At 56.9% G+C, this 55,601-nt stretch carries 60 protein-coding genes (1 of these 60 running past the window's edge); 40 read left to right on the plus strand and 20 right to left on the minus strand.

All coding sequences use genetic code 11. The features are described 5' to 3' along the window. Window positions 1-115: 115 nt before the first annotated feature. Complete coding sequence (locus B7364_RS12595; protein ID WP_085340395.1) at window positions 116-1,774, minus strand: alpha-amylase family glycosyl hydrolase; 1,659 nt, start codon at window positions 1,772-1,774, stop codon at window positions 116-118. A 242-nt stretch (window positions 1,775-2,016) separates the two neighbouring features. On the opposite strand from B7364_RS12595, the gene B7364_RS12600 reads away from it, so the two are divergent. The 3 genes from B7364_RS12600 (at window position 2,017) to B7364_RS12610 (ending at window position 7,136) form a co-directional block, all read left to right on the plus strand. Next, window positions 2,017-3,066 (plus strand): hypothetical protein, encoded by a 1,050-nt coding sequence (locus B7364_RS12600; protein ID WP_085340396.1) that lies wholly within the window; start codon window positions 2,017-2,019, stop codon window positions 3,064-3,066. 202 nt (window positions 3,067-3,268) lie between these two features. Continuing rightward, a complete protein-coding gene (gene ileS, locus B7364_RS12605; protein WP_085340397.1) occupies window positions 3,269-6,157 on the plus strand; it encodes an isoleucine--tRNA ligase in 2,889 nt (962 codons plus the stop codon). A 28-nt stretch (window positions 6,158-6,185) separates the two neighbouring features. Continuing rightward, entirely contained in the window at window positions 6,186-7,136 is a 951-nt protein-coding gene (locus B7364_RS12610) for a DMT family transporter (RefSeq protein ID WP_157893688.1), read from the plus strand. Here the strand turns inward: B7364_RS12610 and B7364_RS17740 are convergent. Together B7364_RS17740 and B7364_RS12620 are read right to left on the minus strand one after the other, a co-directional pair. Then, on the minus strand, window positions 7,133-7,291 hold the full coding sequence (locus B7364_RS17740; protein WP_106407634.1) for a DUF2256 domain-containing protein: 159 nt from the start codon (window positions 7,289-7,291) through the stop codon (window positions 7,133-7,135). The two genes, B7364_RS12610 and B7364_RS17740, sit on opposite strands and share 4 nt — an antisense overlap. Further along, window positions 7,278-7,670 (minus strand): thiol-disulfide oxidoreductase DCC family protein, encoded by a 393-nt coding sequence (locus B7364_RS12620; RefSeq protein WP_085340399.1) that lies wholly within the window; start codon window positions 7,668-7,670, stop codon window positions 7,278-7,280. The genes B7364_RS17740 and B7364_RS12620 overlap by 14 nt, the downstream gene beginning before the upstream one ends. A 141-nt stretch (window positions 7,671-7,811) precedes the next feature. Between B7364_RS12620 and B7364_RS12625 the strand changes: the two genes are divergently transcribed. From B7364_RS12625 to B7364_RS12635, 3 genes are read left to right on the plus strand one after another with little or no spacing between them, the layout of a single operon-like run. Continuing rightward, window positions 7,812-8,474, plus strand: coding sequence for a TetR/AcrR family transcriptional regulator (locus B7364_RS12625; RefSeq protein ID WP_085340400.1), 663 nt, complete (start codon window positions 7,812-7,814; stop codon window positions 8,472-8,474). Beyond that, entirely contained in the window at window positions 8,471-9,508 is a 1,038-nt protein-coding gene (locus B7364_RS12630; RefSeq protein ID WP_085340401.1) for an alpha/beta hydrolase, read from the plus strand. Before B7364_RS12625 ends, B7364_RS12630 begins: the two co-directional genes overlap by 4 nt. Further along, window positions 9,508-10,500, plus strand: a complete 993-nt coding sequence (locus tag B7364_RS12635) for an NADPH:quinone oxidoreductase family protein (protein ID WP_085340402.1) — start codon at window positions 9,508-9,510, stop codon at window positions 10,498-10,500. The genes B7364_RS12630 and B7364_RS12635 overlap by 1 nt, the downstream gene beginning before the upstream one ends. On the opposite strand, the gene B7364_RS12640 is transcribed toward B7364_RS12635, so the two are convergent. The 4 genes from B7364_RS12640 to B7364_RS12655 all read right to left on the minus strand — a co-directional run bounded on the left by B7364_RS12640 (window position 10,497) and on the right by B7364_RS12655 (window position 14,019). Next, window positions 10,497-11,384, minus strand: coding sequence for a response regulator (locus B7364_RS12640; RefSeq protein ID WP_085340403.1), 888 nt, complete (start codon window positions 11,382-11,384; stop codon window positions 10,497-10,499). The genes B7364_RS12635 and B7364_RS12640 overlap by 4 nt on opposite strands. A gap of 102 nt (window positions 11,385-11,486) precedes the next feature. Continuing rightward, the gene (locus B7364_RS12645) at window positions 11,487-12,464 is read right to left on the minus strand and encodes an alpha/beta fold hydrolase (RefSeq protein WP_157893689.1); all 978 of its coding nucleotides are present in this window, start codon (window positions 12,462-12,464) and stop codon (window positions 11,487-11,489) included. Window positions 12,465-12,486: 22 nt separating this feature from the next. Further along, a complete protein-coding gene (locus tag B7364_RS12650) occupies window positions 12,487-12,897 on the minus strand; it encodes a DUF1499 domain-containing protein (RefSeq protein WP_085340405.1) in 411 nt (136 codons plus the stop codon). A 45-nt stretch (window positions 12,898-12,942) separates the two neighbouring features. Next, window positions 12,943-14,019: a DUF2855 family protein gene (locus B7364_RS12655; RefSeq protein ID WP_085340406.1), complete on the minus strand. Its 1,077-nt coding sequence runs from the start codon at window positions 14,017-14,019 to the stop codon at window positions 12,943-12,945. Between the two features lie 104 nt (window positions 14,020-14,123). On the opposite strand from B7364_RS12655, the gene metX reads away from it, so the two are divergent. Genes metX through ccmB form a run of 4 tightly spaced genes read left to right on the plus strand, consistent with a single transcriptional unit; the run spans window position 14,124 to window position 17,213 of the window. Then, window positions 14,124-15,239, plus strand: a complete 1,116-nt coding sequence (gene metX, locus B7364_RS12660) for a homoserine O-acetyltransferase MetX (protein ID WP_085340407.1) — start codon at window positions 14,124-14,126, stop codon at window positions 15,237-15,239. Beyond that, window positions 15,239-15,871, plus strand: a complete 633-nt coding sequence (gene metW, locus B7364_RS12665; protein WP_085340408.1) for a methionine biosynthesis protein MetW — start codon at window positions 15,239-15,241, stop codon at window positions 15,869-15,871. Before metX ends, metW begins: the two co-directional genes overlap by 1 nt. After that, on the plus strand, window positions 15,868-16,539 hold the full coding sequence (ccmA, locus tag B7364_RS12670; RefSeq protein ID WP_157893690.1) for a heme ABC exporter ATP-binding protein CcmA: 672 nt from the start codon (window positions 15,868-15,870) through the stop codon (window positions 16,537-16,539). Before metW ends, ccmA begins: the two co-directional genes overlap by 4 nt. Further along, window positions 16,536-17,213 carry a heme exporter protein CcmB gene (ccmB, locus tag B7364_RS12675; RefSeq protein ID WP_085340410.1) on the plus strand — a complete coding sequence of 226 codons (678 nt, stop codon included), beginning with the start codon at window positions 16,536-16,538 and terminating at the stop codon, window positions 17,211-17,213. Before ccmA ends, ccmB begins: the two co-directional genes overlap by 4 nt. A gap of 327 nt (window positions 17,214-17,540) precedes the next feature. Here the strand turns inward: ccmB and B7364_RS12680 are convergent, their stop codons facing one another. Next, complete coding sequence (locus tag B7364_RS12680; RefSeq protein ID WP_157893691.1) at window positions 17,541-18,167, minus strand: TlpA family protein disulfide reductase; 627 nt, start codon at window positions 18,165-18,167, stop codon at window positions 17,541-17,543. On the opposite strand from B7364_RS12680, the gene argH reads away from it, so the two are divergent. The 6 genes from argH to B7364_RS12710 all read left to right on the plus strand — a co-directional run bounded on the left by argH (window position 18,166) and on the right by B7364_RS12710 (window position 24,585). Further along, window positions 18,166-19,596 carry an argininosuccinate lyase gene (gene argH, locus B7364_RS12685; RefSeq protein ID WP_085340447.1) on the plus strand — a complete coding sequence of 477 codons (1,431 nt, stop codon included), beginning with the start codon at window positions 18,166-18,168 and terminating at the stop codon, window positions 19,594-19,596. The genes B7364_RS12680 and argH overlap by 2 nt on opposite strands. 75 nt (window positions 19,597-19,671) lie before the next feature. Then, on the plus strand, window positions 19,672-19,887 hold the full coding sequence (gene lptM / locus B7364_RS12690; RefSeq protein WP_085340412.1) for an LPS translocon maturation chaperone LptM: 216 nt from the start codon (window positions 19,672-19,674) through the stop codon (window positions 19,885-19,887). A gap of 7 nt (window positions 19,888-19,894) precedes the next feature. Further along, window positions 19,895-21,169 carry a diaminopimelate decarboxylase gene (gene lysA / locus B7364_RS12695; protein ID WP_085340413.1) on the plus strand — a complete coding sequence of 425 codons (1,275 nt, stop codon included), beginning with the start codon at window positions 19,895-19,897 and terminating at the stop codon, window positions 21,167-21,169. Next, window positions 21,166-21,840: an inner membrane-spanning protein YciB gene (locus tag B7364_RS12700; RefSeq protein WP_085340414.1), complete on the plus strand. Its 675-nt coding sequence runs from the start codon at window positions 21,166-21,168 to the stop codon at window positions 21,838-21,840. Before lysA ends, B7364_RS12700 begins: the two co-directional genes overlap by 4 nt. A 77-nt stretch (window positions 21,841-21,917) precedes the next feature. Then, complete coding sequence (locus tag B7364_RS12705; RefSeq protein ID WP_085340415.1) at window positions 21,918-24,059, plus strand: prolyl oligopeptidase family serine peptidase; 2,142 nt, start codon at window positions 21,918-21,920, stop codon at window positions 24,057-24,059. Between the two features lie 76 nt (window positions 24,060-24,135). After that, on the plus strand, window positions 24,136-24,585 hold the full coding sequence (locus B7364_RS12710; protein WP_085340416.1) for a hypothetical protein: 450 nt from the start codon (window positions 24,136-24,138) through the stop codon (window positions 24,583-24,585). Window positions 24,586-24,593: 8 nt separating this feature from the next. Here B7364_RS12710 and B7364_RS12715 read toward each other — a convergent pair whose 3' ends face one another. Beyond that, a complete protein-coding gene (locus tag B7364_RS12715) occupies window positions 24,594-25,157 on the minus strand; it encodes a TetR/AcrR family transcriptional regulator (RefSeq protein WP_085340417.1) in 564 nt (187 codons plus the stop codon). A 56-nt stretch (window positions 25,158-25,213) separates the two neighbouring features. Between B7364_RS12715 and B7364_RS12720 the strand changes: the two genes are divergently transcribed. Then, window positions 25,214-26,251 (plus strand): SDR family oxidoreductase, encoded by a 1,038-nt coding sequence (locus B7364_RS12720; protein ID WP_198534240.1) that lies wholly within the window; start codon window positions 25,214-25,216, stop codon window positions 26,249-26,251. Between the two features lie 107 nt (window positions 26,252-26,358). Here the strand turns inward: B7364_RS12720 and B7364_RS12725 are convergent, their stop codons facing one another. From B7364_RS12725 to B7364_RS12740, 5 genes are read right to left on the minus strand one after another with little or no spacing between them, the layout of a single operon-like run. Next, window positions 26,359-26,712 (minus strand): SRPBCC domain-containing protein, encoded by a 354-nt coding sequence (locus tag B7364_RS12725; protein WP_232780904.1) that lies wholly within the window; start codon window positions 26,710-26,712, stop codon window positions 26,359-26,361. A gap of 2 nt (window positions 26,713-26,714) precedes the next feature. Next, on the minus strand, window positions 26,715-26,810 hold the full coding sequence (locus tag B7364_RS18180; protein ID WP_232780905.1) for a DUF4287 domain-containing protein: 96 nt from the start codon (window positions 26,808-26,810) through the stop codon (window positions 26,715-26,717). Then, window positions 26,785-26,946 carry a DUF4287 domain-containing protein gene (locus B7364_RS12730; RefSeq protein WP_232780906.1) on the minus strand — a complete coding sequence of 54 codons (162 nt, stop codon included), beginning with the start codon at window positions 26,944-26,946 and terminating at the stop codon, window positions 26,785-26,787. The genes B7364_RS18180 and B7364_RS12730 overlap by 26 nt, the downstream gene beginning before the upstream one ends. A 30-nt stretch (window positions 26,947-26,976) precedes the next feature. After that, complete coding sequence (locus B7364_RS12735; RefSeq protein ID WP_085340418.1) at window positions 26,977-27,642, minus strand: hypothetical protein; 666 nt, start codon at window positions 27,640-27,642, stop codon at window positions 26,977-26,979. A gap of 36 nt (window positions 27,643-27,678) precedes the next feature. Next, window positions 27,679-28,125, minus strand: a complete 447-nt coding sequence (locus tag B7364_RS12740) for a DUF3598 domain-containing protein (RefSeq protein WP_085340419.1) — start codon at window positions 28,123-28,125, stop codon at window positions 27,679-27,681. An 86-nt stretch (window positions 28,126-28,211) separates the two neighbouring features. Here B7364_RS12740 and B7364_RS12745 point away from each other — a divergent pair, with 86 nt between their 5' ends. The 5 genes from B7364_RS12745 (at window position 28,212) to B7364_RS12765 (ending at window position 32,498) form a co-directional block, all read left to right on the plus strand. Further along, the gene (locus B7364_RS12745) at window positions 28,212-28,991 is read left to right on the plus strand and encodes an enoyl-CoA hydratase/isomerase family protein (protein ID WP_085340420.1); all 780 of its coding nucleotides are present in this window, start codon (window positions 28,212-28,214) and stop codon (window positions 28,989-28,991) included. Between the two features lie 67 nt (window positions 28,992-29,058). Further along, complete coding sequence (locus tag B7364_RS12750) at window positions 29,059-30,045, plus strand: NAD(P)/FAD-dependent oxidoreductase (protein ID WP_198534241.1); 987 nt, start codon at window positions 29,059-29,061, stop codon at window positions 30,043-30,045. Window positions 30,046-30,121: 76 nt separating this feature from the next. Next, a complete protein-coding gene (locus B7364_RS12755) occupies window positions 30,122-30,874 on the plus strand; it encodes a creatininase family protein (protein ID WP_085340422.1) in 753 nt (250 codons plus the stop codon). Beyond that, the gene (locus tag B7364_RS12760) at window positions 30,874-32,139 is read left to right on the plus strand and encodes a UbiH/UbiF/VisC/COQ6 family ubiquinone biosynthesis hydroxylase (RefSeq protein ID WP_085340423.1); all 1,266 of its coding nucleotides are present in this window, start codon (window positions 30,874-30,876) and stop codon (window positions 32,137-32,139) included. Before B7364_RS12755 ends, B7364_RS12760 begins: the two co-directional genes overlap by 1 nt. Next, the gene (locus B7364_RS12765) at window positions 32,136-32,498 is read left to right on the plus strand and encodes a bleomycin resistance protein (protein ID WP_085340424.1); all 363 of its coding nucleotides are present in this window, start codon (window positions 32,136-32,138) and stop codon (window positions 32,496-32,498) included. The genes B7364_RS12760 and B7364_RS12765 overlap by 4 nt, the downstream gene beginning before the upstream one ends. A 3-nt stretch (window positions 32,499-32,501) precedes the next feature. Here the strand turns inward: B7364_RS12765 and B7364_RS12770 are convergent, their stop codons facing one another. Then, window positions 32,502-33,398: an ATP-grasp domain-containing protein gene (locus B7364_RS12770; protein ID WP_085340425.1), complete on the minus strand. Its 897-nt coding sequence runs from the start codon at window positions 33,396-33,398 to the stop codon at window positions 32,502-32,504. Between the two features lie 78 nt (window positions 33,399-33,476). Here B7364_RS12770 and B7364_RS12775 point away from each other — a divergent pair, with 78 nt between their 5' ends. The 12 genes from B7364_RS12775 to B7364_RS12835 all read left to right on the plus strand — a co-directional run bounded on the left by B7364_RS12775 (window position 33,477) and on the right by B7364_RS12835 (window position 43,777). Beyond that, the gene (locus B7364_RS12775) at window positions 33,477-34,469 is read left to right on the plus strand and encodes an adenosine kinase (RefSeq protein ID WP_085340426.1); all 993 of its coding nucleotides are present in this window, start codon (window positions 33,477-33,479) and stop codon (window positions 34,467-34,469) included. A gap of 39 nt (window positions 34,470-34,508) precedes the next feature. After that, the gene (locus B7364_RS12780) at window positions 34,509-34,862 is read left to right on the plus strand and encodes a hypothetical protein (protein WP_085340427.1); all 354 of its coding nucleotides are present in this window, start codon (window positions 34,509-34,511) and stop codon (window positions 34,860-34,862) included. A gap of 94 nt (window positions 34,863-34,956) precedes the next feature. Then, entirely contained in the window at window positions 34,957-35,709 is a 753-nt protein-coding gene (locus B7364_RS12785) for an ABC transporter ATP-binding protein (RefSeq protein ID WP_085340428.1), read from the plus strand. Then, complete coding sequence (locus B7364_RS12790) at window positions 35,706-36,458, plus strand: ABC transporter permease (protein WP_085340429.1); 753 nt, start codon at window positions 35,706-35,708, stop codon at window positions 36,456-36,458. The genes B7364_RS12785 and B7364_RS12790 overlap by 4 nt, the downstream gene beginning before the upstream one ends. Next, the gene (locus B7364_RS12795; protein ID WP_085340430.1) at window positions 36,455-38,284 is read left to right on the plus strand and encodes a GldG family protein; all 1,830 of its coding nucleotides are present in this window, start codon (window positions 36,455-36,457) and stop codon (window positions 38,282-38,284) included. The genes B7364_RS12790 and B7364_RS12795 overlap by 4 nt, the downstream gene beginning before the upstream one ends. Continuing rightward, the gene (locus B7364_RS12800) at window positions 38,281-39,288 is read left to right on the plus strand and encodes a hypothetical protein (protein WP_157893692.1); all 1,008 of its coding nucleotides are present in this window, start codon (window positions 38,281-38,283) and stop codon (window positions 39,286-39,288) included. The genes B7364_RS12795 and B7364_RS12800 overlap by 4 nt, the downstream gene beginning before the upstream one ends. An 81-nt stretch (window positions 39,289-39,369) precedes the next feature. Beyond that, window positions 39,370-40,089, plus strand: coding sequence for a heme ABC transporter permease (locus B7364_RS12805; protein ID WP_085340432.1), 720 nt, complete (start codon window positions 39,370-39,372; stop codon window positions 40,087-40,089). Then, window positions 40,086-40,277, plus strand: coding sequence for a heme exporter protein CcmD (ccmD, locus tag B7364_RS12810; RefSeq protein WP_085340433.1), 192 nt, complete (start codon window positions 40,086-40,088; stop codon window positions 40,275-40,277). The genes B7364_RS12805 and ccmD overlap by 4 nt, the downstream gene beginning before the upstream one ends. After that, window positions 40,274-40,819, plus strand: a complete 546-nt coding sequence (locus B7364_RS12815; RefSeq protein WP_085340434.1) for a DsbE family thiol:disulfide interchange protein — start codon at window positions 40,274-40,276, stop codon at window positions 40,817-40,819. Before ccmD ends, B7364_RS12815 begins: the two co-directional genes overlap by 4 nt. A 522-nt stretch (window positions 40,820-41,341) precedes the next feature. Beyond that, complete coding sequence (locus B7364_RS12825) at window positions 41,342-41,716, plus strand: hypothetical protein (protein WP_157893693.1); 375 nt, start codon at window positions 41,342-41,344, stop codon at window positions 41,714-41,716. 192 nt (window positions 41,717-41,908) lie between these two features. Beyond that, window positions 41,909-42,733 (plus strand): flagellin, encoded by an 825-nt coding sequence (locus B7364_RS12830; protein ID WP_085340437.1) that lies wholly within the window; start codon window positions 41,909-41,911, stop codon window positions 42,731-42,733. A gap of 219 nt (window positions 42,734-42,952) precedes the next feature. Then, on the plus strand, window positions 42,953-43,777 hold the full coding sequence (locus B7364_RS12835; RefSeq protein ID WP_085340449.1) for a flagellin: 825 nt from the start codon (window positions 42,953-42,955) through the stop codon (window positions 43,775-43,777). A gap of 83 nt (window positions 43,778-43,860) precedes the next feature. On the opposite strand, the gene B7364_RS12840 is transcribed toward B7364_RS12835, so the two are convergent. Next, complete coding sequence (locus B7364_RS12840; protein ID WP_085340438.1) at window positions 43,861-45,156, minus strand: acyl-CoA dehydrogenase family protein; 1,296 nt, start codon at window positions 45,154-45,156, stop codon at window positions 43,861-43,863. A 118-nt stretch (window positions 45,157-45,274) separates the two neighbouring features. Here B7364_RS12840 and B7364_RS12845 point away from each other — a divergent pair, with 118 nt between their 5' ends. The 3 genes from B7364_RS12845 (at window position 45,275) to B7364_RS12850 (ending at window position 48,348) form a co-directional block, all read left to right on the plus strand. Next, on the plus strand, window positions 45,275-45,859 hold the full coding sequence (locus B7364_RS12845) for a GNAT family N-acetyltransferase (RefSeq protein WP_085340439.1): 585 nt from the start codon (window positions 45,275-45,277) through the stop codon (window positions 45,857-45,859). A 314-nt stretch (window positions 45,860-46,173) separates the two neighbouring features. Beyond that, on the plus strand, window positions 46,174-46,308 hold the full coding sequence (locus B7364_RS18280; protein WP_269798780.1) for a hypothetical protein: 135 nt from the start codon (window positions 46,174-46,176) through the stop codon (window positions 46,306-46,308). Window positions 46,309-46,323: 15 nt separating this feature from the next. After that, complete coding sequence (locus tag B7364_RS12850; RefSeq protein ID WP_269798781.1) at window positions 46,324-48,348, plus strand: TonB-dependent receptor; 2,025 nt, start codon at window positions 46,324-46,326, stop codon at window positions 48,346-48,348. 46 nt (window positions 48,349-48,394) lie between these two features. Here B7364_RS12850 and B7364_RS12855 read toward each other — a convergent pair whose 3' ends face one another. The 3 genes from B7364_RS12855 to B7364_RS12865 all read right to left on the minus strand — a co-directional run bounded on the left by B7364_RS12855 (window position 48,395) and on the right by B7364_RS12865 (window position 51,812). Next, on the minus strand, window positions 48,395-49,633 hold the full coding sequence (locus B7364_RS12855; protein ID WP_232780907.1) for a CCA tRNA nucleotidyltransferase: 1,239 nt from the start codon (window positions 49,631-49,633) through the stop codon (window positions 48,395-48,397). A gap of 73 nt (window positions 49,634-49,706) precedes the next feature. Beyond that, a complete protein-coding gene (locus B7364_RS12860; protein WP_085340450.1) occupies window positions 49,707-50,087 on the minus strand; it encodes a VOC family protein in 381 nt (126 codons plus the stop codon). A 9-nt stretch (window positions 50,088-50,096) separates the two neighbouring features. Further along, window positions 50,097-51,812, minus strand: a complete 1,716-nt coding sequence (locus tag B7364_RS12865; protein WP_085340441.1) for a class I adenylate-forming enzyme family protein — start codon at window positions 51,810-51,812, stop codon at window positions 50,097-50,099. Window positions 51,813-52,056: 244 nt separating this feature from the next. On the opposite strand from B7364_RS12865, the gene B7364_RS12870 reads away from it, so the two are divergent. From B7364_RS12870 to B7364_RS12880, 3 genes are read left to right on the plus strand one after another with little or no spacing between them, the layout of a single operon-like run. Continuing rightward, entirely contained in the window at window positions 52,057-52,590 is a 534-nt protein-coding gene (locus B7364_RS12870) for a CreA family protein (protein WP_085340442.1), read from the plus strand. A gap of 50 nt (window positions 52,591-52,640) precedes the next feature. Further along, complete coding sequence (gene uvrC, locus B7364_RS12875; protein ID WP_085340443.1) at window positions 52,641-54,614, plus strand: excinuclease ABC subunit UvrC; 1,974 nt, start codon at window positions 52,641-52,643, stop codon at window positions 54,612-54,614. A gap of 2 nt (window positions 54,615-54,616) precedes the next feature. Further along, window positions 54,617-55,231 (plus strand): CDP-alcohol phosphatidyltransferase family protein, encoded by a 615-nt coding sequence (locus B7364_RS12880; RefSeq protein ID WP_085340444.1) that lies wholly within the window; start codon window positions 54,617-54,619, stop codon window positions 55,229-55,231. On the opposite strand, the gene B7364_RS12885 is transcribed toward B7364_RS12880, so the two are convergent. After that, window positions 55,228-55,601, minus strand: the 3' portion of a protein-coding gene (locus B7364_RS12885; protein WP_085340445.1) for a PAS domain-containing protein. It continues 91 nt past the right edge of the window; only the last 374 of its 465 coding nucleotides appear in the window; the start codon falls outside the window, past its right edge — the gene reads right to left on this strand; it ends in the stop codon at window positions 55,228-55,230. The genes B7364_RS12880 and B7364_RS12885 overlap by 4 nt on opposite strands.

Genomic DNA, 55,601 nt, shown 5'->3' on the forward strand with positions numbered 1-55,601 from the left:
GGGGAAAATGATCCCGGATCGGCTGCGCCGTCCGGGATGACTCTACGCCGACAAAGGGGCTTTGCTACACAAGGCCCCATGTGAAAGCGCATCGAAGCACAAGACAAGCTGGCCCCTACTGCACCCTCTTATACGCCGTATACTCCTTGGTGGGATCTTGGAGCACGGGGCGCAGGACCATCGCCGTGTTGGCGGGGACTTCGACGCGGATGAGGCCGGCGCGCATACGGGTCTGATAGCCAGTGAAGACGTCCTTCAGCGCCTCATTATTCATCAGTTTTGAATCGCGCACCGAGATGAATTCCGAGACTGGCGCATCGGTTGGATTGACCAGCACCACCGCCAATTCACTCACTTTGTCGGTATAGCGGGTAAACGCCAGAATGGTTTCGGTGTCGAGACGACGGAACTCACCCATGCGGAGGGCACGCATTTCCTTGCGCAATCGGGTCAATTGCCGCAGCCAGACAAATTCTGGATGGCTGTCATTGGCTTTCGACCAATCCATCGGCGCGCGGTTCATCGGGTCATCGGCCCCCTCAAGACCCACCTCGACGCCATAATAGAGGTTGGGCGAGCCTGGTAGGGTGAATTGAAGCACTTGCGCCATCCGCCGATTGGCCAGATCGGGCAAGCGATTGGCCAAGCGCGGCCGATCATGATTGTCGAGCACGATCCATGAACGTAACAGACCTTCATAATCGCTGTCCTCGACCATGCGTTCGAGGATGGAGCCAGCTTGGCGGCCTGAAACCTTGCCATCGACCAATTCATAAATCACTTCGCCCGCGGTGATGTTCAACATCCCGTCCATCGGCCCCAGCCATTGTTCAGGATAATTATAAATCTCGCCCAGCATGAGCGATCCGGGTTTTGCACGGTGCGCCGCCTTGGTGGCATCGCCCAAGAATTTAAAGCCAATGTCATAAGCGACATCGAGCCGCCAGCCATCCACGCCATCGCGCAGCCAGCCTTGGATTACCGAATCTGGATCGCCAAACAGGCGCGCTTGGACCGCAGGGGTTTCCCATTTGACGTCGGGCAGATTGGCAATATCCCACCAGCCGCGATAGCCCATCTTATATTCTGGGCCGATGAAATACCAATCGCGATAGGGGCTTTTGGGGTTTTTCAATGCGTCTTGGAAGTGGGGCGAATTGCGGCCCATATGGTTCAAAACGCCATCGAGCACCAGCCGCATGCCCTTGTCATGCAGGCTAGCAGCCAATTTCTTCACATCCTCCCGCGTGCCATATTCGGGTGAGACTTTGAAATAATCATTGGCGTCATACTTGTGATTGGTGAAAGCATCGTGGATCGGCCCCAAATAGAGGACATCGACATCGAGACTTTTGATATAGTCAAGTTTGCTGGCCAGACTGTCGAGATCGCCACCCCAGAAATCAAGCTCGTGGGTCCAAAGCCCCTGTTCGGGCAAGAGTTTTCCGCGCTTGGGTAGATTTGACCACGGATGCAGGGTTCGCGGTGCCGCATAAAGCGCACGCTTGGCATCTAGATTTCGCGAGGGCGCAAACCGATCCACAATCACCTGATAGACCACTGGACCAATCCGCCAATCGGCTTCACGTGCGGCGAGCTTGGGCGCGAGCGCCAAATCATGGGGATTGGCGAACGATATGGGTTCAGACACTTTCGGGCGTTCCTTTTGTTGCGAGGCATTTGGGGCTTGTGCCAAAGCCCATGTGCTGACAAGCAGGGCACCCACCGCACAGGCCCCTGCCTGCAGCCGCAGCTTCCAGCGATTCGTCGTCATGAGGCGACCTCCCCTCAGTCTCTTGTTGTTTTACTACATACTGCCGGAGTGTCGCGAAAATGCAAGGGTGTGAGATGCGGCTCGACCCTTGCCACAAATAGGCCTAGAGCAGAGTTTAGAGGTAATCTGCCGGTCCGTGTGATGCAAACTTAGCTTTGAATTCAGATGGATTGAACAGGCAAGGCAGGTAAATAGATCGCGGGACGCAAGAGGCTTGGAATGACCCCGAGGGGATTGTCACGATGAACCGGCGCTGGATGATTTTGGGTGGTACAGGCCTTGGCTTGGCTACTGGCTTTGGCATTTGGACGTGGTTTTCGCGCCGTAAAGTGACCCTCGAGGATCTGCCAAACCCAGAACCTGCCCCTGCTGCGCCGCCGCCTGCATCCGCCCCTCCCCCACCCAAGGCGGAAGGTGTGAAAGCAGTCCCCCCTAAATCCTCGATCCGTGAAGGCCTGATTAAGGACCCGACCGTGCGGGAGAGCCCGGAAGATGCAATTGCCCGCGGGACAGGCCTTGTCTGGCGCAAACCGCAATTGGCCGAAGTGGTCACGCCGGATAAGTGGCTTGCAGTCCGCCCCTTGAGCGAGCCGGGCTTTGCCGCACGGGCCGGTACGGGCGTCGATGTGACAGATGCGGTCCTGCGCGAAGTGGTCGGAGACCGAGAATTGGCCCCGGGCCCTGTGGTTTTTGCCATACGCGGTGCCGCTTCGGACCGACAGATCAATCCATTTGCCTCCGGCCACCGCTTGACGGTGGTGCCGCCGGACCATTTGAACTTCTGCTGCACCATTGGCATCTGGGACCCAGAAACCAAGCAATTGTCGACCTATGCGGCCTCGACCGTGCCAAACCGGACGGCGATTGTGTCGTCCGCACTTGGCGTGCAGGCGGCCAATATGCTGTTGCCCGGGGTTTTTGACTATGTACCGGGTTCGCACTCCAATTATAAGAAATATGGCTTTCCCTTCTCCATTATCGGCGCGCTACGCCAAAATGGGGCTGGCGGGGGCGCTGGGGCGCTCAAAGTGTTGCGCGCGACGACCCCGTCTGGGATGCAGGGGGCAAGTGTTTCCACCACGACGGACGATAATATTCATTGTGCGGAGACCCCACTGCTTGAGCCTTATGACCGCTTTTCCTCGGAGGGCTGTTTGGTGGTGGCAGGGCGCTATACGCCCCAAGAGGGCCACACCGGGCCTTGGGCGCGCTTTTTGAAGGATGGAAAGTTTAAGGGCCGCGCAAAGGTCACCGTCATTCTGGCCAATAGCACGCAACTGCCAGTCGTATGACAGGCTTGCCTTAACAAGGGCGCTTAACTGGGCTATGAGGCCCGCCATGAGCATCGCCCACGCCCTTTTGTCCCTGTTTCGAATTATCAGCCCGGCACGCCGCTGACTTCGATTCCGCGTGCCGGGAAGACATCGCCACAAAATCAAGTCATGACACGCGTGGCGTGAAACCACGCAGCGCGCTTAGATAAAGACCAAACCGATGACCTCAGAACCACGCGACTATCGCCCCACCATCTTCTTGCCCGACACCCCTTTCCCGATGCGCGCAGGCCTGCCGCAAAAGGAGCCGCAATTTGTCGCAAAATGGCAGGCAGAAGACCTTTATGGCCGCCAGCGCAAAGCCAGCGCCGGACGCACGCGCTTTGTCTATCATGACGGCCCTCCCTATGCGAACGGCAACTCTCACATTGGGCACTCGTTGAATAATAGTCTGAAGGACTTTGTCTGCCGCTCACGCCAAGTTCTGGGCTTTGACGCCGACTTTGTGCCCGGCTGGGACTGCCATGGTCTACCGATTGAGTGGAAAGTCGAAGAAGAGTTTCGCGCCAAAGGCCGCAAAAAGGATGAAGTGCCAGCGGCGGAATTCCGCGCCGCCTGCCGTGTCTATGCACAAAAATGGGTCGATATCCAAAGCGGTGAGCGCCAGCGCATGGGCCTGATGGCCAATTTCGCCAATCCTTACCTTACGATGGATTATGAAGCCGAGGCCACGATCGCTGAAGAGTTTTTGAAAGTCGTCAAAACCGGCCTCGTCTTCCGCGGTTCCAAGCCCGTGATGTGGAGCCCGGTAGAGCGTACGTCGCTGGCTGAAGCCGAAGTTGAGTATCAAGAAAAGGTCAGCCCGACCATCTGGGTTAAGTTTCCAATCCTGACGGGCCCTGCGACGGGTGCGAGCCTCATCATCTGGACCACCACACCTTGGACCATTCCGGGCAATCGCGCCGTGAGTTTTTCGCCCGATATTGCCTATGGGGTCTATGAAGTTGAAGCCATGGAGGCCGATCTCGCGTTTGAACCTTGGGCAGCCCCCGGCGACCGCCTTGTTGTGGCAGATAAGCTGAAGGATGATGTCTTTGGCGCGGCCAAGATTGCCACCGCCACGCGCGTTGCGGACTTTGATCCGTCAACAGCCACGTGCGCCCACCCCTTGCGCGGCAAGGGCTATGACTTTGACGTCCCCCTCCTTTCTGGCGACCATGTGACCGATGAAGCAGGGACGGGCTTTGTCCATACCGCGCCCAGCCACGGGACCGACGATTATCTGGTTTGGATGAAGTCTGGCCTGCCCCAAGCCGATATCCCTTTCACCGTTGATGCCGATGGCCGCTATACCAAAGAGGCACCAGGCTTTGAGGGCTTGGCGGTTCTGGAGCTTGAAGGCAAAAAGGCCGGTAAAGAAGGCCCTGCCAATGGGGCGGTGATCGCCGCCTTAATCGAAGCGGGCGGGCTTTTGGCGCGCGGCCGCCTCACCCACCAATATCCCCATTCCTGGCGCTCGAAAGCCCCCCTCATCTATCGCAACACGCCGCAATGGTTCATCGCCATGGACAAGCCCGTCCCCCATCTGGGTGGCAAGACCTTGCGCGACGTGGCGATGGCAGAGATTGCTGCTACCGATTGGGGCAATGAGGCAGGCTCTAACCGCATCACGGCCATGGTGAGTGAACGGCCAGACTGGTTGATCAGCCGCCAGCGCGCCTGGGGCGTTCCGCTGGTGATGTTTGTGCACAAGGATACCGGCCAAATCCTGCAAGATGAGGCGGTCAATGCCCGCATTTTGGCGGCGATGCGCACCGGTGGAGCAGACGCTTGGTTCACCAATGATGCGAAATTCTTCTTAGGCGATGCCTATGATCCAGCCGACTATGAGAAAGTTGAAGACATTCTCGACGTTTGGTTTGACTCCGGCTGCACCCATGCCTTTGTCACGCGCAAGCGCTATGGCGAAGAGACCCAAGCTGACCTGTATCTTGAAGGCTCTGACCAGCATCGCGGCTGGTTCCAATCCTCGCTACTCGAAAGCTGCTCGACCCGCGGCAAAGCGCCTTATAAAGCGGTGCGCACCCATGGCATGATTGTGGACGAGCAAGGCCGCAAAATGTCCAAGAGCTTGGGTAATGGCATCGAGCTTGACGATGTCTTGCGCCAGAACGGCATGGAAATCCTGCGTCTGTTATTTGCAGCCGCCGACTACACCAATGAATTGGCTCTGGGCAAAACCATTCTGGATCAAGCAAGCGAAACCTATCGTAAGCTGCGCAATACATTGCGCTACATGCTGGCAAGCTTGAAGGATTTCACCCCCGACACGGCGGTCGCTTATGCCGACATGCCGCTGTTGGAAAAGTGGCTGTTGGGGCGCGCCTATGAGGTCGGCAAAGAAGTGCGCGCGGCTTGGATGGATTATGACTTCAAGCGGGCTTTGTCGGCAGTTAGCGATTTTGCCAATCTTGATGTGTCAGCCCTTTATGTCGATGTGCGCAAGGATGCGCTTTATTGCGATGAATTGGACAGTGTGCGCCGCCGGGCCAGCCAAACTGTGCTGGATCTGTTGTTTGAACGCATGCTGTTGTGGCTGGCCCCTATCCTGCCTTTCACCACTGAAGAGGCCTGGGGCACGCGTTTTCCTGACGCCGATTCGATCCATTTGCGTGTCCTCCAAGAGGATCCAAAAGAATGGCAGGATACGGCTCTGGCCACCCGCATGGGCCATTTGCGCGACTTGCGCCGGGTTGTGACAGGGGCTTTGGAAGTTCAGCGCCGGGAAAAGACGATTGGCTCCTCGCTAGAGGCTGCCCCTGTCGTCTACGTCACCGATGATGCCATTCGCGCTGCCATCGGGCAGGAAGATTTGGCCGAATTGTGCATCACCTCGGGGTTAGAGCTTCGCAATGGCGAGGGGCCAGCAGAGGCTTTCCGCCTTGAAGACGTGACGGGCGTGGCCGTTGTGTTCGAACGCGCCCCCGGCATCAAATGCGCCCGCAGTTGGAAGTTCTTTGACCCTGCAACCGCTTTGCCCGGCTTCCCCGACATCACCCCCCGGGATGCGCGGGCCGTGATGGCGTGGGACCAAGCCAATCCCGCCTAAGAGATGCGTTTCAGAGTGAGGACAGGCCTTGCGCACCTGCGCGGGGCGTGGCACGCCCATGCCTGTGTCGTCACCTACCAGCCCTTCCCGCCCAGGCCTGCTTGACTGGAGCCTTTTGGCCATTTTGGTCATTTTGTGGGGCTCTGCCTATGCAGGCACCCATATCGGTGTTGAGGTCGTGCCCCCGTCGGTTCTGGTGGCCTGTCGGCTTTGCATTGGCGCATTCGTCTTGGGCCTTGGCTGTATCGGCATGCGGGCGCGCTTGCCCCGATTAGGCGATTATAAGACGTGGGGCGTGCTGACCTTGATTGGGGCTACCGGCACGCTTCTGCCTTTCTTATTGATTTCTATTGCGCAAAAGACAGTGCCTTCAGCTTTGGCGGCGATTTATATTGCCGCAGCCCCGCTGACCGTCGCCATCCTCTGCCATTTTCTGGTGCCGAGTGAGCGTTTGAACCTAAAGCGCGCGGTTGGCGTCGGGGTGGGCTTTCTAGGGGTTTGCCTGCTGTTTGCCCCTGCCCTGTCAGACCATGGAATTGGGGCGACGCCCGTTGTCTCCCAACTTCTCCTGCTGGTCGCAGCCGTCCTTTATGGCTCTACCAGCGTGATGGTGCGCATGGTCAATCCCAATTTGAACCCTGTCGCGATGAGCTGTGGCTTTGTGCTGGTAGCCGCCATCCTATCCTTGCCGCTTGCCATGCATGACTGGCCGGCGGGAGGCATACATCTTGAGGTCCGTCACATCCTCGCCATTTTGGGCCTTGGGATCTTATCAACCGGGGTTGCCAACCTCGTTTATGTCGTAACCATCCGCCGCGTTGGACCGGTCTTCATGTCCAATGTGGGCAATTTGGCACCATTCTGGTCTATCCTTGTTGGTGCCTTGGCCTTTGGCGAGGCCCTACCCGCAACGACCTTTGCTGCCTTGGCGATCCTATTGTTCGGTGTGTGGTTGGTTCAACGCCAAGGCGCGCGTTAGGTTTTCGCGCGCATCCGGCATTTGTCGCTGCAATAAAGCACCTGATCCCAATCACGCGCCCATTTTTTGCGCCATGAAAAGGGTCTGCCGCAGGCCTTGCACGGCTTGTCAGGCAGATTGGCTTTGGCAACGACTTTACCTTTAGCGTTTTTCACGGGCCACCATGATGGTTTGCAAACGGGGGCGCACTTTCAAAAACTGATCATAGAGCCAATCCAGAAAAGGCAGAATGATCGGTAATTGCGCCAGATAGCCCAAGGGCTGAAACGGCGTGACTTGCTTCCACATGGCGGCAAAAGCCTTCGCGCCCGAGATCACGGGTCCACCGCCCTCTTGGGCATGAAAGCGGGCGAGCATATCGGCTCGATTGAGGGGGCAGGTGCCATCGCCGGTTAAATCCACAAAGGCCACACGGCCAGCCTTTCGATCAAGCTTTTGGTAAAGCGCGATCTCGGCGCGACACAAGGGGCAATCACCATCAAACCAGATTGTGACGCGGGGTGTTTTTTGCCCATTGGGCGCAAGCTGGCTCATCGGCAGGGCACACCCGACAGATAACAGTCGCAGCCCGGATACGATGTTGACGCGCTGTCAGCTTTTCGCCAAGCTGTTGCAACTAGGTGCATTTGGTACCCCCAAGAATAGAGATTCATCCCGGTGCAGGTGCTAAGAGCCATGAAATCCACTTCCGTATCCACCCAGAAGGATAGGGCGGAGAGCCGTGAAGGCAACCAAGCAGGTAAGCGCGAGCAAACCAAGCTGGCCAATCGGGCGGCCATTCTTGAAGCCGGACGGCAGATTTTTGCAGAACTGGGCTATGAAGGGACCACCGTGCGCGACATCATTCGCCGCACCGAACTCGCCTCGGGCACCTTTTATAATTATTTCAAATCCAAGGAAGAAGTTTTCCACGCACTCCACGATGATGGCGTTGCGCGCTTTAAGCCCTTGCTGCGGGCCGCCCGGGAAAGCGCGGGGCAAGACTTTCAAGCCTTTATGATCACCGCCTTTGAGGCTTACTTCAATTTTCTTATGAACGATCAATCCGTTGATCGCGAAATGGCAGCCATGCCAGAATGGACCCGCGTCCGCTTTGACACGCCAGAAAGCCTCGCCCTGTTTGACGAATTGAAGGCCGACATCATCGCCTTTGCCACCGAGTTCAAGCTAGACCATGTCGACCCTGAACTTTTGACCGCTTCGTGTGTTGGTATTGCGCAAGAAATTGGTGACCGCCTGCTACGGGGCCGGATCAAGGATATTCCGGCTGCAGCCCGTTTTGCTGCCTATTTTGTGCTGGGCGGATCTCAGCGCGTTCAAAGCGAGATGCAAGCATGAGCCTTCAAAAAACCATCGTCAATTTGTTGTTAAAATTACCGGACCCACTTCTGGTCTCCATGGCCGGCGGCAAACCAGTCGTGCGCGATGGCCGGACTTTGGATGCGCGCTTTCAATTCATCGCCTATAGCGTCGCAAAGCGGGGCGCGCCGCCAGTACTGACCCCGGAATTTGCTCGGCAGGGAACCGAAATTCTAACCATGCTGTTTGGCGGCCCGTTGGAACCCGGGGTAAGCTGCCAAGACCGCCAACTTGAGCTGGAAGGCCGCACGATCCAGGCCCGCAGCTATCGCCCGTCCAACCAAAACCCACAGGCGCCCTTGTTTGTCTTTTATCATTTTGGTGGCGGTGTGGTGGGCAGTCTTGAAACCTGCCACGCCTTTTGCTCGATTCTTGCCAAAACAATTGGGTGCCCGGTCTTGTCGGTCGATTATCGCCTTGCGCCCGAACATCCTTGGCCAGCCGGCCTGAATGACGCCATCGATTCCTATCTTTGGGCGCGCGAGCATGCAGCCGAATTTGGTGCCCCAGCCGGACTTGCCGCTGTGGGCGGCGATTCTATGGGCGGGAATTTTAGCGCGATCTTGGCCCAAGAGATGCAAAGGCGCGAGTTGGCACAGCCCTTCCTGCAGCTTCTGATCTATCCTGCCACCACCATCCTTGCCACCGATGGCTCGATGCAATCCTGCGCCGATGCTTATCCGCTGACCGCTGAGATTATGGCGTGGTTTATGGCCAATTACCTGCCTGATCCTAATTTGGGCGCAGATTTGCGGGTCTCACCCGCTCTGGCCCCAAGCCTTGTAGGACTGGCCCCGGCGATTGTCATCACTGCCGGTCACGACCCCCTGCGCGATCAAGGAAAAGCCTATGCCGAGGCGTTAGAAGCGGCCGATGTTAAGGTGCATTATCACTGCTATGACAGCCTCGCCCATGGCTTTACGGCTTACACGGGGGCCGTGCCTGCTGCCGATCGGGCATGTCGGGAGATTGCGGCAATTGCCGCGCGCGCCTATCGCGCCATGGGTGGGTAATGCGGGCCTTTGTGTGCCATGCCATTACCGATGATTTGTCGGGCACAGGCCTAGCGGAGCGCGCCATACCAGAGCCGCGGGCGGGCGAAGTCCTGATCGCAGTTCGGGCCACCAGCGTCAATTTCCCAGACATCTTGATGTGTCAGGGCAAATATCAATTCAAGCCTGACCCACCCTTTGTGCCGGGCCTTGATTGTGCCGGCGAGATTGTCGCCCTTGGTGAGGGCGTGACGGATTGGGCCATTGGCGATGAAGTAGTTGGCGGGGCCCGTTTGGGTGGTTTTGCCGAATTTGTAGTCCTGCCAACCCACGCCATTCAGAAAAAGCCGCCCAATTTGAGTTGGGAAGAAGCAGCAGCCTTTCAGGCCGCTTATCTAACCGCTTATGTCGCTTTAGTGAGGCGGGCTAATCTGCAAGCAGGTGAGACCCTGTTGGTACATGGCGCAGCAGGTGGGGTGGGGCTCGCGGCAGTTCAATTGGGCCTGCATATGGGGGCACGTGTCATCGCGACCTCAGGCTCATCGACCAAGTTACATGCCTTGCGTGCCTTGGGCGTGGAACACACCGTGTTGGTGCAGGATGGGTTTCGAGAGGCGGTCAAGGCGATTTCAGGTGGACGCGGGGCCGATGTGGTGTTTGACCCCGTGGGTGGCGATGTCTTTGATGAAAGCGTGCGCTGTATGGCTTTTGATGGCCGCTTGTTGGTCATTGGCTTTACGAGTGGCCGGATTCCAACGGTGTCGGTCAATATGCCTCTGATCAAGGGTTTTTCGGTTATGGGTGTGCGGGCGGGCGAATATGGCCGCCAATTCCCTGAGCGAGGGCGCGAAAATGTGCAAGCTGTGTATGATCTGGTGGCCAGTGGCAGCTTAAAGCCGCATGTGGGGGCTGTATTCGGCCTGACAGACGTCCGCGCTGCGTTTGATCTCATGGTGTCGCGACAGCTTGTCGGGAAAGCAGTGATCGTCCCGGAATACTGGCAAGCTGGCTAAGCGACGCCGACTTTGGCGACCACTTCTTCCAGTCCGCTAACCACTTGATCGCGCATGCGGATCTGCAGATTGGGCGTCTTGAACAAGACATCAATCGCGTTCAAATGGGTTTGAATCACATCGGGTCGTACGGCTTCGGGGCTGCTGCACCTTGTAAGATAGGTCCGCAAGAGCTGCGCAACCCGTGAGACATGGAAGTCTTGGATCTCGTCCGCGATCGAGTGCACTTCGCTGACTGCCCGCATCATTTGCGCAAGGACATCTGTGCGCCCATCACGCAAGGCATTGAGAAGTAAACCAATTCTAGCGACCGCAAGGTTCATGATCGAACGCATGGATTCAATCATTTCTTCCTCGGTTGCAATTTCGAGTGGGTCGTCAAACCGACGATAGGGCCCTTTAAAGCTGGGTTCGGCGCGGCGGCGACGACAGGGGCCTGAATAGCCTGGATCGTCAATGAAGTTGCGTGGCCGCTCGATCACTTCGCGCAGGCGATCACAAACCGACTTCACCGAAACGGGCTTTAGGATGAACTCATCGACGCCGGAATTGCGGGCAAATTCGATCTGGCTTTTGCGATTATTGGCGGTGACCAAAATGATCGGGGTTACTTTCAGCGTCTGATCTTCAGAGGCACGGATACGCCGTGTTAGCTCGATCCCATCAATATTGGGCATCATCCAATCGGTGATGAGGACATCGGGACGAACGGAGTCAAACGCATCAAGCCCGTCCTCGCCATCGACGGCGACCGACACACTGCGCACGCCTAAATTGCGCAAAATCTCGGTCAATAACACGCGAAAAAACGGCTGATCATCGACGACAAGAATCGACAACGCAGACAAATCGAGTCGTTGTGGAGTCCTTTGTTTGACCGGCACGCGCGAATTTCCTAAAAATCAGCCCCCAAACTAGCCTGTTTGAGGTTAAGATCGCCTTACCAAAGGCAGCACGTTTCTCACCCGTTACTGCGAGAAACACACCTAGGGTCGATCTGCTGATTTGCTCAAATCTGCAACCGCGTCGCGCTTCACACGTGCAATTGCATCCAGCACGGCTTGGCCATAAATCGGGCCGAGGATGGTCGTGTGATTGGCAGCTTCAACATTGATCGACGATCCGCGCGCAGACAGGCGTGCCGGTCGCGCCTGGGCCTCTTTCCACGCGCTACGATCGGGGGTCACGGGGCCAGCAGTTAGGGTAGCAACGGGAATGTTCTTCAAATAGGGATCAGCCGCCAGCGCCGCCGCTGCGCCATCAATCGTTGCGGCAATTTCAGCTGCTGAGGCGCGCATGTGCGAGGGTGCGCCAAACATGCGACGCTTCTCCTTCAAGGGAACACCGCTGAGGCCGATGCGATTGGCGTAGAAGGGTGCCAAGGGCTTCACAAGGCCGAACTGGGCAAAGCCTGCACCCACGCGGGCAAGTCTTTGATAGCGCCTAATCCAGACTTGCGCCTCCGGAATCGAAATCGCGCTAGGGTCGGCAGCATCGATGAGGACAAGCCCGACCACATCTTGCGGGTATTGGCTGAGATAGGCCCGCGTCAACAGGCCAGCCATCGAATGACCCACCAGAATGTATGGCCCCTCCTCGCCTGCTGCATCCAACAAAGCTTTAAGTTCACGCGCCAAAGTTGCCGGATCGCGCGGAGCTTTGGAGGGCTCAGACCAACCCATCCCTGCCCGGTCATAGGAACAGGTTCGGCTTGTCTTGGCCACTTCGGGCTGAAGATACCCCCAGTCCGCAGCCGCCGAATAAGCGCCGGATTCAAAGATGATGGTGGGCTCGCCAGGTCGGGCCTCGCCTTCACAGACCAAACGCTGCTTGCGGCCCTCAACCTCAATAAAAACCCCGCGAGGCGGGTTCTTCCAGCCCCCAGCTGCCATGGCTAACCCCGTTCCTGTCCAGGCCAAAACGCTCGCCAAGAAGACGAGGCCGATCCAGCGCAGAATTGTCAAAGCTAATCTTTTCACCGCTTGTTTAGCCCGCGGATGGCAGTTTTTGCGCCAAGAGCGACAGCCATAGGCGAACGCGCTTTTCATTCACACCCATGTCGCGAATGCCGTATTTTGAGCGGGAGAACACACAGATGGAGGCTTTGCCGTCGCCCAAATCAACCGGCATAGAAGTAATCCAATCGGGAAAACCAACCAGCGCCGTCCGCTGCACCGCCTCGATCTGGCCTTCTTCCTCGCGAATGTCGGACACACGCGACTGGCTGCGCGCGATCTCCAGCCACGCTTCGCGCACTTGGGATACACTGGCTTGGAACACGCCGGATTGCAGATCAGGTGTTTCAGCAGCCTGAAAGCCCACCGGCAGCGCCAAGCATTGATTGGGCTTCCAGATTTTCTTGAAGCGGGCAAAGTCGAGCGGAAAATCTTTGATCATGAGGGCTTCCTTAAGGGGCCAAATTAGGCGCGCAGGTTGGGTTGATTAGAGGGTAATGACAAGGCCCTCTTTGGCGGAAACTTCATTATCTAAGAGCCGCCGCCAAGCCGATTGGGCCGCGTCAAAGCCGTGTGCCTCAACCACATCCAGCCAAGCCCGCGATTCATGGGCAAAGCGGTCAAAGGCTGCATCCACCGCGCGATTAAACTCTGCCCCACCCCAAGCCGCGCTGAGGCGTGCCATATGCGCCGGGGCAAAGAAGAATTGCGGTTTGGGACCGGGCAAAGCGGCTGGGGCCGCTGTACGCTCGGCATCCCAATGCGCGCCGCCTACTATGATGGATTGCTGCAAGAGGTCACCCAGTTTGGTGTGCACACCAGCCGTCAGCGCAGGATCGCCCGCAAAGTCCACATAGACAGACGCTTCAGGTGGCAAATCGGCTAAATTGTCATAGGTCACTACCAGATCATAATAGCCAGTTCCCTCGACAAAGGCCTTGGATCGGGCCGAGGTGAGGCCGATCAATTTCACGCCGCCTCGGCGCTTCAAACAGGCATTCATCGACAAAGCGGTTTTGCTGGACGCACTGGAAGAAATCACATAGGCGCTGCCCCAATGCCGCTCATCAGCAATCCAATCATCCAGTAAAAAGCCTGTCATAAAGAGGGGCTTTAAAAGGGCTACCCGGCCTTCGGTCTCGCCATCGTGAGGCTGGACGACGCTATAATGATTATAGGCAGCCGCCATTTCCTGCCGATGCGCCGCCCCATCGCGGAAGCCCGCAGCACTGACTTTGACGGGCTGAACTTTCAGCGTGTTGGCCATGGGGAAATAGCCATAAACGCGGGTGCCCACCGCCACCCCTTCAGCTTTCGACGCGATCACATCGGCAAACCCCCAAACTGGCACGCGGCCGAAACCGGCGCTGCTGGCTGGAAAGAAGTTCCAGTATTTCATGCCATCGCCGAACATCGCATAGGTCACATTATTGGCCGTCAAGGAGAAACGGGAAATGGCAAGAATGGCTTCGCCTTCGGCCAAATCGTCTTGGCTTTGTGCCGTCAGCTGCATGTCGCGAAACGATTGACGACCCATTTCCAGCACGAATTGATTGACGCTCATGGACGTAACTCCCTAAAATCTTTGTTTGGGCACCTTGCACGGACTGGATCAAAAGTGCGAGGCCCCTCGACCATTCCTTAAAGTCCGTCTATCGGCTTGTCATCATGACTTCCGCTTTGCAAATTCTTCGTTTGGACATTGGCCTGCCTTTAGACAGCGGCGCGATCTTGTCGCCTCTGGAAATTGGCTATGAGACCTGGGGTGCGCTCAATGCCACCAAATCCAACGCGGTGCTCATTTGTCATGCTTTGACCGGCGACCAATTTGTGGCTGGACCCAATCCGGTGACCGGTCAGCCCGCTTGGTGGGCGAATTTGGTAGGGCCAGGCCAAATCATCGACACCAATCGTTATTTCGTCATCTGCTCCAATGTTTTAGGCGGCTGCATGGGAACATCGGGTCCAGCCTCCTTCGGGCCAGACGGCCAGCCTTACGGCCTGTCCTTCCCCGTCATTACCATTGCCGACATGGTGCGCGCACAAGCGGCTCTTATCGACCATTTGGGGATAGACCGCCTGTTTGCCGTGATTGGCGGCTCGATGGGTGGCATGCAGGTGTTGGAATGGATCGCGAGCCGTCCTGACCGCGTGGGCGCTGCCATGCCAATCGCCTCTGCCGCGCGTCATTCTGCCCAGAACATCGCCTTCCATGAAGTGGGTCGACAAGCCGTGATGGCAGATCCTGATTGGCAAGGCGGAGCCTATCAGATCAAGGGCACCAAGCCGGTCAAGGGCCTGTCGGTGGCGCGCATGGCAGCACATATCACCTATCTGTCGGATGCAGCCTTGCACCGCAAATTTGGCCGTAGGCTGCAAGACCGCAATGAAGTCGCCTTTGGCTTTGACGCCGATTTCCAAATTGAGAGCTATTTGCGCTATCAGGGCAGCCGCTTTGTCGACCGCTTTGATGCCAATTCCTATCTCTATATCACGCGAGCCATGGATTATTTTGACTTGGCAGCAGGTTTTAATGGGCGGCTGAGCGATGCCTTCACAGCCTTCAAAGGTCGGGCCTGTGTCGTGTCCTTCTCGTCTGACTGGCACTATCCCCCAGCCGACAGCCGCCACATCACCCGTGCGATGATCGGGGCAGGTGTGGAGGTTTCCGCCTTTGAAGTGGAAACCGATAAGGGCCACGACGCCTTCCTACTCGATGAGCCGCAATTCCACGAAGCCATGGCAGGCTTTCTGGCTGCCAGTGCCGTAGATCAGGGCTTGTGATGATGAAGGCTATCTCGACCCGCGCTGATCACGAAATCATTCTCAATGCCGTGCCCCAAGGTGCTCGCGTACTCGATGTTGGCTGTGGAGATGGCGTTTTGCTGCAACGCTTGAAGCACGAGCGCAACGCCATCGTGCGCGGCATGGAGTTAAGCCAAGCCGGTGTGAATGCCTGTGTGGCCAAGGGCCTTTCGGTGGTGCAAGGCGACGCAGACCTAGACCTTGCGCTCTATCCCGATGATTCCTTTGACATTGTTGTGCTCTCGCGCACCATTCAAGCCACACGCAAACCCGAAATGGTCCTCAAGCAGATGCATCGAATTGGGGCGAAAGCTGTCGTCTCGCTACCCAATTTCGGCTTTTGGCAAGTGCGTCTGTCGCTGTTGTTACGTGGTCGGATGCCGGTCACTGAAGGTCTGCCCGATTCTTGGCATGAGACCGAGAACCTGCATTTGTGCACGTTGTTGGATTTCGACGATCTGGCGAAGCAATCGGGTTTTGATCTGGAATCGGTCACGAGAATTGCCGCGGGAAGAGCCAGCGCGCCATCGCGAGCTACGTCCAACTTACTAAATTGGCTCTCAGAAGAAGCAGTCTTTGTGTTAAAGCGTGCCGGGATGTCTGCCCGGTGACGGCCCCTGCCCGTTCACAGCATGCGGTGGGCCTGCAGATCAAAGGGCTTGCCCTCCAGCGTGGCTTTCGCCGTTTGGTGACGGACTTTGATCTGACCTGCACGCCCGGCGAAATCCTGGCCTTGCAGGGCCCGAACGGCAGCGGCAAGACCACACTTTTGCGCGCGATTGCAGGCTTTCACATCCCTGCCGCGGGCCGGATTACATTTTCGCGCGCACAGGGGGTGGGGTCAGAGGGGGCAGAGATAGAAGAGCCGGGCGAAGTTCTTTCTTTTCTGGGCCATCAAGACCCGATCAAAGCAGGTGAAAAGCTGATCGACCAGCTTCGCTTTTGGGCCGATCTGTGCGGCGCCAGTCGCGTACGGGTCGGCGAAACTTTGGCCCGTGTTGGCCTTACCAAACAAGCCGATTTGCAAGGTGGGGTGCTTTCAGCAGGCCAGCGTAAGCGCGCCGCCCTTGCCCGCTTACTTCTGGAAGATCGTGCCATTTGGCTGTTAGACGAGCCTGCCTCCCCCTTGGATCAAGAAGGTCGCACTTTCCTGGGTGCCTTGCTGGATCAGCATGCCAAGCAAGGCGGAATTATCTTGGCCGCCGTACACGACCCGCTGCCGACGGTCACCGCGCGCCTTCTCACGCTTGGCACGCTGGAAACCAGGGTGCCTGCATGAGCTTAGCACGCGCCTGTGTGGCAATTCTCACCCGTGAAGTCCGGCTCGGCTGGGGCGCGGGGGGCGGTGCGCTTTTATCGGCCAGCTTCTTTGCAGGCTCGGTCATGGTGGCGCCCTTTGCCTTGGGCCCAGCGCCCGATACTTTGGGCAAAATTGGCCCGGGCTATTTGTGGTTAGCCCTAACTTTGGCCAGTCTCGTGAGCCTTGAGCGCTTGTTTCAAGCCGATCTGGAAGACGGCACGCTCGACCAGATGCTGCTCAGCCCCGTGCCACACAGCTTGCAGGTTTTAAGCAAAATTTTGGGCCAATGGTTGGCCACGGCCATGCCCTTACTGGCCGTCAGCCCGATTGCTGCGCTTCTGGTGCGGGTAGACCCTGCGGTGATTTTGCCGCTATGCGCCCAGTTGGCGGTGGGCAGTCTGGGTCTGTTTCTGATTGGTGCGATTGGGGCAGCTTTGGGGGCCAGCATCCGACGCGGTGGCCTCTTGGTTGCGCTCGTCGTCCTGCCCCTTTATGCGCCCAGTGTGATTTTCGGCGCGAGTGCCGCCGCTGCCCTTGCCACCGGCGGCGACTTCTTCAGCCAGCCATTTCTGTTTTTGTGTGCACTTGTATTGGCAGCCTTGGCCTTTGCGCCGGTTGCAGCGGCGGCGGCCGTTCGTTTACACGTGGATTGAGGGTGATTCAGGAACTCCCCTCTCCCCCAGAGGGAGAAGGGCTGTTCCGTCTGGAAGGCTTTGGTGCAGGCCCTGCCTGGACCAAAGGCCGCTGGTGATTGTCTGTGGGCAATTTGACGGGTCACGCTAGACAGAGCGGTTTGGTGTACCAGAGGGATCACTAAAAACGCGTCCAAATAAAAAGCCATCCAAAACAATGTCATCCCCGCCGAAACGAAGTGGAGAGCGGGGACCCCCTCGGATTTTGCGGAATAAGGTCCTGGATCGGCTACGCCGTCCGGGATGACAAGTTTGGGAACTCGAGGCTCATGGGAACTTACCCTCCAACTACTGCTCCATCGCCGCCTGAATAAGCGCGCGCGCTTCAGGGCTATTCCAATCGGCTTCGCCTGCAAGCCGCGCAAGCTCATTGCCTTGCCGATCATAGAGGATGGAGGTTGGAAAGCCGCGTGCCTTCAGAGGGTAGACAATGGCCATTTTGGGGTCGTGATAAAAGGTCAGGCTTCCTTGGCTTAGCTCGGCCAATTCTTTTTTTGCGGCTTCGGCTTCATTGGCTTTATCGACGCTGATGGCGACCACCTTGAAGTCTTTGTCGCCCATGGCTTTTTGTAGGCCTGCCAAAGTGGGCATTTCGGTGACGCACGGGGCGCACCAAGTCGCCCACAGATTGACCAAAACCACCTTGCCGTGAAAGGCGCTCAGCTGAGTGGGGGCACCGTCTGGGCCTGCAAAACTGTTCGGCGGTTGGGGAACGGGGTTTCGAACGATCTCCAACCCCTTAAGCGAGCCCGCCGCAAATGAGGCGAAATCCTTCCCACTTGGGGAGATTGGCACTGCCCGATAAACTCCGTAAAGAATAATCCCAATCAGCAAAGCCCCAAGCAGCGCCCATTGCGCCCGTTTGGGCTTTCCCGTTGTCACAGGTCCATCGCGCTCAGGTTGCTCTTCACTCATGTCGTCCTCAGATTCCTTTATCCCGCCCGCTTCTGCCAAAGGCCAACAAATGTGGGGCGGTCGCTTTGCAGCCAGTCCTGATGAAACCATGAAGGCGATCAATGCCTCCATCGATGTCGATCAACGTATGTGGCGCGAGGACATCGCCGGGTCAAAGGCCCATGCTGCAATGTTGACCGCCACGGGCATTCTTACGCAGGAAGATGGCCAAGCGATACAGGCGGGCTTGGATGAAATCGGGGCGGAAATTGCGGCAGGCCAATTTCCTTTCTCCATTGATCTGGAAGATATTCACCTCAATATTGAAGCCCGCCTGACCGAGCGGATTGGCGATGCGGGCAAGCGGCTTCACACGGGTCGGTCGCGCAATGACCAAGTGGCGACCGACTTTCGCCTGTGGGTGCGTCGGGCGTTGGGCGAAGCAGACGAGGCGCTATTGGGTCTGATGCGCATTCTGGTGCTTCAAGCCGAAGCCCACGCCGATTGGATCATGCCGGGCTTTACCCATTTGCAAACCGCCCAACCCGTCACCCTTGGCCACCATCTTCTGGCCTATGTGGAAATGTTTCAACGCGACCGCGCGCGGCTGGCCAGCGCGCTCAGCCACAGCAATGAATCGCCCTTAGGCTCTGCCGCTTTGGCAGGAACACCCTATCCGATTAATCGCGAGCAGACGGCGGCCGCGCTTGGCTTTGACCGGCCAATGGCCAATTCGCTCGATGGTGTCGCCAGTCGCGATTTTGCGATGGAGGCGCTCAATGCGCTCTCGATTGCTGCGGTGCATTTATCTCGTTTGGCCGAAGAAATTGTGCTGTGGACCTCCTCGCACTTCCGCTTTGCGCGCCTGTCAGATGCATGGTCGACCGGTTCTTCTATCATGCCGCAGAAGCGTAACCCCGACGCAGCAGAACTGGTGCGCGCCAAAGCCGCGCGTATTGCCTCGAACGCCCAATGCCTGATGATGATCGTCAAGGCCTTGCCGCTCACCTATGCCAAGGATTTGCAGGACGACAAGGCCATGACCTTTGAATCCTTTGACGCTTTTATGTTGAGTGTCGGATCGATGGCCGGCATGATGCAGAGCATAACCTTTAACCGCGACGCCATGCGGCAAGCCGCCACCTTTGGCTATTCCACCGCGACGGATCTGGCCGACTGGCTGGTGCGGGTTCTCAATATGCCTTTCCGCGAGGCTCATCATGTCACCGGGGCGGTGGTGAAAGCCGCTGAGGCGGCCGGCATTGCCGAGCTGTGCGATGTGCCGTTGGCGACCTTCCAAGCAATCGAGCCGCGCATTGATGCTTCTGTGATCGCGCTCTTGTCGGTGGAAGCTTCGGTTGCTGCGCGGGATTCTTACGGAGGGACGGCACCCAAACAGGTGTTGGAACAGGTAAAGCGTTTGCGCCACGCGCTTCAGTTAGATGCGTGATCGGCCTTTGATTGCTGGGCCGTTTCGCTCTATAGCTGTGTTTCTTCCCCAATTTTGATTGCAAAGATATCGCCCATGAAAACCCGCCTCGCCTTCGCTTGTGCCGCGCTTGGTTTGCTTAGCGCCTGTGGCGTGAGTGGCCCGCTTGAAACCGCCCCACCCATGTGGGGGCCAGATCGCGCTGCCTATGAGGCAGAGCAAGCAAAGAAGGCGGCAGAAGAAAAAGCAAAGAAGGCAGCCGAAGAGGCTGAAAAGGCCGAGACCACATCCCCCTCCCCCTCGCCCCAATAGGCCTGCCATGCGCTTTTTTGATTATCGCGATGGCGCGCTCTACGCCGAGGACGTGCCACTGGCAGATATTGCCGAAGCTGTTGGTACCCCAGTTTATGTGTATTCGCGCGCGACGCTGGAGCATCATTACCGGGTCTTCAAAGCCGCGATGGGCGATTTGCCCGTCCATATTTGCTATGCGGTCAAGGCCAATACCAATCGTGCCGTGATCGCGACTTTGGCGGCTTTGGGTGCCGGTGCGGACACCGTGTCGGAAGGCGAAATCCGTCGCGCGCTGCACGCGGGCGTGCCACCAGAGGGCATTGTGTTTGCCGGCGTCGGCAAGACCGACCAGGAACTGGCCTATGCGATTTCGGTGGGCGTGCGGCAAATCAATATTGAAAGCGCCAGCGAGCTGAACCGAATTGCGAAGCTGGCAGAGCAGATGGGCAAGGTGCAGCACGTCTGTATCCGCGTGAACCCTGATGTCGGCGCAGGCGGGCATGCCAAAATCACCACGGGCAAGGCGGACAATAAGTTTGGTGTCAGCTTTGAGTTGGCTGAAGAGCTTTACGGGCTCGCCGATGGCCTGCCCGGCGTCGAGCCTGTGGGTCTGTCGGTCCATATTGGCAGCCAGATCATCGACTTTGCCCCGATGGAAAAAGCCTATCAGAAGCTGGCCGATTGCGTGTTGCGGCTGCGGGCGCGTGGCCTGAAAGTCACCCGCTTGGACCTTGGTGGGGGCCTTGCAGCTACTTATGACGAGACCGTCAAAGGGCCGGACCTTGCCGCCTATGGGGCGATGGTACAGCGCGTCGTTGGCCATTTGGACGTGGAGTTGGAGTTTGAGCCCGGTCGCATGATCGCCGCCAATGCGGGTGTGCTTGTCTCCCGCGCGATTGTGACGAAGGATAATGGCGGCAAGTCCTTCTTGGTGGTGGATGCGGCGATGAATGATCTGATCCGCCCCGCCCTTTATGAGGCCTATCATCAGATGCTGCCGGTCAAAAAGGCCGACGATCACGACAATCTGGCCCCGCTCGATGTGGTTGGCCCCGTTTGCGAGACGGGCGACACTTTTGCCGAACAGCGGCCCATGCCAGCCATTGCAGCAGGTGAGCTCTTGGCCTTTATGAGCACGGGCGCTTATGGCTTTGCCATGGCCTCGACCTATAATTCGAGGCCCTTGGCCGCCGAAGTCATGGTCAGCGGCGACCAATGGCAGGTGGTGCGGCCCCGCCAAACCTATGAAGAAATGTTCGGGATGGAAACCCTCCCCGATTGGCTAGGAAACAAGACATGAGCACGCAAGAACCTGCGCCTACACCGGCCCCTGCTGCAAAGGGTGGGGCAAGTTGGGTCCGTCTGGTCAGTGATTTAGGCCCCGCCGTCGTCTTCTTCCTGTCCTACCAGCATGCAGAAAAGCACGGCGTACCCGAATTTGCCCGTGCGATCAGTGGCGATCAGGCGGTCTTGTTCGCAACCGTCCTATTCATTCCAGCAGCCATAGCCGGCTTTGCCTTCTCTTATTGGAAGGAGCGCACCGTCAGCCCGATGGGCATTTTCACCTTTGCGATGATCGGGATTTTTTCGGGTCTGGCGCTGTGGTTGAAGAATGACATTTTCATCAAGATGCGGCCCACCTTGGTTTATAGCCTGATCGGCTTGATCTTACTGGGCTCGGTCCTGTTTAAGCGCAATGTGCTGAAGGCTTTGTTTTCAGGGGCTTTAAATATGCCTGAGCCCGTTTGGCATGCCCTCGCGCTGCGCGCTGGCCTGATGTATGTCGCCCTTGCGATCATCAATGAAGTGGTTTGGCGCACCCAGCCTTTAGCGACATGGGTGACCTATAATACCTGGGGCGACATGGCGATTAACATGATCTTCTGGATCGTAAACTTTGCGCTTTTGGCCAAATATTTCACCGATGCCGACGGCAAGCCCTTGCTCGAGAACACCAAAGACAAAACCTAAAATTCTGGTAACAATTCTGCGTCTTGACCTATCGTAGAAATGGTTATTTGTGTGACCCACAAGATAAAGGGGATCACATGAACCGCCGTAACCTTTTGGCCGCCATTTCGACCACTGCTTTGGGATTTTTGACGTTGAACACATCTGCCCTCGCCCAAACTGCCGCGGATGCGGCGAGCCAAGATCCCTTTTTGTGGCTTGAGGAAGTCGAAGGCGAAAAGGCGCTGGCTTGGGTGCGCAGCCAGAATGCACGTTCCCTGCCGAGGCTGACGGAGGACCCACGCTATGCCAAGTTGGAAGAGGACGCCCTCAACATCATCCGCGCCAAGGACCGTTTGACCTTTGGCTCTTATGCCAATGGCTATGTCAGCAATTTCTGGCAGGACACCAATCATGTGCGCGGCATTTGGCGGCGTGCCGACTTTACGGCGTGGCGTCTAGGCAGCCCAGCTTGGGAAACTGTGCTGGACGTGGATAAGTTGGCTAAAGATGAGGGCAAAAACTGGGTTTATCAGGGCAGTAATCCGCTAGACCCACATGATCTTTGGAATACCCGCCTGTTGCTGGAACTATCCAATGGCGGCAAGGATGCCGACACCAAGCGCGAATGGGACGCCAAGACCCGCAGCTTTGTTGAAGGCGGTTTTGAACTTCCCGAAGCAAAATCTGGGGCGGTTTGGGTTGATAAGGATACGCTTTTGGTCTCCACCGATTGGGGTCCAGGCACCATGACCGAAAGCGGCTATGCATTTATCGTGAAGCGCTTAAAGCGCGGCCAAAAGCTGGAAGATGCGGTGGAAATTTATCGCGGCACGGAAAAGGACGTGGCGGTCAGCGCTTTCCGCATGGATGATGGCACCCGCTTCCATCATTTCATCAGCCGTGCGCCCACCTTCTTCACAACAGAGACCTATTATCTCGAAGCCGACGGCAAGGTCGCCAAATTGGACTTGCCCAGCAAGCATAGTTTGCAAGGCCTGCGCGCGGGCCAGATCTATCTGACCCTGCAAGAAGACTGGACGCCACGCGGGGCGAAAAAGGCAATTGCCGCCGGTTCCCTTGTGTCGGCACCGCTGGCCGCATTGAAATCCAAGACCGGGCCCATCGCGACAACAACCATCTATGCACCCGGCCCCCGTGAAGCCCTGCAGGATGTGTCGATGGCCAAGACCGGCCTCTATGTTACGCTTTCAACCAATGTGAAAAGCGCGGTGCGGCATTACACCCAAAACGCCAAGGGTGCTTGGTCGTTTAAGCCGGTTGCTCTACCAACCAATGGGGTAGCCGGTGTGGTGGACGCGGGCATCCGCCAAGAAGAAGCCTTCTTCTCCTATAATGACTTCATTACCCCACCGTCGATCCTATTCGCGGCCAAACCGAGCGATAAGCCAACCACGGTGCAGGCCCAAGCCGCCCGCTTTGAGGCCTCCAACCTTGAAGTCAAGCAGCACGAGGCAACCTCTAAGGACGGCACGAAAATCCCCTATTTCGTGATTGCGAAGAAGGGCTTGGTCTTGGATGGCAGCAATCCGACCTTGCTGTATGGTTATGGCGGCTTTGAAGTATCGCTTCTGCCCAATTATTCGGCCATGAATGGCAAGTTGTGGCTCGAACGCGGGGGTGTTTATGTCTTGGCCAATATTCGCGGCGGTGGCGAGTTTGGCCCCGCTTGGCACACAGCGGGCCTGAAGGGCAAGCGGCAAGTCATTTATGATGACTTTATTGGTGTTGCCGAAGATCTGATTGCGCGCAAAATCACCAGCCCCCGTCGTTTGGGCATCCAAGGTGGCTCAAACGGTGGGCTTTTGATGGGCGTGATGATGACCCAACGGCCAGAATTGTTCCAAGCCGTTGTCTGCCAAGTGCCGCTTTTGGATATGCTACGCTATCACAAGCTGTTGGCCGGTGCCTCGTGGGTGGATGAATATGGCGACCCTGACGTGCCCGCTGAACGGCCTTGGTTGGAGAAATTCAGCCCTTATCAGAATCTGGTCAAGCGCAGCCCCTTCCCAGAGCCTTTCTTCATGACCTCGACAAAGGACGACCGCGTCCATCCAGGCCATGCGCGCAAATATGCGGCTAAAATGGAAAGCTTTGGTATGCCCTTCCTCTATTATGAGAATATTGATGGGGGGCATTCCGCTGCTGCAAACTTGGTGGAAAGCGCCAAGCAGCGGGCTTTGGTTGCCACCTATCTGATGCAGAAATTGGTCGATTAGGTCAGAAAGCTTGGCCTGAGGGGCCAAGCGATCTATCTGGCTTCATACAGGGACGCAACCGAGCAGGAGACAGGCGATGAAGCCTATTCAAATCATGCTGGCGTGTGGGCTTTTGGCCCTCACCGCAGCTTGCGAAACAATTCCCTTTGAAGAGCGGGCGAAAGCCTATGAAGACCAAATGGTGCAGCGCTTTGTCGGCAAATCAGCCGACGAATTGGTGTTGGCGTTCGGGCCACCGCAATCATCCTACAAGCTGACCGATGGCCGCGAAGTGCTGCAATATGAGCAAAAGCGCACCAGTACCCAAGGTGGCGAAAGCTATACCAGCTTTCGCGAAGTAACCCGCTTTCGCACCGAAACCGATGCGGCTGGCAATGTGCGGACGGTGCAATACACCGAATCCGTGCCGGTTCTGAACGCCTCGCCGATATATACGGTCAATCAGAATTGCATTCGACGATTTGTGGTCTCAAGCGATAAGAAGGTGGAAAGCTTCCGTTGGGAAGGCAATGCCTGCTTTCGCTAAACACGGCTTTAAACGGTAAGGCCTGCCCCGATTAGGCGAGCAAATTGGGTGGTGAGGAGGGCTAAATCCTCAAAACTCGTTGCACTCGCTTTAATCCCCTGCAGCGCGGCGGTTATGGCGCGTGCTTGAACGGGAACACGCTCTGCCTCCACCAGCGGGGCCAGGCGGGCCTGTACCAAGGCCTGCATGCGACTGTCGACGGCAGCGACAACATTGCCAACCAGGGCGGAATTCGTTGCCATCAGCTCGGCACCATGGGGCGAGGTGTGAATGGCCTGCCAAAGAGCCCCATGTAGAGCAAGGCCCGCCGCAGCCAAGCCCTCGTGAAACGGCATTTCGGCTGGCCAAGCAGCCTCGGCAGCATCACAGCTTGCTTGGCCCAAGGCCACCGCCAAGGCCGCAAAGATCGCCGCCTTATTCTCATAAGACTGATACAGTGCGGGTCGGGAAATGCCCGCCTCACTGGCCACATCCTCCATCGTGGCGCGCTTAAAGCCATAGCGCGCAAAAACAGCCAAGGCTGCTTGGAGAATCTGGTCTCGACGCGGATCGCCGTCTAAACGTATTGACATTTCGCGATAATAATGTCAGATCGTCATAATGTCAATTTGTGGAAATGAAGGATAGGATGATGGCAGGCAAGGGCTTAGTGCTGGTGACGGGCGGATCTGGCTATATTGGTGGCTATCTCATCGCCCAGCTTTTGGAAGCTGGCTATCCTGTCCGCACCACCATCCGGAATCTGGGCAGAGAGCCTGAGGTTCGCGAAACCCTGAAAAAGCTGACCCCTAATCTGGATAATCTAACTTTTTTTGCTGCAGATTTGACGCACGACGATGGTTGGGCGGAAGCTGTTGAAGGCGTTGAATTTGTTCACCATGTTGCCTCTCCCTTCCCGGCGGTGATGCCGAAGGATGAGAATGAATTGATTGGCCCTGCCCGTGAAGGGGCCCTACGCGCACTGCGCTTTGCCCGCGACGCGGGGGTCAAGCGGGTTGTGCTAACCTCCTCTATGGCCGCCATCGCCTATGGGCAATCACAACCGCGGACGACCGCCTATACTGAGGCAGACTGGACCGATGAAACCAGCCCCGACACGGGTGCCTATGTCCGGTCCAAAACAATTGCCGAGCGTGCGGCGTGGGACTTTATCAAGTCCGAAGGTGGCACCATGGAGCTTGCGACCGTCAATCCAGGGGCTGTTTTGGGGCCAATTCTTGGACCGGACTTCTCCACCTCCATTCTCTTGGTGCAAAAACTGCTGAACGGGGACTTCCCGGCTTGCCCGCGCTTGGGCTTCTCGCTGGTGGATGTTCGCGATGTCGCGGACCTGCATATTCGGGCGATGACCCATGAAAAAGCGGCCGGTGAGCGTTTCATGGCGGCCTGCGACTGGTATTGGGTCGAAGATGTGGCGCGTGTCCTGCGTGAAGATTTGGGAACCCAAGCGCGCAAAGCCCCAACTGGGCGTCTACCAAGCTGGCTGGTCCGGATCATCGCCAATTTCGACCCCGTCATTAGAGGGGTGGCCTTTGAGCTCGACAAAGTCCGGATGGCCGACAATAGCAAGGCCAAAACCCTCGTCGGCTGGGCCCCTCGCGATGTCCGCACCTCCATCACCGACACGGCCCGGAGCCTGATCCGCGAAGGCATCGTGCGGGCTTAAAGCCCCTGCGCCAAAGCTTCTAATTGATCGGCGGCGGCGTTCCAACCGGCTCCAAAGCCCATAGCTTCATGTTGGGCTTTGGTTTCTTCGCTCCAATGCCGCGCGCCTCATTCCATCAGGGTGCCACCGTCTGGCGCATCTTCTAACACGACATAGCCGGTCATGAAGGGGGCGTTAGTGCTGGGTATCCAGTCGCCAACATAGGCATCGGTGAAGGTTTGCTTATGGCCTTCGATCACCTCAAGATATTGACCATAAATCTGATTTTCTTCCCCGGCCGGACCATTCATAACGATGTGGCTAGCACCACCCGCGCGTACATCAATCTTGGCCACCGACACATACCACGGCTTAGGGCAATACCATTGCTTCAGGAGGTCGCCTTCAGACCAGCAGCGCCAGACCTTGGCGCGCGACGCTTTGAGATGACGGGTGATTTTAAGAGTTCGTGCGTCAGCCATACTCAAGCGTTTTCTTCCTTTTTGGTACCCTTGAACAGCGCGAAAACAGCCATGGCATGGCCATGACCCAAATCATGATGTGCCTTTAGCCAAGCCACTATCGCACCCTGCCTTGGTGCTGGACTTTAAAATTCCTGCCTCGGTCCACCCTTGCTCGTCTGCCAGATGGCGAAGATCGTTTGGGGTTAGGCCCGTCTTTTTGTGGATGGTATCTAGATAGGCTTGAAAAGACATACGGCACGCACCTGCTGGCAAAATGGGCACTTAGGTCGGCTTCACACTTCCTAAAAAGCCAATCACCAACAGCAAAGCATAGGTCAACCAGACCCACAAGCGGGCGCGGTCCATCGCCTTGCGCAGTGGAATTTCGGTTTCATCGCTCGAGCCCTTCTCTATGACTGCCAATAAGAGCGGGCCAACTGGCTTGCCTGCGACATCAATCATGATTGCTGCGCCAAAAATGGCAGCAAAAACCAAAGCCTTTTGGCTAAGCCAGCTTTCAACCAATGGCCCCCAGCCCAGAAGTGAAGTGATGCCGATACCGGCATAAAAGGCTGTGATGGCAAGTTTCAACCAGAATTCAATCTGCTTGAGCTGGGGCACAATGGGCTTGCCCGTCATCACATGGATGGCCCAGGTCAGGCTCATCCAGACCGCCCCCACCAACCAAGCTAGCCACAGACCCCAATCGGGCACAGCCCAATAGCCTGCCACATCAACCAGCGTGATCGACAAGGGCACCATCACGACCCAAGCCGTGCGCGGCCCCATATCGACGACGCCCAACAGCCTTAAAAGCTCTAGCCGCGTGGCAAGTGGCTTTGCCCGATTGCGAAAAGCCGAGCCTAAGATTGCCACGCCAAGATCGCCGCCTAGCCAGAAGACAAAAGCCAAGACATGGACATAAACGAGGATGTCATAGAGGCCCATGAAGTCTCCTCAAGGCGGGCAAACAAAGAAAAAGACTTACTTCACACGCCGCTCTTTGATGCAAGTGCGCTTCACCAGCTTGTCGTTTTCAAACCAATGCCAGGTGCGACCGCGATCATTGCCGTCATCGGATAACTGGATCATCTCATACAGATAGGTGCCAGGGCTGTCTTTGCGGGTCCAGGTCAGCACAACTGTCTTATCGTCAATTTCCCAAGCCCGACCGAAGATGCGTTCGGTGTCCCACCAAATCTGCTTATCCTTATAGGTTGCGGGGAAATGGATTTCCTCGCGGCGCCCGTCGGGCCACGTATAGGTATTGATCTGATAATAGGGATAGGTCGCGTCATCTTGGAATTTGCATTGCAGATGCGAGGCATGGCGATCCAACTCGACATTATTGGCATCAACATGGATATATTCGCCCACCCATTCGCCCTCATGACGGGCTAGAAGCGGCATGCCGGTTCGAATTGTGTCCATAATGCAGAATCCCTTTTGAAGCAGACCAAAGACGTCTAAGCTGCGCCAGTAAATGATATATCCTATACCTCTGACAAGGCCTTCCCGTGGAAAACCTCATCCTTCTGCAGCGCCATGATAATCACTCTGCCACTTTGTGGATCAATCGGCCAGAGAAGCGCAACGCGCTGACGGTGGCCATGTGGGCAGCTTTGCCAGATCGTGTGGCTGAAGCGGTCGCTGACCCAGAAATCAAGCTCGTGTTCCTGAGAGGGGCTGGTGGGGTATTTGCTGCTGGGGCTGATATTGCCGAAATGCCGGAAGTCTATGCTACAGCTGAAGCTGCGCTTCAAAATGATGAGAAGATTCAAGGTGCAATGAAGGCGCTGGAAGATTGCCCTAAACCTGTGATTGCCTTGATCGAAGGGGCATGTGTGGGTGGGGGCTGTGGCCTTGCCTTGGCGTGTGACTTGCGGATCGGGACAGAAGATAGCCGCTATGGCGTCACCCCCGCTAAGCTGGGCCTTGTTTATGGTTCGGGCGATACGCGGCGTTTAATCCAAGCCGTTGGCCTTTCCAAAGCCAAAGACATTTTGTTTACTGGCCGCCTGCTCGACAGCGCCGAGGCCTTATCCTGTGGCCTCATTGACCGCCGGGTGAGGCGGGAAGAATTGGAAGCGGTGGCTGCCGATTATGCCGCCAAAATCAGCGCGGCCTCAGTCTATTCGATCCGGGCCCAAAAGCAGATATTGGCGATGCTGCGCGGCGGTTGTGACGATGCCGAAGCCAGCAGGGCTTTATTTGGTGCAAGCTTTACTGGCGACGATTTCAAAGAAGGCTTTGCCGCCTTTATGGCAAAAAGGCCTGCGCAATTTCCTGTGCGCTGATCCCAAGTGCGCTACTTCTTAGCGCGTGACTTTGGGGCCAAGAGCCCACCAAAAAGAGGACGACAACGTGGCCAGTTTTGCCATTATTGGCGCGGGGATTAGTGGTTTAGCTTGCGGCAAGGCTTTGGCTGACGCCGGACATCAAGTCGCCTTGTCTGATAAGGGACGTGGGCCGGGTGGTCGCATGTCGACCCGGAGGGTCGATACCCCCTTAGGACAAGCTTATTTTGACCATGGCGCGCAGTTTTTTACCCAGCGCAACCCGGACTTTCAAAAGACCATCGCGGCGTTGGAGACACAAGGTGCGGTCGCCATGTGGCGTGGCACATTCGTGCGCATGGATCGCGACGGCCAATTCCAGACGCTGGGGGATGAACCCCGCTATGTCGGCACGCCGGGCATGAATGGCCTTGTACGCGGCCTTGCCACAGGCTTGAACCCGGCTTGGGGCAAGCGGGTCAGAGCCCTTTCGGGGCAAAAAGGCGCGTGGCACCTGCAATTTGAAACAGGCGAGACTTTGGGACCGTATGACCAAGTCATCTGCGCAGTGCCCGCCGAACAAGTCAGCGACCTTTTGGCAGCCCACACACGCCCAATCAGCGAACAGGCCAGAGCGATCCGCTCTCTGCCCTGCTGGGCTGGACTGATTGCCTTTGACGCACCCTTGGCACTTGATTGGGACATGGCACGCTTTGACGCCCACCCTGTGTTGGATGTGATTTCTTCTAGCGTCTCTAAGCCTGGCCGCACGGGGCCTGCGACTTATGTTGTGCATGCCCACCCCGCATGGTCGGCGGCACAGTTAGAAGAAAGCGCCGACCAGATTAGCGTGGCGCTTTTCGAAGCCTTGGCTGAACTGGCCGGCCCTCTGCCAAAGCCACTTGTTCAAGCCGCCCATCGCTGGCGCTATGCGCGGGTCGAAACCAGCCACGGACCCGGATATCTTTATGATGAGGGTCAAGGCATTGGCGCGTGCGGCGACTGGTTGTCTGGGCCACGGGTGGAATCGGCTTGGCTATCTGGCCACCACTTGGGCCGGGCCCTGTCAGCTTAGCTGACAAAATGAAAAGACCGCACTACAAGCTCTGATACAGCGTTTCTCTCAGTCGGATTGTCCAAAGGAAGCCCACATGTTCTTGTCCTTAGCCACATGGCCCGAAATTGATCAGCGGCTGAAAGCAGGCAAACGCGGGATCATTATTCCGATTGGTAGCCACGAACAGCATGGCCCAACGGGCCTGATTGGCACCGATGCGCTCTGCCCCGATATCATTGCGCGCGAAGCCGAAAAGCAGGCTGATATTTTGCTGGCTCCCCCTTTCTCCATCGGGATGGCGCAACACCACATGGGCTTTCCAGGCTCGATGACTTTGCGGCCGTCAACCATGATCGCGACCATCGTCGACTGGACGGCAAGCCTCACGCGCGCGGGCTTTGACCGCCTCTATTGGGTCAACGGCCATGGCGGCAATGTTGCAACCATCCAAGCCGCTTTTGCAGAAACCTATGCCCCTTACTCGCTGCGGGGCGAAGCTGCCCCCTTTGCGCATATGTTGAAGAATTGGTGGGAATTGCCGGGGATAGAGCGGTTGTGCCTCGACATGTATCCTGTGGGCCATGGCTCACACGGCACGGCGTCGGAAGTTGCAGTCACCTATTGGGCCTATCCCGAACGCGCCGACCTCGCCAAGCTGGTGCTAGATCCCAAGATCGCACCCAATGGTCCGATCCGCGATGCTGCCGACTATCGCCGCCGTTTCGCCGATGGCCGCATCGGTTCTGACCCAACCCAGTCGACGCCAGAGCAAGGCGGCAAAATTGTTGAAGCCGCAGCCAAGGCCCTGATTACCGACGCCACCAATTTCTTTGCTGAGACCGCCTGATGGCCCAAGCCCCCAATCGTTTCGATGTCCTGATTTCTGGCGGCGGCTTAGTTGGGCTAACCTTGGCTTTAGCGTTAGACCAAGGCGGACTGACGGTTGCGGTCATTGATCGGCTACCAGCAGCGGATTTGTTGGAAGAAACCTTTGACGGTCGCGCCACCGCGATGGGATTTGCCACATATCGCATGATGCAGAGCTTGGGCGTCGCCGGTCATATTGGCGAGGTGCAGCCGATTGAACAGATTTTGGTGTCAGACGGTCGGGTCGGCAGCCCCTCGCGCAAGGGTGGTCCGTCTTCCCTCACCTTACATTTTGACCATCGCGAAACAGGGGCAGGCGATGAGCCCTTAGGCTGGGTGATTGAAAACCGCCGGATTCGCCTAGCGCTCGATCAAGAGGCAGCGGCGCGGCCTAACATCACCCGCTTTGCCCCCGATGAGATTGAGGATGTGCAAATTGGGACAGGCCAAGTCTCGGCGCGCCTAAAATCAGGCAAGGAAGTAACCGCACCAGTGATCATCGGTGCAGAAGGTCGGGGATCATATATCCGCAAACAAGCAGGCATCCGCACCTATGGCTGGTCCTATGATCAAACCGGCATTGTAACGACCGTTGCGATGGAGCACAGCCATCAAGGGGTTGCGCATGAATATTTCCTGCCAACCGGCCCATTTGCCATCCTGCCTTTGATGCATAATCGCGCCAATATCGTTTGGTCAGAGAAAACAAGCCGCGCCAAGGCGCTCCTGGCCATGAACCGCGCCGATCTCGAGCAAGAATTAGCGCGCCGCTTTGGTGATTTCCTTGGCACCGTCAAGCTTGATGCCCCTGTTTGGTCTTACCCCTTGTCGATGGAACTGGCCGCGACTTGGGCAAAACCACGCGTGGCGCTCGCCGGCGATGCGGCTCACGGTATTCACCCGATTGCAGGCCAAGGTCTGAACCTTGGGCTCAAAGATGTTGCAGCTTTAGCCGAAGTCTTGGTGGAGGCCCGAAGTCTTGGTCAAGATTTAGGCGATTTGGCCGTACTTGAACGCTATGCCCAATGGCGGCGGACCGATACCATGACCTTGGCCATTTCCTGTGATGCTTTTGTGCGGCTTTTCTCCAACGATATCGCCCCAGTCCGGGCCTTGCGCACCCTAGGCCTTGGAATTGTTGACGCCATTGGCCCGGCGCGCCGCTTTTTTGCCAGTCATGCTGGTGGCGCCGTGGGCGACTTGCCGAGACTTCTGCGCGGTGAAAAACTGAGGGCTAATGCGTGACCGATTTTGCCACACCTAATTTGCCCGCGATCGATATGGTAGCCACCTCTGCCTTTTACCAAAAGCTGGGTTTTGTTGAAGATTATGTCTCGCCCGGCTGGATGATCCTCTCGCGCGGTGGCCTGCAATTGGAGTTTTTTCCCTATCCAGATTTGGACCCGGCCACCTCATCATTCGGGAGTTGCTTGCGGGTTGATGACTTGCCGGGGCTTTATCAAGCCTGTGTCGCCGCTGGCATATCGCAAACCGCCGTTGGGATGCCGCGGGTGCATCCGCCGCAAAAGGAAGCCTCTGGCTTGACGATTTCCTATATGATCGACCCGAACGGGTCATTGATCCGGATGATCCAAAACGACTAACGCCTACAGCCGCTCCAGCACGGCTTGGGCAAAGAGTTTCGCGCCATGTTTGCCACCTTGGCGGTCGAGTGCCAGATAGAGCCACGGCTCGATCAATTCCAACTCCATCAAGAGCCAGTTTCCGTCCGCCCCGCGCACAAGATCAACCCTAGCATAGGTCAAGGGCGTGCCGTCTGCCTTGGCCAGCACGGCTTGAGCAGCTTCCAGCGCACCTTCGGGTGCATCGATGCCAGTTTCGACTGCGCCATGCTGGCCTTGCGTGCGATAATCACCGGCTTTGGGCCGCTTGATGAGGGCGTGGGAAAACCGTCCACCAAAGTAAAGCAGCGACAATTCGCCTTCTTCGGTGACGGCAGGCAGAAAGGGCTGGATCAGGGCCGCTGCTGGCGGCAAAATATCAGCGCTGGGCACAGGCTCCCCGCGCTTTAACCGGGCTTGCCGCCACGCGCCCGCACCGATGCGCGGTTTGATGATGATTTCATCGGCCTGAAGTTGATCAAAGCTTTGTAGGATGACTTCAGGGCTGCAAGCCTCAATCGCCAAAGTCGGAGGAACAGGCGCGCCGCGGCGTTCAAGCTCTGCCAAATAGCCCTTGTCCATATTGGCGCGAATGACGTCACCACCATTCAACAGACGCGCGCCGGAAGCTTCAATTTCCGCGATACGCTTCAAGAAAGTATCTGTTGCTTGAGGATAATTCCAAGCCAGCAACGGCAAAACCGCACCAAAGCGCGACCAAACTGTTCCCTCATCCTGCCAGAATACCGGTTCAATCTCGACACCGGATGGGGCGAAGGCCTCGCGCAACAGCACAAGTTGATTATGCGCATAATCGGGCTCGGCCCGATCCGGACGGCTAGGATAATAGTCGTGGGTGACAAGCAGTGCGATTGGTTTCATGTCCAAGCCGCTAGCCGCAACGCGCGCAAACGTCTAGAGCAAGCCCGCACTAAATTGCTTGCGGCAAGGAGCCCAAAAATGACGACCCAATTTGATGTTTGCGGTGTAGGGAATGCGATTGTTGACGTGATTGCGCCTGCTACGGACGAATTCCTCGCAGAACATCAAATTGCCAAGGGCGCCATGACGCTGATTTTTGATGAGCCAGCGGTTGAGCGCCTCTATGCAACCATGGCGGCAGGTCAAGAAAGCTCAGGTGGGTCAGCCGCCAACACCTTGGCTGGCATCGCCTCACTAGGTGGCAAGGGGGCCTATATTGGCAAGGTTGCCGATGACACATTAGGCAAAGTGTTTCGCCACGACATGAATGCAGGCGGCGTCGCTTATGACACGCCACCCCATTCGAACGGCCCTTCAACGGCACGCTGCTTGATCAATGTCACACCCGATGGTCAGCGCTCCATGAGCACATTCTTGGGCTGCTCGCCGCTTTTGACGCCAGAGGATTTAGACCCAGCGAAACTGGCTTCGGCCCAAATCGTCTTCCTTGAAGGCTATTTGTTTGACGCCGAAGAAGCCAAAGCAGCTTTTGTAAAGGCCTCTGAAATCGCTCATACCGCTGGCAATAAGGTGGCACTGACCTTGTCAGACCTGTTCTGCGTGGACCGTCACAAAGCTGCTTTCCGGCATTTGGTGGCCAATCATATCGATATTTTGTTTGCCAATGAGGCCGAGATTATCGCGCTATATGACGCACCAGACTTTGACACCGCTTTAGCCGCAGCGCGCCAGGATTGCGATTTGGTCGCGCTCACCCGCTCTGAAAAGGGCTCTGTTCTGGCCCGCGGCGACGAAGTTGTGACAGTTGCGGCCGATCCGGTTGCCGCAGTGGTCGACACTACCGGTGCAGGCGACCTTTATGCGGCAGGCGTGCTTTTTGGCCTCGCCTCGGGTCGCGAGCTTGAGGCCTGCGGCAAATTGGGCTCCTTGGCGGCGGGCGAAGTGATTTCCCATTATGGCGCGCGTCCCCTGGTTAGCCTTGCAGAGCTGGCCGCTGCGCGGGGCCTATAAAGGCAGGTAGATTGGCGTAAAACTTGCGGTGGGTGTGTCATGATTAAGCATGCGGCCTACCTTGGAACACTCGTTGCCTTAGGCTTTGCCTCTAGCGGGCAAGCCCAAAGCGTTTCCACCTATCGCTCTGACGGCGTAACTGCGCCTCAGGTAAAGACTGAGGGGCGCAAAGAACGGCCTCGCATAGTCCGCATCACGCGGTCGAGCGATGCGTTGCCACCTGTCGGCAGCTTTATCGATACGATCGAGCCTGTCGGTGGGGGTGTACGCCTAGCTCCGGCTTCTAGCGAAAGTCAAAACCCGCCGATCGCCATCTTTTTTGATGTCAAGGCACAACCGCGCCCAAAGCAAGCAATGCGTAGACCGCAGCCAACCCGCCCACCGCGCAGTTGAGCCCCCGGCGCGCCGCGCTGACGTGCGGGCTGCCCTTCCCCTGTCCGGCTCTGAGAGCTAGAAAGCCCAACCTGCGACGGGAACACATACCAGCATGCTGAAACTTGACGGGCTTACCAAAACCTATGCTGGCCAAAGGGGGGTGAACTCTGTCAGCTTTGAGGTTGCACCCGGCGAAGTGGTGGGCTTTGTCGGTCCCAATGGTGCGGGCAAGACGACGACGCTGCGGATGATTGCGGGCACGCTTGAGCCCGACCTCGGCCGTGTGCACCTGCTAGGCCATGATATGTGGTCGAACCGCAAGGCTGCCCAAGCCCTACTGGGCTATTTGCCCGAACATGCCCCCCTATATGAGGATATGACCCCGCGCACCTATTTAGACTTTTTATTGGCCGCGCGCGGGCTTGGTCGTACCCAGCGCCCCGCTTTGGTTAGCCAGGCCGCCACACGCACTCAGATTGAAGATGTGCTGGATCGCAGGATTGAAAGCCTCTCGAAGGGCTATCGCAGGCGCGTAGCGCTGGCCGGTGCCCTGGCCCATGACCCACCTGTCCTTGTTTTGGATGAGCCAAGCGATGGTCTTGACCCCAACCAAAAGCGCGTGACGCGGGCGCTAATCCGGGATCTTTCCCCCGGACGGATCATTGTGATTTCAACCCACCAATTGGACGAAGTCATCAGTTTGTGCAGCCGTTTGATTTTGATAGCCGAGGGTCAAATACGCGCAGACCAGAGCCCAGCTGACTTTGCCGCACAAGACCCCAAGGGGCGGATTGAAGACGTGTTTTATCGCCTGACCGTAGCGTCAAGCGACGGGCCGGATCAGCCGGGCGAGGCACACGCATGACTGCCTTTTGGACCGGCTTTCGCGCCCTCTATTGGCGGGAGTTGCGCCAAGATGCCGGCAACCCCCTCGCCTATATCTTTGGTGCCAGTTTTGTGTCGGCCTCAGCCCTTTTGGCATTTCAAGTGGGCGGTTTATTTGAAGCGGGCCGCGCTGAACTGGTTGCCTTTTTCCAATTCCACCCATGGCTGTTTGTGGTCTTAATGCCTGCGCTCAGCATGCGAGCTTGGAGTGACGAGGCAAGGACCGGCACGCTGGAAACCTTGCTGGCGTTACCGGTGCCGACCTCCGCGCTGGTTCTGGCGAAATTCATGGCAGCATGGACCTTGGCGTGCCTGATGCTAGCCTTCACAACCCCGCTCTGGTTCGGTGTTAGCCTACTTGGCCCGGTGGACCATGGTGCGACTGTGACGGCTTATCTGGGATCGTGTTTGTTGGCGGGCGCATATCTGGCGATTGGCATGGCCGCATCTGCGGCCAGCCGCAGTCAGGTCTTAAGCTTTGTTCTGGCGCTAAGCCTGAGCTTTTTGGCTACAGCGGCGGGCCTGCCCTTGGTAAGTAGCACGCTGGCAGGTTTTCTGCCGCTGCCCCTAACTGAAGCGCTTGCTGCGCTGTCCATGCTGGACGCTTTTGCAGGGTTTGAGCGAGGTGTGATCGAAGCCCGTGCCCTCAGCTACTTTCTGGCTGTTATGGCATTGGGCCTCGCTCTGACTGGCCTGTGGGTTGACCATAAGCGCGGGGGGCAGGCATGAAACGGCCCCTTTTTACCCGGCTTGCTGCAACACTCTTGGTGACCTTATTTCTGTGCAGCCAAATGATCAGCCAGAATTGGTTTGCCACACTGCGCCTCGATACCACGCAAGACCAAGACTATACGCTTTCGGCCAGCACACGAGCAGTATTGGGCGACATGAAACAGCCTTTAGAACTCCGCCTGTATGTGTCCCGCGACGCCCTAACCGAGGACCCCGTCCTGAGGAGCTTTAGCAAGCGGGTGGCTGACTTGTTGTCTGTCTATGCCAGCCAAGCCGCTGGCCAGATCAAACTGACCATTACCGATATCAAGCCCTTTTCAGCCGCAGAAGACGAAGCGCTGAAAGCGGGACTAACCCCTATTCCAGGCCCTAACCCGGATGATGCCGCAGCCTTTTTCGGTTTGGTTATCAAAAGCCCCTATGGCCGCGATGTGGTGCTGCCGTTGCTGGACCCGCGTGACGCAGCCAGCCTTGAATTTCACCTGACACGTGCGGTGGTCAAACTTCAGGAAGCAAAGCCAACACGGGTTGCCATGCTGACAAGCTTGCCTTGGCTCGTCACGTCGGACCCGCAAAGGGGTGGCCTGCGACCTGTGGCTGAGGTTGCGCAGCTGTTGACGCAGGAAACGGATTTCTCGCTGCTTAGCCCCGATTTTCAGGCAGTTCCAACTGGCATCGACGTGCTGATTTTGGCCCAGCCAGAGGCTTTGACCGATGCACAGCAATTTGTGCTCGACCAATATGTCCTCTCTGGCGGCAAGCTCATGATCTTTCTCGACCCCGCCTCGACCGTGTCGCGGGATGGTGGCGGCGGACTCGAACAGGGCAGCCAAGCGCTGGGTCGGTTGACGCAAGCGTGGGGCTTTAGCGTCCAAGGCGATGTGATTGCAGACCGCACTTTTGCGCTACCCGTACAGACCGGCCTTGCAGGGCGTAACGCGATTGCCCCCCAGCCCCTGATTTTTCGCGTGCCAGCTAGCGGCCTTAATCAGGACCAAGCCATCACATCGGGCCTAAGCCAAGGTGTGCATGTCGCGACGCCGGGAGAGGTGGTCCCCCTTGGTCAAACCAGCAGCCGCTTTACCCCGCTTTTGACGTCGTCGCCCGATACCATGCGATTAGAGGCCCAACGCGCCTTGTCGGGCATTAGCCCACAAGATGTGCAATTAAATTGGCAAAGCTCAGGCCAGCGCCAAGTCTTGGCCGCAGAGGTGCAAGGCACATGGACCACCGCCTTTCCTGACGGAAATCCGCGCGATCAAAACGCAAGCACACTCAAAACAAGCACCCGCCCCGGCCAAATCCTCATCTTTGGCGACGTCGATCTTTTGGCCGACAGCCTCTATGTCGATGACACCGGCACGGTGGCCGATAATGCGCGCTTGCTCCTTAATAGTGTCGATTATCTTGCGGGCAAAACGCAACTTCTAAGCCTGCGATCCAAAACGCCCCGCCCGCGCAACTTGGTTGAAGTTGAAAAATTGCGGCAGGCCGCTCAAGCCCGCATTCTAGAAGAAGAGCAAGCATTAGAAACCCGACTGGCGCTTGCTGAAGCCCGCTTAAAAGACATTGAGACCACAGAAGCGCTTGAAGGGGTGATTGCCTCTGATGTGACAGACAGGGAACGCGCCCAAGCCCGCCAAGAGGTGCAAGAGGCACGGACGCGCTTGCGAGCCGTGCAAGAAGGTGTGCGAGAGGGCGTGACCCGTATCAAAACGCACCTCATGTTAATCCCCGGAATCGTGATCCCTGCCCTCATGTTGCTGGCGGGCCTCTTGGTCCAGATGCTACGGCGACACCGCGCCAGAAAGGTCGGCGCATGACTGGAATGGGTTCGACCACCGGCGACCTCAAGCGGCGGGACATTGTGTTGCGCTTGGGCGCGATAACGCTGCTTGGAATAGGCCTTAGCCTCGGTGCCCATCTAAGCCGGTCTGGGGCGGGGCCAGGGCAATCCAAATCGGGCAAGCTCTTCCCAAAACTCGCTAGAGATTTATCAAAAGTCAGCCGGATCCAGATTCTTGGGCCCTCAAACCAATTTGAACTCGTGAAAGTCTCAGGCAAGTGGGTCATGCCCCGCGCCGATTCCTATGACATTGCCGAGGCGCCGCTGCGCCGCCTTTTGAAGGCCGTTTCAGACCTTCGCTATATCCGCGCCTTGCCACCCCCAACCCAACAAGATGCCGCTGCCAGCGATATTGATCCGCGTACTGGCGGAGATGGGGTTTGGCTGTCGCTCGAGACCGAAACGCGAGACAAGCTCGCCACCCTTATCCTCGCAAGACGGGGGGATCGTACCTTGGTCTTGGTGTCCGATGACAGCACCTTCTATGAAGTGACGTCCGCCGATTGGCCAAGTTTGACTTCCGCCCGTGCGTGGCTGGATTTGCCACAGTTTGATATCCCGCCAGAGCGGATTGCGACCATAAGCCTCACACGGCCTCGGCAAGGTCCGATTGACATCGTCCGCCGACCCGATGGTGGCTTTGCGCCGGTCGGTGGCAGAGCAAATGCCTCCATCACCGATATCGCCTTGGTGTTGACGCGCTTGGCTTTCCAAGATGCGCGACGTGAAAGTCGGCTGATCGGCCCGGCAAGCTTTCGCCATGAGACAAGCCTAAAATCAGGCTTAATCATAGCACTGGAGGGCTATGAGGCTGATGGCCAATTCTGGGTGAAAGTAGCCGTAGATGCGCGGAAGGCCGCAACCGATCAAGAAGGCCAGCGCTTGGCCGAAGCTACCCGCGGCTGGGCGTATCAAGTGCCACCGAAGCTGGGGACCCTGCTTTCGACCCCGACTGCCTTGCTTCTGCAGGCCGGGCCCTGACCGATTGTGCACGCTTTTGTGCTGCGTCTGATCGCGCTCTAACGCTGGACCTGATGGCGTGTGCGTTCTAACTGAGGACCTATGATTTCTGGCTTTGCAAACCCGCAACGTTTCCTCGGTCTCAGCAACTGGCTGTTGCCGATCACCAGTGTGCTGGCCGTCCTTGTGACCGCCATTGGGGTGGTTTGGTCACTGCTTTATGCCCCAGCCGACTATCAGCAAGGTGAAACAGCGCGCATCATGTATATTCATGTGCCCGCAGCTTGGATTGCTGTGGGAGCCTATACTGGCATGGCAATTGGCAGTGTATCTTATCTGGTATGGGGCCATGCGCTTGGCGATATTGCCGCCAAAGTGATGGCACCGATTGGCGCAGCCTTTACCGCCTTATGTCTGGCTACTGGCTCCATTTGGGGTCGGCCCATGTGGGGCACATGGTGGGAGTGGGATGGCCGGCTAACCTCTGTCCTTGTGCTGTTCTTTCTCTATTTGGGCTATATGGCGCTGCGAAGCGCTTTAGATGAGACCAGCAAAGCTTCTAAAGCGGCGGCGATCCTGTGCTTGGTAGGCACGATCAACATCCCCATCATCCGTTTCTCGGTTGAATGGTGGAATACGTTGCACCAACAGGCATCGGTCATTCGCGAGGGTGGTCCGAGCCTTGACCCCAGCTTGCTCCATCCCCTGCTGGTGATGGGAGTCGCGTATCTGTTGATCTTTGCCGCTTTGACCTTGGCAGCCATGCGTGCCGAAATCTGGAAGCGCTCAGCCGATGCGATTCAGGCGAGGTTGCAGGCATGACTCCACAATTTGCTACCCTCTCTGACTTTATGGCCATGGGTGGCTATGCCGGTTTTGTTTGGGGCGCTTGGGGTTTGAGCGTGGCGGTCATCACCGCCCTCATCCTGCGCGCCATTGTGAATGGACGTCAGCAAAAGGCCCGCTTAGAAGCCTTGCGCCAAGAAAAGGATGCAGGCGCAAACCCATGAGCGAACAGCCCAAAGCCAATCGCCTAATGGCCTTTTTGCCGCTGGCCTTGTTTCTGGCGCTGGCGGGATTATTTGCTTGGGCCATGTTTGGCCAACGGGTTGACCGCCACGCCAGCGCTTTAATTGGCAAGCCCGTTCCGCCGATTGTTTTGCCCGATATGGACGGCAATACCCTTGACCTTGCCAGCTATAAGGGCCGAGCTGTCATTGTGAATGTGTTTGCGTCTTGGTGTGCACCGTGCCGGGTTGAGCACCCGATGTTGCTGCAATTGGCCAAGGACAAACGCTTTGTCGTGATTGGCCTTGCCTATCGCGATGACCCCAGCAAGACCCAAGCGTATCTGGATGAATTAGGCGACCCCTATGCCCAGACCGGCATTGATCGCCAGGGCGCGGCAGGGGTACAATTGGGTTTAGGCGGTGTACCTGAGACCTATGTCATCAGCGCGAAGGGTATTGTCTTGGCCCGACATCGGGGCGAAATCACGCCGAAAGTTGCCGCCGATTTGGCGCAATTGGCAGCCCGCAGTTCAACTCCCTAAAGCTGGTTTGTTTGGGGTGACGGGCCTGCCCGAGTTGTTTGTAAATCATTAACGCAACGCAGATTAGGCCTATTTCTATGAAAGTTGACCCACCCCTTTTTCCCCAATCATTCGGCCAAACCCCTACCCCATCGCGGCCTTCGGCGAACACAAGTGAGTCGATCAAGGCGTTTGCTGCATTGTTGAGTGCAACCAATCAACGTTCCAGCCTGCCTCGGACACCGTCCAATGAAGCCCCGCCAGCACAACCGACGACTGGTTTAAACTCAAGCCCTTCCGTCAAGGCAGAAGAAGCCGCAGCGCAAACCGGATTGGCCCGACCTGGGCGGGTCATCGATATCCGCGTCTAGGCAGAAAATTTAGTTAAAATCCGATTCAAATCTAGTTCAAATCAATCTCGAACTTGAATCAATTTCTCCTGATTCTGCGGACCATTCATTTGTAACTCATGGGTAACATAGCGCTTGGTTACAACGACCAAGCGCCTGAATGGCGTTCCACCGCTTGATGAAGGATCATACAATGATTGGCATCAACTCTGGCTTTGGGCCCTTTCAGGCCTTACAGCTGCAGGTCGCAGCCCGCAGTGATCCGTCCCAAAAAACTTCGGACGACATGCGCGCTCGCGACACTGAGTCAGACCATGCCGAAAAGGCCCTTGAAATTGATCTGACTATCCCTCGAACCCCGTCCGATCACTTGCCCAAAGCGCACCACATGGACTTCCTCTCGCAGATGGAAGCGATTGTGTCTGCCAATTCAACGCAGGTAACGGCCAACGATCTTACGACAGATGCCGGTCGCCTCCAGGCGCTGCGAATCCGTCAACAATTGGAGTCACAGCCATTTGGGATCACCAATCGTGCATCTCAACTTGCGCTGGCCTTGTTCCGCTAAGCGCGGCTAGCTCCACCCCCTCTTTGTATGCGTGCCTTCGAGAGTTCCCCTATGCCGATGGCTATCGGCATGCATGGGGGCGGCTGTCCGCACCCATGGGCTGAGCGAAGTTCCCCCTAACAGGGCCATAGCGCCCGTTTCAGCAACGCGTGACTTGAAGTCAAATCAATTGCTAAATGCAAGGAGATCACAATGATCAGTGTCAACACCAATCTGGCTGCCATGGCCGCCATTCAGAACCTCAACCGCACCGGGTCAGAGTTACAGCAAACCCAATCGGCCATCTCAACCGGCAAGAAGATCGCCAATGTCCGTGACAATGGCGCGGTGTGGGTGATTGCCAATAAAATGTCGACCTATGTGCAATCCTATAGCCGGGTGCGGGAATCTAATGATCGCGCCACGGCCATTCTCGACACCGCCATTGCCGCCGGTGAAGGAATAATGGAATTGCTCAATGAGATGAAGGCCAAGGCTTTGGCTGCCACCCAAACAGGCCTGTCTGCTGGGTCGCAAGCCGCACTGACTGCCGACTTTAACCAATTGCGTGATCAAATCGCCACGGTGGTTGCCAATGCTTCCTTTGATGGCACCAATATGGTGGGCGCAACCCCAGACAGCGCTATCGGTTTGGGGGATTCGTCTGGAGGCAACGGGATTACCATTGCAGGGGCGAACCTGAGCTTGGGCGGCCCTGTGGTGAGTGTGGCAACAGGAACTTCGGTTGACACCGCCGCCAATGCCAGCACTGCACTTGGTTTGGTCAATGCTTCCATCACCGCCTTGGGGACCCAATTGGCAACCTGGGGCGCGGGGGCAAAGCGGCTAGAAGTTCACCGCCAATTTGTCGGCAAGCTGCAAGATGCGCTGAACACGGGTATTGGCTCTTTGGTTGATGCAGACTTGTCTGCTGAAAGCGCCAAGCTGCAATCCTTGCAAGTGAAGAAGCAATTGGGCATCCAAGCGCTTTCGATAGCCAACTCAACAACCCAATATGCTTTGGGCTTGTTTCGCTAGTCTAAAAACTAAAATTTAATCAGATATTTAAGGCTCGGATGGCAGCATTTGCTTTCCGAGCCTTTTGTCTGTTGCAAGCCTGTTTGGCACCCCGAGCCGGCGGCGGATGCAGATTGTTACTGCGAGTAACTAAAGATTTATAACCCATGGGTAATATGGTCTCGTCAAAACGACATGGCGATACAACATCGCCCAAATGCAAAAAGCAAAGGGATCAAAATGATCAGCATCAATACCAATATCGGGGCTATGGCGGCTATTCAAAACCTAGCCTCGACCAAACGGGATCTGCAGGCCACGCAAAATGCCATTGCAACGGGAAAAAGCGTTGCATCGGCAAAGGACAATGGCGCAATCTGGACTATCGCCAATAAGATGACCTCTGATGTCATGGCCTATAGCCGTGTACGGGAATCGAATGATCGGGCAGGTGCCATCCTCGATACCGCCATCGCCGCAGGCGAGAGCATCATGGAATTGCTCAATGAAATGAAAGGCAAAGCCCTCGCCGCTTCCCAACCTGGACTTTCGGTTGGCTCTCAAGCCGCATTGAACGCGGACTTCATTCAGTTACGAGACCAAATCACCAATGTGATCGCCAATGCTTCCTTTGACGGCGCGAACCTTGTAGGCGCCTCGCCAGCATCCGCAGTTTCATTGGGCGATGCCAGTGGCGGCAACAACATCACGGTTGCCGGTGCGAACTTGTCGCTGGGGGGCGCGACGGTCACTGTGACGGCGACCTCGGCAGTCGATACCGCGACCAATGCGACAGCCACCTTGGGCCTTGTAAACGCATCGATCACCAACCTTGGTACGCAACTGGCCACTTGGGGCGCGGGTGCCAAGCGCTTTGAAGTCCATCGCACCTTTGTCTCAAAGCTGTCCGATGCCCTGAATACCGGGATTGGAGCCATCACCGATGCCGACCTCAGCAAAGAGAGCGCGAAACTGCAATCGCTTCAGGTCAAGCAACAATTGGGCATTCAGGCACTGTCGATTGCAAACAGTTCTGCTCAGTCTGCCCTTTCACTCTTCCGCTAAGAGAAGAGATTATAGAAAACCCATTCGATACTTTGGCCCGGACGTTACCGTCCGGGCCTTTTTTGTATTTGGCAAAAAGTGGCTTAGCGAATACCAGGCACGTGCAGCGCAGCTTCGGCTTCAGCCTTTTCCTTCATCGCAGTGCCGGCATGACGGCCAAGCTCTAAGCGGGCAATGGTGCGATTGTGCACTTCATCGGGACCATCAGCCAAACGCAGCGTGCGCTGGTGGGCATAGGCTTGGGCAAGGCCAAAGTCTTGGCTAACCCCGCCACCGCCATGGGCTTGGATCGCATCATCAATGATCTGAAGGGCCATATTTGGCGCTTGGACTTTGATCATCGCGATTTCGGCGCGGGCAACCTTATTGCCGACAGTATCCATCATATAGGCGGCTTTGAGACAGAGCAGGCGCGTCATTTCCAGATCAATCCGGGCGCGCGCGATACGTTGTTCCCAGATCGAATGTTCCGCAACCGTTTTGCCAAATGCAACGCGGGTGACCAAGCGCTTACACATTTTTTCCAGTGCGACTTCAGCAACACCAATCGTGCGCATGCAATGGTGGATACGGCCTGGGCCTAAGCGCCCTTGCGCAATCTCAAAGCCTGCGCCTTCGCGCAAGATCAGATTTTCAGCAGGCACCCGCACATTTTCCATCTTCACTTCAAAATGGCCATGGGGCGCGTCGTCATACCCAAAGACGTGCAGCGGACGCACCAAGGTCACGCCCTTCGCATCCAATGGCATGAGGATCTGGCTTTGCTGGGTATAGGACTTGGCGCTGGGGTCAGTTTTGCCCATCACAATGGCGACTTTGCAGCGTGGATCACCGACGCCCGAGCTCCACCATTTCGTGCCATTAATCACATATTCGTCGCCATCGCGCACGATCGACGTCTGGATATTGGTCGCATCAGAGGAGGCCACTGCTGGCTCGGTCATCAAAAAGGCCGAACGGATTTCGCCATTCATCAAAGGGCGGAGCCATTTTTCCTTTTGAGCCAACGTACCATAGCGCATCAACACTTCCATATTGCCTGTGTCTGGTGCTGAGCAATTGAAGACTTCTGAGGCAAAACCAACGCGACCCAAGATTTCGGCAATCGCGGCATAGGTCACATTCGACAGGCCGGGGCCTTCAAATTCGAACGTGTCGTCAACATGGGCTGCACCATGGCTAGGCGGCATGAACATATTCCACAAGCCAGCCGCTTTAGCTTTTGCCTTTAGCTCTTCAACAATAGGAATGACCTTCCAGCGCTCGCCCTCAGCATCCTGCTTTTGATACACAGGGATCGCTGGGATAATATGCTCTTCCATAAAGGCCTCAACACGTGCGACCCAATGCTTGGTTTGTTCTGAATGTTCGAAAATCATATCCTGCTCCCTGTTTCGTGTTCTTCTACGTTCCCCCTAACCTAGCCCTGTGCTGGCGGGAGGGCAATCGAAAGCATGAGACTTGAAGTGGATATTGCTGCGGCATAAACAGCGTGGCATGCAACTTAACCCTGTTACCGCCAGCCTCTACGACGTGTCGCTAACCCCTTTGGTGGAATCAGACCGGGAACCGCTACGCGTCGCCGCTTTAGACCCAGCCTTATTCCGCTACTGGCCACGCACGATGGCTGCCGACAAATGGGATGAAAACTTTGACTGGATGCTGAACGAGCAAGCCGCCGGTCGCTGGATTCTACATACCGTTCGCCTGTCAGATGGCCGTCTTGTTGGCCAGACTTGTTATCTCGCGATCCGGCCAGAGCATAAGGGCGTCGAGATTGGCGGCACGTGGTATGTGGCAAACGTCCATGGCACTCAGGTCAATCCAGCTTGCAAACTTGCCTTGTTGGAAAACGCTTTTGCGTGCGGCGCTGAACGGGTGGAACTGAAGACTGATGCGCGCAACGCCCGCTCGCGCGCAGCCATTTTGAAGCTGGGTGCCGCGTTTGAAGGTGTTTTCCGCCGCCACCTTCTGTTGCCCGACGGGCACTGGCGCGACACCGCCTGGTTCTCCATCCTGCGCGACGAATGGCCTCACGTCAAAACGGGCCTGCAAGAACGGTTAAATCGACTGGGCAATTAGGTCGCCCCCAAGCGACCTCACCACCAAACCAAACCCCAAACCAAACCCCAAACCAAACCCAAGTGCGATCACACGAGCGAAAACCTCCGTTGGCTGATGTTGCCCGGGGTTTGAGCATGGACTGTTACTGGTGGGTGCATTCATGCCCTATCATCGCCGTTTTCCGCAGTCGTCACGGATTTCAGCTTGCTTCTGTTTAAAAGATATATCATTCTCGATTCTGGGCTTGCGCCACTTAAGTTGCGCAGATTGTTAGTCGCCAGACCAGCGCATGAGCCTGGTTGTGATTGTGACAGAAAACAGGGGATGGTTTGATGAAGAACAGACAGATCTTGCTCGCGACAGCCGCCACTTTGGCGACCCTGATCTCGGGGAATGCTTGGGCCCAATCAGGGACGGCGTCGACGGCCGATGAGCCGGCGTCGGATGTCGTCATTGTCACGGCGTAACGTCGGGCTCAAGATATCCAGCAAGTACCGGCGTCTGTCTCGGCCTTATCCAGCTTGCAAATCGAACAGCGTCAGGTCGGCAATGTGTTGGACTTGCAATATCAAGTCCCCAATATCTCGATCGCAACGGGGACGGGGACGGCCAATTCCGCCCGCATCTTCCTGCGCGGCGTTGGTGAAGATGAATCGCGTGGCGCAGTCGATCCGGCTGTGGCGATCTATGTCGACGGCATCTACATGGGCCGTCAGCTCGGCTCGCTTTTTTCAGTGGTCGATCTGGAACGCATCGAAGTCCTGCGCGGACCACAAGGAACTTTGTACGGTCGCGCGTCAAATGGCGGGGCGATTAAATTGGTGTCCAAGCGCCCCAATCAAGAATTGGGTGGCGAGTTGCGGGCTGGCATCGGCAATTTCGAACGGGTTGAAGCGCGCGGAACGCTGAACCTACCGCTGGGGCCCAGCACTGCTGCCCGCGTGACCGCCATTTACAAGGGGCGCGAAGGTTTCCACACCCTGAACCCAAACGGCGATCGGGCCGCTTTTGCCCGCAAAGTTGGTGAACAGGATATGGGCGCATGGCGCTTCAGCCTTGCCCATGATTTCAACGAGGATTGGAAAATCCTTTTCGCTTATGATGCCACACAGGATAATAGCGATCCTAATCCCGACAGCGCCCGGCCAGGCAATGACCGCGACAACAACATCTTCACGATTGAGCCGCTGCCCGGTGTGACGTGCGGGGCGGCGTCAACCTCGCTGGGCTGCTTTTCTGATTACCGCAGCAAAATCACCAGCGAAGGCGGTTCGCTGACGCTGGATGGTAAACTCGGTAGCTTCTCCTTTCAATCCCTAACCGGCTATCGGACACTGAAAGACGATTTGGGCTCACGTATCGGCTCGCCCTATTTTCAGAAAACCGATCAGGATCAGTTCAGTCAGGAAGTAACGCTGTCGTCGAACTTTGACGGCCCGCTGAATTTTGTCGCGGGGGCCTATTTGTTTGAGGAAGATGTGGTGCTCAACACCACGTTTGTCTTCCCATTCCGAGTAGCTGTGAAGACTGAGTCCCTGTCAGGCTTTCTCCATGGCACGTATAAGGCCACGGATCGCTTAACTGCCACGGCGGGTGTCCGCGTGACCAAGGAAACCAAGGACTTCACCGGGGCCAATCTTGGTGCAGCCTTTGCCACTAATCCGGCTTTCCAGCGCACCGACAGCCGAGACTTTGATAATACGAGCTATAATATCGGGCTGGATTATCAGATTAACGACACGATGATGGTCTATGGCTCCTATGCCAATGGCTTCAAGCCGGGCGGCTGGTCGCCAGATTGCTTCAGCGCGACGGCCTGTTTCCTGCGCGTTGATGAAGAAGAAGTCCGCACCATTGAAGCCGGGACACGGCTGCAATTGTTCGACAAGGCGCTCAAATTCAATGCGACCTATTTCTTCAATACCTATGACGGGCTGCAAATTGGCGCGACGGTTCCAGGCCTTGGCTTTACCCGCTTCAATGTTGCCGAAACCGAAATTCAGGGTCTGGAGTTCGAAGCCTTCTGGCGGCTGACAGAGCGGTTCTCGCTTACCGGCAATCTGGCCTTCCTTGATGCCAAATACACCTCTGTGACGCCGCCTCAGGCCTCGGCCTTGACCAATGCGGGTGTTCCGTGCGCAGGCGGTGTGCCAACGGTTGCATGTGCCCTCGCGCTCAAGCTCAAGAATGCGCCGGACTACAAGGGCTTTGTTGGCTTCAATTATACACGTGGCTTTGGCCCCGGTAAGCTGATTGTCACCGGCGATGTGTCCTTCGAGGATGAAAGCTACAGCCTGGTTGCCAATAGCCCGATCAATGCTCTGACCAAAGTTGACCCACTCTATAATGCGCGGATCGCCTATGAGTTCGACAATGGCATCTCCGTTGCGTTGTGGGGTCAGAATCTGTCGGATCAGGAATATTGGCGGGCTGCCTCAGCAGGCTCATTCACCACCTATGCCGCACCACCGCGCACGTGGGGCATTGATGTTGGGGTGAAGTTCTAACACCCCTCACCAACACGAAGGTCGAGCCAAGTTACCGAGCCAAGTTTCAGCCCAAGGCCTGCACCAAGGCCTTGAGGCGCTCGACCAAGCCCATCTCGTCCTCGGTGAAGTCCTGATCGACCCACCAACGCTCGAGCTCGCGCAGAATCTGGCCCACCGCTGGGCCAGGTCGCGCGCCAGCGGCCAGTACCTGCTCGCCACTGACGGGGAAGCGCGGGGCGACAAAGCCGCTCGCCAGCGCGATCATGGCGCGCCACTGACTGGTGCGGCGGGGCTCGGCATCCTCAGCCCACGCCAGTCGCACCCGGTCCAGATAGAGTTGTTCCCCCAACCAATAGAGGGCGCGGCGCACCTCGCGCGCAGACAAATAGGACTGGATGACCGTCTGATCTGCAGCCCAAGCCACGAGCCGGTCGCCTTCCGCACTCGACAATTTGAGGCGGCTGACTAAGCCAGCAACGCGGGTTGGATCACGCGGCACAAGAGCCATCAAGCGTTGGAGTGGGTCTGGCTCTAGGAAGAGGCTGTTTTCAATCTCGACCAAATGGTGCAGCGCTTCAAGGCCTTCCGCTTCGGGCAAGGTGGCCGCCAAGACACCCGTCTGCGCCATGGCAGTCAAAACCACGCGGGGATCTGGGGCCGTCAGCAAGCGCTTAAGTTCCATCCAAACCCGCTCAACCGACAATTTTGCGATGCCGTCGCGATGTGCGGCACACGCTGCCAAAGCGAGGGGGTCTGGGGTGCCTTTGCCATAGAAGGCATGAAAGCGGAAAAACCGCAGGATACGCAGATAATCCTCGGTGACGCGCTTTGCCGCCTCGCCCACAAAGCGGACATGGCCTGCCTTCGCATCGGCAATACCCGAGCCCATTGGATCAAAGACACGGCCCTGCACATCGCAGTATAGCGCATTCATCGTCAGGTCGCGCCGCTGGGCGTCGGCCAGCCAATCATCGGTAAAAGCCACTTCGGCATGGCGGCCATCGGTGGCTATATCGGTGCGAAGGGTGGTAACCTCGACAGGCTTGCCCGCGGGAATGGCGGTGACGGTCCCATGGACCAAACCCGTTGGCACCACTTTGATCCCGGCTGCTTTCAGAGCTGCCATGGCGGCTTCAGGCTCTAGCTGGGTCGCAATATCAATATCATGCGCCAACTTGCCTAAAACGGCATCGCGCACACAGCCCCCAACCAAGCGCGCGCCATCGGCGCGGACGGCATTAAGGGCGGCAAGGACAGCTTGCGCGTCTGGGTTGCGTACCAAGGCATGGTTGGCGAGGCTCATCTCAGTCATGCTGCGCAGATAGGGCTGAATGCGTCCTCTGTCATCCCAACTCCTGTTTGGCGTAGGTTAATTGTCACGCAAAGTCGTCCGTCTGCTGCCACAATTCGATTTTAGTCCCGTCGGGATCGACCAGCCAAGCAAACTTGCCATAGGGCTCTTCTTGCACATCACCCAGCATGTCGCCACCCGCTGCCCGTATTCTGACGATGAGGGCGTCGAGATCATCGACCCGGAAGTTGAGCATAACATCGCGGGTGGAAGGCTCAAAATAAGTGGTATCTGTCTTAAACGGACTCCAGATTTGATAACCCTCTTGGGCCGCCAGCGCGAAATTGACGCCATACTCATCAAGAGCAAAGCCAAGCACATCGCGGTACCAAGCCTTTAGCCGGTCTGGGTCAGGGCTTTTGATAAAGACCCCGCCCAAACCCAAAACACGACCGCGATCAGTCATCATCGGCTCCTATTCGAACAGAGCCTTGAGCTCCCGCTTCAGGATTTTGCCGTTGGCATTGCGCAACAGGGGCTCGTGCATGATACGTACATGGGCAGGCACTTTGAAGCTGGCCAGCGAGGCCCCGACCCAGCGCTTCAACTCTTCTGCTGTCAACGTGGAGCTAGGCGGCACAGTGACGACTGCCCCCACCTCTTCACCCAACACTTTGTGCGGTACACCGATGATTGCAGCATCGGAAATGTCGGGATGCTTATAGAGAATGTCTTCAATTTCAGAGCAATAGACATTTTCGCCACCACGAATGATCATGTCCTTGGCGCGGTCGACGATGAAGATAAAGCCTTCCTCATCCATGCGCACCAGATCGCCGGACTTAAACCACCCCCCGCCAAAGGCGGCTTCGGTGGCTTCGGGCTTATTCCAATAGCCCACGATGACATTGGGGCCGCGGATCCACAATTCACCCACCTCGCCCACTGGCACATCCTGACCATCTGGGCCGACCACGCGCACATCATTGATGGGATGGGCCGGTCCGCAGGACAAGGGTCGCAGCTCATAATCCTCTGAGCCGATATTGGTGACGGCAGCGGAGGTTTCGGTCAGACCATAGCCCTGACCGGGTGAGACTTTCGGGAAGGTTTCAACGATTTTGCGCACCAGTTCGGCTGAGCTGGGTGCCCCGCCATAGGACACGCTCTCCACACTTGAGGTATCGAACTCCTTCAGGCGGGGATGCTCAATCACCTGCCAGGCAATCGCCGGCACGCCACCAAAGCTGTTGATCTTTTCTCTTTCGATCAATTCGATGCCCTTGAGCGCATCCCAGCGGTGCATCATCACAATCTTTGCCCCTTGGGCGACCGAGGGCACCAAAACGGCATGACAGCCTGTCACATGAAAGAAGGGAATGGCCAGCAGTACCGCCTTTTTTGGCAAGCTTGGATCAGGCGCAGGCGGGGTTTCGCCCCGGCGCAGGAATTGCCGGGCGGTATTGACCATCATATTCATCAGATTGGTGATGACATTGCGGTGGGTGCCATAGGCCCCTTTGGGTGCCCCAGTGGTGCCGGATGTGTAGAATAGGGTGCATAAGTCTTCTGGGTCTAAGGCGACGTTCGGCGGAGAGGTCTCTGGCAAGCGTGCCCACGACACCGTTTCACCAATCAAATCTTCCAAAGCAACCGCACCCGCTGGCCGATCATCGCCACCACGCGCCACAATCAGCGCTTTTAGGTTTGGGATGTTGGGCAGCTTTTCAGCAATGCGGTCGGCGCGCTCCACATCGACAATCGCGATCACAGAGCCGGAGTCGCGCAAACCATATTCCAACTCATCGGCCGTCCACCAGGCATTCAGGGGGCAGATCATGGCGCCAATAATAACGCTCGCCCAGAACACCACCGGCCACTCAGGCAGATTACGCATCACAAGGGCAACGCGGTCCCCTTTTTGGATGCCATAGGTGTCCTTCAAAATATGAGCCAGTTTCGAAGCCGCATTAGCATGAGCGCGATAGGTAATTCGCTCGTCCCCATAGATCAAAAACTCAAGCTCACCGTGTGAACGGCCAATCTCAAAGATGTCGCGTAAATTCTGCGGACCAACTTTATAAACGCGAAGTTCTTGTCCGCGGATATTCTTGGTCTCAATTTCGAGCGGGCCACCGGGGCCGGTTAAAATGGCATGAGCTTGGGCAACCGACATGGCTGGAAATGGCATGGATGTTTCCTCTCCCTGAAGGGATTATGTGCCGCCTCCTTGGGCGTTTAATGCAGGTATTCAACGACAGAAGCTGCAAAGCAAGGGCAAATCATGCGACCCGTTGGTCGATTACAGCCAAATAATCCTAAATCCGCAGAAGCCACAGCAACCTTGGCCCTATGCCGATGACAATAGCCCCACGCGTCCCCACATGAAGCTTTACAAAGAGGGTCGCCCCATTTGACGATCACAGGAGCAAACAATGCTAAACCAAGGCCGCAGAAATCACCTCATTGGGCTTGTCTTGGCGCTCAGCCTGCCACTTTTGGCCGCAGGCTGTGGTGCAAAAGATGATCAAGTTGGTGGCTTCACCAATGATTTGACCGGCAATGAGATCAAGGTAACGGCGCTGCGCGACCCACAATTGGCGCAAGTCACCTGCTATTTTGGTTCGTTTGACCGCAGCCTCTTGGACCGTCTGGGTAAAGGCAATTGGTTTGAGAACCCATCCAACACAGCCATTGATTGCCATCAAACAGGCCCGATTGATGCCGCCACATTGGCGACCTTGCCAAAGAATGCCGAAGTCTTTTCAAAAGGCTCTAGCCTCTTCTTCAAAAGCATTGCGCTGCGCCGGATTGTCGACGTGCCTAATCAGTCGATCATCTATGTTTCCTATAGTCGGGAATTGGTTGCCGCGTCGGCCAAATTGGGGATGAGCGTCGTGCCCGTGACGTTTACCGCACCGACTTCACCCCCGCCGGCACCCACCCCTGCCCCGCAAGCTAAACCTTAAAGCCAAGGGGCCTTGCCTTCTGGCGCTGTCGCGTGCACCTCACTCAGACCATGTCTAAGGCCGATTCAACTCCTTTGCCCGATCTAGCCAACCTCCCCGGGGAAGCCACCCCGGCAAAGGGCGTGTTGCAAGGGGTTGAAGTCATCCGCGATCATTTGCGGCGCTTACCGGGCAAACCCGGCGTATATCGGATGATCGGCGCAGATGGGGAAGTCCTTTATGTTGGCAAGGCCAAAAACCTGAAAAATCGGGTAACCTCCTATGCCCGAGGCCTCGGCCATTCCAACCGCATCGCACGCATGATCGATCTCACGCGGGCGATGGAATTTGTGGTGACGGCGACTGAAACAGAAGCGCTGCTGCTTGAGGCCAATCTGATCAAGCGACTGCGGCCTCGCTTCAACATTTTGATGCGGGATGACAAGTCCTTTCCCTATATCTCCATCCGTCGCGATCATGCCGCCCCGCAAATTGCCAAGCACCGCGGCGCACGCGCCAAAAACGTGGATTATTTCGGGCCTTTCGCCAGTGCCTGGGCCGTCAATGCCAGCCTCACCACCCTGCAGAAGGCCTTCCTGCTGCGATCGTGTACCGATAGCGTCTATGACGGGCGGTCGCGTCCCTGCATGCTGCACCAAATCAAGCGCTGCTCTGCCCCGTGTGTCGGTCTGATCAGTGAAGCCGATTATGGGGAATTGGTGGATGAAGCGACAGCCTTCTTGCGTGGCAAGTCGGTCGACCTGCAAAAGCGGCTGGCTGATGACATGCATGAAGCCGCCGAGAGCTTGGACTTTGAGCGCGCCGCCCGCTTGCGGGACCGTATCAAGGCACTTGCCTCAATCCGGGCGGTACAGGGCATTAATCCGCAAAGCTTCCAAGAGGCCGATGTATTTGGCGTGGCCCTCAATGGCGGTATGAGTTGTATCCAGGTCTTTTTCTTCCGCGCGGGGCAAAACTGGGGCAATCGCGCCTATTTCCCAAAACATGAGAAAGATACCACAGAGGCCGAAATCCTCGACGCCTTCCTAGCACAGTTTTACGACGATAAGCCCGCGCCAAGCCTGATCCTGACCAGCCATGTTTTACCAGAGGCAGAGCTTCTGGAGGAGGCTTTAAGCCTTCGGATGGATATGAAGGTTGAGATCCGCTGTCCCCAACGCGGCGAAAAGCGGGACACGGTGGCCCATGCCACTTCGAATGCCCGAGAAGCGTTGGCCCGCAAGATGGCTGAGAGCAGCACTCAGACCAAATTGCTGGACGGAGTAGCCGATGTCTTCGGCCTTGCAGCCACCCCGCAACGGATCGAAGTCTATGACAATTCCCACATCCAAGGCAGTCATGCCGTTGGGGCGATGATCGTTGCAGGACCCGATGGGTTTGAGAAGAGCCAGTACCGGAAATGGACCATCAAGGATTCCAAGGGCGGCGATGATTTTGCCATGATGCGAGAAGTCTTCACCCGCCGTTTTGCTCGCCTTTTGCAATCAGACACCGAAGACCTGCCCCCGAGTGTGGATATGGAAGGCAATCTGATTGACGAGGGTGGGCGAAAAAACCGCCAACAAGACATCGCCTGGCCCGACATTGTGTTGATCGATGGCGGAGAGCAGCAATTGGCTGTGGTGACAGAAGTGGCCAAGGAATTGGGACTGGACGAAGACATCACTTTGATTTCGATGGCCAAAGGCGTGGATCGTGATGCCGGGCGCGAATTCTTTCATCTGCCGGGCCGTCAACCTTTCCGCTTAGAGCCCAAGGACCCTGTTCTCTATTATCTGCAGCGTTTGCGCGATGAAGCCCACCGCTTTGCCATCGGGGCACACCGTCAGAAACGTTCTATCGCCATTTCAAGAAATCCGCTGGACGAGATTGCAGGCGTCGGCCCAATGCGGAAAAAGGCCATTCTGGCGCGCTTTGGCTCTGCCCGTGGGGTTGCGCGCGCTAGTCTATCCGAATTGATGGAAGTGCCAGGGGTTAATGAAGAACTGGCAACTCGAATTTTGGCTTATTTTCAAAGGACCTAAGGATGAAGTGGCTCCCCAATGCCGTCTCGATCAGCAGACTGGCCCTTGCGCCAGTGATTGGCTATTTAATCTGGTTGGGGCTTTCCAAAGGTGTGGCCAATCGCGAGCTTGAATGGGCGTTTGGGCTTTTTGTCGTCTCAGCATTGACCGATTGGTTAGACGGCTATTTGGCACGCGCGCTGGATGCCAAGAGCGAGTTGGGCGGCAAGCTCGATCTCTGGGGGGATAAGATTTTGGTGGGCATCACCTTGCTGGCGCTCTGGGTCGGGTGGATTATGCAGAATAATCCTCATGGTAGTTTGATCGAAGACGCGTTAGCAGACCCCTTGGGGGTTGCGGCGGGCGTGTTCTTTTTGTTCGCAATTCCAGTCCGAGACAGTTTGGTGACGCGATTACGGGCGCAGGCAAGTCTGAAAGGAATCTCGCTGTCGCCGACCTTTGCCGCAAAGTCCAAGACAGCCGTAATTATGGGCGGGATGGGTGTGTTGCTGGCAGGGCTTGCAACCGGCATGTCCGAGCTAGGCTTTGCTGGGTTTGCAATATTGGTTTTAGGTGCGTTGATGTCGATTTGGACAGGCTTGTCCTATTTCAAAGCTGCCCGTGGGGCCAAAGTTTAAGCTGTCAACATGCGCTGGAGTGCCCAATTGGGCGCGCGGGCTCCAGAAAGGGCTATATCAAGGCCAATCACGGCCTCAACTTCTTCACCATGGCCTAGCGGCAAGCGCATCCAGAAGCGCACCGAATGCCCATGAACACCGACTTCGGCGGGTGCTACACCACAAGAGGGCTTGCGTTCGCGCACGACGCGCTGGATCGTCTCGGCTGACCCCGGCAAGTCTGATTGGACCAAACAGAGGCGCGGATCATCGCCAAATACGTCGCGCAGCGCACTGCCGGCCACGCGGACGCGCGGGCCTTCCAACGACTTGATTTCAATGAGCGAGATGAAGGGCAGAAGCGGCCCAAAAGCACGGGGTTGAAAACTCT

This window comes from Aquidulcibacter paucihalophilus (assembly GCF_002105465.1).
GTDB classification, from domain to species: Bacteria; Pseudomonadota; Alphaproteobacteria; order Caulobacterales; family Aquidulcibacteraceae; genus Aquidulcibacter; species Aquidulcibacter paucihalophilus.

Coding starts and splice junctions, on each gene's coding strand:
- B7364_RS12595 (WP_085340395.1), bottom strand. CDS start 1,774: ATGACGACGAATCGCTGGAAGCTGCGGCTGCAGGCAGGGGCCTGTGCG.
- B7364_RS12600 (WP_085340396.1), top strand. CDS start 2,017: ATGAACCGGCGCTGGATGATTTTGGGTGGTACAGGCCTTGGCTTGGCT.
- ileS (WP_085340397.1), top strand. CDS start 3,269: ATGACCTCAGAACCACGCGACTATCGCCCCACCATCTTCTTGCCCGAC.
- B7364_RS12620 (WP_085340399.1), bottom strand. CDS start 7,670: ATGAGCCAGCTTGCGCCCAATGGGCAAAAAACACCCCGCGTCACAATC.
- B7364_RS12625 (WP_085340400.1), top strand. CDS start 7,812: ATGAAATCCACTTCCGTATCCACCCAGAAGGATAGGGCGGAGAGCCGT.
- B7364_RS12630 (WP_085340401.1), top strand. CDS start 8,471: ATGAGCCTTCAAAAAACCATCGTCAATTTGTTGTTAAAATTACCGGAC.
- B7364_RS12635 (WP_085340402.1), top strand. CDS start 9,508: ATGCGGGCCTTTGTGTGCCATGCCATTACCGATGATTTGTCGGGCACA.
- B7364_RS12650 (WP_085340405.1), bottom strand. CDS start 12,897: ATGATCAAAGATTTTCCGCTCGACTTTGCCCGCTTCAAGAAAATCTGG.
- B7364_RS12655 (WP_085340406.1), bottom strand. CDS start 14,019: ATGAGCGTCAATCAATTCGTGCTGGAAATGGGTCGTCAATCGTTTCGC.
- metX (WP_085340407.1), top strand. CDS start 14,124: ATGACTTCCGCTTTGCAAATTCTTCGTTTGGACATTGGCCTGCCTTTA.
- metW (WP_085340408.1), top strand. CDS start 15,239: ATGATGAAGGCTATCTCGACCCGCGCTGATCACGAAATCATTCTCAAT.
- ccmB (WP_085340410.1), top strand. CDS start 16,536: ATGAGCTTAGCACGCGCCTGTGTGGCAATTCTCACCCGTGAAGTCCGG.
- argH (WP_085340447.1), top strand. CDS start 18,166: ATGTCGTCCTCAGATTCCTTTATCCCGCCCGCTTCTGCCAAAGGCCAA.
- B7364_RS12680 (WP_157893691.1), bottom strand. CDS start 18,167: ATGAGTGAAGAGCAACCTGAGCGCGATGGACCTGTGACAACGGGAAAG.
- lptM (WP_085340412.1), top strand. CDS start 19,672: ATGAAAACCCGCCTCGCCTTCGCTTGTGCCGCGCTTGGTTTGCTTAGC.
- lysA (WP_085340413.1), top strand. CDS start 19,895: ATGCGCTTTTTTGATTATCGCGATGGCGCGCTCTACGCCGAGGACGTG.
- B7364_RS12700 (WP_085340414.1), top strand. CDS start 21,166: ATGAGCACGCAAGAACCTGCGCCTACACCGGCCCCTGCTGCAAAGGGT.
- B7364_RS12705 (WP_085340415.1), top strand. CDS start 21,918: ATGAACCGCCGTAACCTTTTGGCCGCCATTTCGACCACTGCTTTGGGA.
- B7364_RS12710 (WP_085340416.1), top strand. CDS start 24,136: ATGAAGCCTATTCAAATCATGCTGGCGTGTGGGCTTTTGGCCCTCACC.
- B7364_RS12715 (WP_085340417.1), bottom strand. CDS start 25,157: ATGTCAATACGTTTAGACGGCGATCCGCGTCGAGACCAGATTCTCCAA.
- B7364_RS12720 (WP_198534240.1), top strand. CDS start 25,214: ATGATGGCAGGCAAGGGCTTAGTGCTGGTGACGGGCGGATCTGGCTAT.
- B7364_RS12725 (WP_232780904.1), bottom strand. CDS start 26,712: ATGGCTGACGCACGAACTCTTAAAATCACCCGTCATCTCAAAGCGTCG.
- B7364_RS12730 (WP_232780906.1), bottom strand. CDS start 26,946: ATGTCTTTTCAAGCCTATCTAGATACCATCCACAAAAAGACGGGCCTA.
- B7364_RS12735 (WP_085340418.1), bottom strand. CDS start 27,642: ATGGGCCTCTATGACATCCTCGTTTATGTCCATGTCTTGGCTTTTGTC.
- B7364_RS12740 (WP_085340419.1), bottom strand. CDS start 28,125: ATGGACACAATTCGAACCGGCATGCCGCTTCTAGCCCGTCATGAGGGC.
- B7364_RS12755 (WP_085340422.1), top strand. CDS start 30,122: ATGTTCTTGTCCTTAGCCACATGGCCCGAAATTGATCAGCGGCTGAAA.
- B7364_RS12760 (WP_085340423.1), top strand. CDS start 30,874: ATGGCCCAAGCCCCCAATCGTTTCGATGTCCTGATTTCTGGCGGCGGC.
- B7364_RS12770 (WP_085340425.1), bottom strand. CDS start 33,398: ATGAAACCAATCGCACTGCTTGTCACCCACGACTATTATCCTAGCCGT.
- B7364_RS12775 (WP_085340426.1), top strand. CDS start 33,477: ATGACGACCCAATTTGATGTTTGCGGTGTAGGGAATGCGATTGTTGAC.
- B7364_RS12780 (WP_085340427.1), top strand. CDS start 34,509: ATGATTAAGCATGCGGCCTACCTTGGAACACTCGTTGCCTTAGGCTTT.
- B7364_RS12785 (WP_085340428.1), top strand. CDS start 34,957: ATGCTGAAACTTGACGGGCTTACCAAAACCTATGCTGGCCAAAGGGGG.
- B7364_RS12790 (WP_085340429.1), top strand. CDS start 35,706: ATGACTGCCTTTTGGACCGGCTTTCGCGCCCTCTATTGGCGGGAGTTG.
- B7364_RS12795 (WP_085340430.1), top strand. CDS start 36,455: ATGAAACGGCCCCTTTTTACCCGGCTTGCTGCAACACTCTTGGTGACC.
- B7364_RS12800 (WP_157893692.1), top strand. CDS start 38,281: ATGACTGGAATGGGTTCGACCACCGGCGACCTCAAGCGGCGGGACATT.
- B7364_RS12805 (WP_085340432.1), top strand. CDS start 39,370: ATGATTTCTGGCTTTGCAAACCCGCAACGTTTCCTCGGTCTCAGCAAC.
- ccmD (WP_085340433.1), top strand. CDS start 40,086: ATGACTCCACAATTTGCTACCCTCTCTGACTTTATGGCCATGGGTGGC.
- B7364_RS12815 (WP_085340434.1), top strand. CDS start 40,274: ATGAGCGAACAGCCCAAAGCCAATCGCCTAATGGCCTTTTTGCCGCTG.
- B7364_RS12825 (WP_157893693.1), top strand. CDS start 41,342: ATGATTGGCATCAACTCTGGCTTTGGGCCCTTTCAGGCCTTACAGCTG.
- B7364_RS12830 (WP_085340437.1), top strand. CDS start 41,909: ATGATCAGTGTCAACACCAATCTGGCTGCCATGGCCGCCATTCAGAAC.
- B7364_RS12835 (WP_085340449.1), top strand. CDS start 42,953: ATGATCAGCATCAATACCAATATCGGGGCTATGGCGGCTATTCAAAAC.
- B7364_RS12840 (WP_085340438.1), bottom strand. CDS start 45,156: ATGATTTTCGAACATTCAGAACAAACCAAGCATTGGGTCGCACGTGTT.
- B7364_RS12845 (WP_085340439.1), top strand. CDS start 45,275: ATGCAACTTAACCCTGTTACCGCCAGCCTCTACGACGTGTCGCTAACC.
- B7364_RS18280 (WP_269798780.1), top strand. CDS start 46,174: ATGAAGAACAGACAGATCTTGCTCGCGACAGCCGCCACTTTGGCGACC.
- B7364_RS12855 (WP_232780907.1), bottom strand. CDS start 49,633: ATGAGCCTCGCCAACCATGCCTTGGTACGCAACCCAGACGCGCAAGCT.
- B7364_RS12860 (WP_085340450.1), bottom strand. CDS start 50,087: ATGACTGATCGCGGTCGTGTTTTGGGTTTGGGCGGGGTCTTTATCAAA.
- B7364_RS12865 (WP_085340441.1), bottom strand. CDS start 51,812: ATGCCATTTCCAGCCATGTCGGTTGCCCAAGCTCATGCCATTTTAACC.
- B7364_RS12870 (WP_085340442.1), top strand. CDS start 52,057: ATGCTAAACCAAGGCCGCAGAAATCACCTCATTGGGCTTGTCTTGGCG.
- uvrC (WP_085340443.1), top strand. CDS start 52,641: ATGTCTAAGGCCGATTCAACTCCTTTGCCCGATCTAGCCAACCTCCCC.
- B7364_RS12880 (WP_085340444.1), top strand. CDS start 54,617: ATGAAGTGGCTCCCCAATGCCGTCTCGATCAGCAGACTGGCCCTTGCG.